General features: G+C 41.2%; 50 protein-coding genes and 1 tRNA gene (2 of these 51 cut by a window edge). 28 read left to right on the forward strand and 23 right to left on the reverse strand.

The features are described 5' to 3' along the window. Positions 1-167, reverse strand: the beginning of a protein-coding gene (locus BMW86_RS29015; protein ID WP_089786896.1) for a 2-hydroxyacid dehydrogenase. Its footprint begins 829 nt before the window's first position; the window shows 167 of its 996 coding nt (coding positions 1-167); the start codon lies at positions 165-167; its stop codon lies off the left edge, out of view. A 295-nt stretch (positions 168-462) separates the two neighbouring features. Here BMW86_RS29015 and BMW86_RS29020 point away from each other — a divergent pair, with 295 nt between their 5' ends. Beyond that, on the forward strand, positions 463-963 hold the full coding sequence (locus BMW86_RS29020) for a GNAT family N-acetyltransferase (protein WP_089786898.1): 501 nt from the start codon (positions 463-465) through the stop codon (positions 961-963). Positions 964-1,071: 108 nt separating this feature from the next. Here BMW86_RS29020 and BMW86_RS29025 read toward each other — a convergent pair whose 3' ends face one another. The 3 genes from BMW86_RS29025 to BMW86_RS29035 form a co-directional block, all read right to left on the reverse strand. Beyond that, positions 1,072-2,370 (reverse strand): Gfo/Idh/MocA family protein, encoded by a 1,299-nt coding sequence (locus BMW86_RS29025; protein WP_089786900.1) that lies wholly within the window; start codon positions 2,368-2,370, stop codon positions 1,072-1,074. 73 nt (positions 2,371-2,443) lie between these two features. Then, entirely contained in the window at positions 2,444-3,940 is a 1,497-nt protein-coding gene (locus tag BMW86_RS29030; RefSeq protein ID WP_089786902.1) for a sigma 54-interacting transcriptional regulator, read from the reverse strand. 20 nt (positions 3,941-3,960) lie between these two features. Continuing rightward, positions 3,961-5,055: a vWA domain-containing protein gene (locus tag BMW86_RS29035; protein ID WP_089786904.1), complete on the reverse strand. Its 1,095-nt coding sequence runs from the start codon at positions 5,053-5,055 to the stop codon at positions 3,961-3,963. Positions 5,056-5,234: 179 nt separating this feature from the next. Here BMW86_RS29035 and BMW86_RS29040 point away from each other — a divergent pair, with 179 nt between their 5' ends. Continuing rightward, entirely contained in the window at positions 5,235-6,062 is an 828-nt protein-coding gene (locus tag BMW86_RS29040) for a sugar phosphate isomerase/epimerase family protein (RefSeq protein WP_218149251.1), read from the forward strand. 379 nt (positions 6,063-6,441) lie between these two features. Here BMW86_RS29040 and BMW86_RS29045 read toward each other — a convergent pair whose 3' ends face one another. From BMW86_RS29045 to BMW86_RS29055, 3 genes are all read right to left on the reverse strand, one after another. After that, positions 6,442-9,654 carry a glycosyltransferase family 117 protein gene (locus tag BMW86_RS29045; protein WP_089786908.1) on the reverse strand — a complete coding sequence of 1,071 codons (3,213 nt, stop codon included), beginning with the start codon at positions 9,652-9,654 and terminating at the stop codon, positions 6,442-6,444. Positions 9,655-9,869: 215 nt separating this feature from the next. Then, complete coding sequence (locus BMW86_RS29050; RefSeq protein ID WP_089788225.1) at positions 9,870-10,697, reverse strand: SAM hydrolase/SAM-dependent halogenase family protein; 828 nt, start codon at positions 10,695-10,697, stop codon at positions 9,870-9,872. Between the two features lie 346 nt (positions 10,698-11,043). After that, positions 11,044-11,844 (reverse strand): SDR family oxidoreductase, encoded by an 801-nt coding sequence (locus BMW86_RS29055; protein WP_089786911.1) that lies wholly within the window; start codon positions 11,842-11,844, stop codon positions 11,044-11,046. 133 nt (positions 11,845-11,977) lie between these two features. Here BMW86_RS29055 and BMW86_RS29060 point away from each other — a divergent pair. The 5 genes from BMW86_RS29060 (at position 11,978) to BMW86_RS29080 (ending at position 16,549) form a co-directional block, all read left to right on the forward strand. Next, positions 11,978-12,050 (forward strand) — tRNA-Lys (locus tag BMW86_RS29060). A gap of 586 nt (positions 12,051-12,636) precedes the next feature. Further along, positions 12,637-13,839: a zinc ribbon domain-containing protein gene (locus BMW86_RS29065; RefSeq protein WP_143056727.1), complete on the forward strand. Its 1,203-nt coding sequence runs from the start codon at positions 12,637-12,639 to the stop codon at positions 13,837-13,839. Further along, positions 13,832-14,605, forward strand: a complete 774-nt coding sequence (locus tag BMW86_RS33085) for a DUF4145 domain-containing protein (RefSeq protein WP_218149252.1) — start codon at positions 13,832-13,834, stop codon at positions 14,603-14,605. The genes BMW86_RS29065 and BMW86_RS33085 overlap by 8 nt, the downstream gene beginning before the upstream one ends. Positions 14,606-14,629: 24 nt before the next feature. Next, positions 14,630-14,950, forward strand: a complete 321-nt coding sequence (locus BMW86_RS29075) for a hypothetical protein (RefSeq protein WP_089786916.1) — start codon at positions 14,630-14,632, stop codon at positions 14,948-14,950. Between the two features lie 774 nt (positions 14,951-15,724). After that, the gene (locus BMW86_RS29080; RefSeq protein ID WP_143056728.1) at positions 15,725-16,549 is read left to right on the forward strand and encodes a hypothetical protein; all 825 of its coding nucleotides are present in this window, start codon (positions 15,725-15,727) and stop codon (positions 16,547-16,549) included. 402 nt (positions 16,550-16,951) lie between these two features. On the opposite strand, the gene BMW86_RS33250 is transcribed toward BMW86_RS29080, so the two are convergent. The 4 genes from BMW86_RS33250 to BMW86_RS29095 all read right to left on the reverse strand — a co-directional run bounded on the left by BMW86_RS33250 (position 16,952) and on the right by BMW86_RS29095 (position 22,856). Then, positions 16,952-17,077 (reverse strand): hypothetical protein, encoded by a 126-nt coding sequence (locus tag BMW86_RS33250; RefSeq protein WP_255373037.1) that lies wholly within the window; start codon positions 17,075-17,077, stop codon positions 16,952-16,954. Positions 17,078-17,285: 208 nt separating this feature from the next. After that, a complete protein-coding gene (locus BMW86_RS29085) occupies positions 17,286-18,809 on the reverse strand; it encodes a RagB/SusD family nutrient uptake outer membrane protein (protein WP_089786921.1) in 1,524 nt (507 codons plus the stop codon). 19 nt (positions 18,810-18,828) lie between these two features. Further along, on the reverse strand, positions 18,829-21,930 hold the full coding sequence (locus BMW86_RS29090; protein WP_089786923.1) for a SusC/RagA family TonB-linked outer membrane protein: 3,102 nt from the start codon (positions 21,928-21,930) through the stop codon (positions 18,829-18,831). Between the two features lie 335 nt (positions 21,931-22,265). After that, positions 22,266-22,856 carry a Pycsar system effector family protein gene (locus BMW86_RS29095; protein WP_089786926.1) on the reverse strand — a complete coding sequence of 197 codons (591 nt, stop codon included), beginning with the start codon at positions 22,854-22,856 and terminating at the stop codon, positions 22,266-22,268. A 592-nt stretch (positions 22,857-23,448) separates the two neighbouring features. Here BMW86_RS29095 and BMW86_RS29100 point away from each other — a divergent pair. The 3 genes from BMW86_RS29100 (at position 23,449) to BMW86_RS29110 (ending at position 25,218) form a co-directional block, all read left to right on the forward strand. Further along, entirely contained in the window at positions 23,449-24,141 is a 693-nt protein-coding gene (locus BMW86_RS29100; RefSeq protein ID WP_089786928.1) for a helix-turn-helix transcriptional regulator, read from the forward strand. A 74-nt stretch (positions 24,142-24,215) separates the two neighbouring features. Beyond that, positions 24,216-24,629 (forward strand): DUF1761 domain-containing protein, encoded by a 414-nt coding sequence (locus BMW86_RS29105; protein WP_089788230.1) that lies wholly within the window; start codon positions 24,216-24,218, stop codon positions 24,627-24,629. A 10-nt stretch (positions 24,630-24,639) separates the two neighbouring features. Next, the gene (locus BMW86_RS29110) at positions 24,640-25,218 is read left to right on the forward strand and encodes a YdeI/OmpD-associated family protein (protein ID WP_089786931.1); all 579 of its coding nucleotides are present in this window, start codon (positions 24,640-24,642) and stop codon (positions 25,216-25,218) included. 103 nt (positions 25,219-25,321) lie between these two features. Here the strand turns inward: BMW86_RS29110 and BMW86_RS29115 are convergent, their stop codons facing one another. Then, positions 25,322-26,500 (reverse strand): T9SS type A sorting domain-containing protein, encoded by a 1,179-nt coding sequence (locus tag BMW86_RS29115; RefSeq protein WP_089786933.1) that lies wholly within the window; start codon positions 26,498-26,500, stop codon positions 25,322-25,324. A 167-nt stretch (positions 26,501-26,667) separates the two neighbouring features. Here BMW86_RS29115 and BMW86_RS29120 point away from each other — a divergent pair, with 167 nt between their 5' ends. Continuing rightward, positions 26,668-27,528, forward strand: a complete 861-nt coding sequence (locus BMW86_RS29120) for a hypothetical protein (protein ID WP_089786935.1) — start codon at positions 26,668-26,670, stop codon at positions 27,526-27,528. Between the two features lie 44 nt (positions 27,529-27,572). On the opposite strand, the gene BMW86_RS29125 is transcribed toward BMW86_RS29120, so the two are convergent. Then, on the reverse strand, positions 27,573-29,846 hold the full coding sequence (locus tag BMW86_RS29125) for a TonB-dependent receptor (RefSeq protein WP_089786937.1): 2,274 nt from the start codon (positions 29,844-29,846) through the stop codon (positions 27,573-27,575). 76 nt (positions 29,847-29,922) lie between these two features. Then, positions 29,923-30,372 (reverse strand): hypothetical protein, encoded by a 450-nt coding sequence (locus BMW86_RS29130; protein ID WP_143056729.1) that lies wholly within the window; start codon positions 30,370-30,372, stop codon positions 29,923-29,925. An 84-nt stretch (positions 30,373-30,456) separates the two neighbouring features. Here BMW86_RS29130 and BMW86_RS29135 point away from each other — a divergent pair, with 84 nt between their 5' ends. Beyond that, on the forward strand, positions 30,457-31,092 hold the full coding sequence (locus tag BMW86_RS29135) for a HupE/UreJ family protein (RefSeq protein ID WP_089786942.1): 636 nt from the start codon (positions 30,457-30,459) through the stop codon (positions 31,090-31,092). On the opposite strand, the gene BMW86_RS29140 is transcribed toward BMW86_RS29135, so the two are convergent. The 4 genes from BMW86_RS29140 to BMW86_RS29155 form a co-directional block, all read right to left on the reverse strand. Further along, positions 31,087-31,857, reverse strand: a complete 771-nt coding sequence (locus BMW86_RS29140; protein ID WP_089786944.1) for a LytR/AlgR family response regulator transcription factor — start codon at positions 31,855-31,857, stop codon at positions 31,087-31,089. The genes BMW86_RS29135 and BMW86_RS29140 overlap by 6 nt on opposite strands. Beyond that, positions 31,854-32,957, reverse strand: a complete 1,104-nt coding sequence (locus tag BMW86_RS29145; protein ID WP_089786946.1) for a sensor histidine kinase — start codon at positions 32,955-32,957, stop codon at positions 31,854-31,856. The genes BMW86_RS29140 and BMW86_RS29145 overlap by 4 nt, the downstream gene beginning before the upstream one ends. 102 nt (positions 32,958-33,059) lie before the next feature. Continuing rightward, positions 33,060-33,674 carry a porin family protein gene (locus BMW86_RS29150; RefSeq protein ID WP_089786948.1) on the reverse strand — a complete coding sequence of 205 codons (615 nt, stop codon included), beginning with the start codon at positions 33,672-33,674 and terminating at the stop codon, positions 33,060-33,062. A gap of 264 nt (positions 33,675-33,938) precedes the next feature. Beyond that, positions 33,939-34,421 (reverse strand): hypothetical protein, encoded by a 483-nt coding sequence (locus BMW86_RS29155; RefSeq protein ID WP_089786951.1) that lies wholly within the window; start codon positions 34,419-34,421, stop codon positions 33,939-33,941. Positions 34,422-34,500: 79 nt separating this feature from the next. On the opposite strand from BMW86_RS29155, the gene BMW86_RS29160 reads away from it, so the two are divergent. Genes BMW86_RS29160 through BMW86_RS29175 form a run of 4 tightly spaced genes read left to right on the forward strand, consistent with a single transcriptional unit; the run spans position 34,501 to position 37,610 of the window. Then, entirely contained in the window at positions 34,501-34,830 is a 330-nt protein-coding gene (locus BMW86_RS29160; protein ID WP_089786953.1) for an ArsR/SmtB family transcription factor, read from the forward strand. Between the two features lie 49 nt (positions 34,831-34,879). Further along, complete coding sequence (locus tag BMW86_RS29165) at positions 34,880-35,725, forward strand: arsenite methyltransferase (protein WP_089786955.1); 846 nt, start codon at positions 34,880-34,882, stop codon at positions 35,723-35,725. Positions 35,726-35,761: 36 nt separating this feature from the next. After that, entirely contained in the window at positions 35,762-36,832 is a 1,071-nt protein-coding gene (arsB, locus tag BMW86_RS29170) for an ACR3 family arsenite efflux transporter (protein ID WP_089786957.1), read from the forward strand. Positions 36,833-36,845: 13 nt separating this feature from the next. Then, complete coding sequence (locus BMW86_RS29175) at positions 36,846-37,610, forward strand: metallophosphoesterase family protein (protein ID WP_089786959.1); 765 nt, start codon at positions 36,846-36,848, stop codon at positions 37,608-37,610. A 42-nt stretch (positions 37,611-37,652) separates the two neighbouring features. Here BMW86_RS29175 and BMW86_RS29180 read toward each other — a convergent pair whose 3' ends face one another. Continuing rightward, positions 37,653-38,222, reverse strand: a complete 570-nt coding sequence (locus BMW86_RS29180) for a cysteine hydrolase family protein (protein ID WP_089786962.1) — start codon at positions 38,220-38,222, stop codon at positions 37,653-37,655. Between the two features lie 15 nt (positions 38,223-38,237). Beyond that, entirely contained in the window at positions 38,238-38,861 is a 624-nt protein-coding gene (locus BMW86_RS29185) for a DNRLRE domain-containing protein (protein WP_089786964.1), read from the reverse strand. 304 nt (positions 38,862-39,165) lie between these two features. On the opposite strand from BMW86_RS29185, the gene BMW86_RS29190 reads away from it, so the two are divergent. From BMW86_RS29190 to BMW86_RS29240, 11 genes are all read left to right on the forward strand, one after another. Next, the gene (locus tag BMW86_RS29190; RefSeq protein WP_218149253.1) at positions 39,166-39,921 is read left to right on the forward strand and encodes a DUF1223 domain-containing protein; all 756 of its coding nucleotides are present in this window, start codon (positions 39,166-39,168) and stop codon (positions 39,919-39,921) included. Between the two features lie 15 nt (positions 39,922-39,936). Then, a complete protein-coding gene (locus BMW86_RS29195) occupies positions 39,937-40,392 on the forward strand; it encodes a DUF6130 family protein (RefSeq protein ID WP_177189432.1) in 456 nt (151 codons plus the stop codon). A 10-nt stretch (positions 40,393-40,402) separates the two neighbouring features. Beyond that, positions 40,403-41,422, forward strand: coding sequence for a sensor histidine kinase (locus BMW86_RS29200; protein ID WP_089786968.1), 1,020 nt, complete (start codon positions 40,403-40,405; stop codon positions 41,420-41,422). After that, positions 41,403-42,164 (forward strand): LytR/AlgR family response regulator transcription factor, encoded by a 762-nt coding sequence (locus BMW86_RS29205; protein WP_089786970.1) that lies wholly within the window; start codon positions 41,403-41,405, stop codon positions 42,162-42,164. Before BMW86_RS29200 ends, BMW86_RS29205 begins: the two co-directional genes overlap by 20 nt. A 124-nt stretch (positions 42,165-42,288) precedes the next feature. Beyond that, positions 42,289-42,717, forward strand: coding sequence for an organic hydroperoxide resistance protein (locus BMW86_RS29210; protein WP_089786972.1), 429 nt, complete (start codon positions 42,289-42,291; stop codon positions 42,715-42,717). Positions 42,718-42,885: 168 nt separating this feature from the next. Further along, entirely contained in the window at positions 42,886-43,449 is a 564-nt protein-coding gene (locus BMW86_RS29215; RefSeq protein ID WP_089786975.1) for an RNA polymerase sigma-70 factor, read from the forward strand. A 73-nt stretch (positions 43,450-43,522) separates the two neighbouring features. Continuing rightward, on the forward strand, positions 43,523-44,665 hold the full coding sequence (locus BMW86_RS29220; RefSeq protein WP_089786977.1) for a FecR family protein: 1,143 nt from the start codon (positions 43,523-43,525) through the stop codon (positions 44,663-44,665). Between the two features lie 321 nt (positions 44,666-44,986). Beyond that, positions 44,987-48,253, forward strand: coding sequence for a SusC/RagA family TonB-linked outer membrane protein (locus BMW86_RS29225; RefSeq protein ID WP_089788234.1), 3,267 nt, complete (start codon positions 44,987-44,989; stop codon positions 48,251-48,253). Positions 48,254-48,275: 22 nt separating this feature from the next. After that, positions 48,276-49,892: a RagB/SusD family nutrient uptake outer membrane protein gene (locus tag BMW86_RS29230; protein ID WP_089786979.1), complete on the forward strand. Its 1,617-nt coding sequence runs from the start codon at positions 48,276-48,278 to the stop codon at positions 49,890-49,892. Positions 49,893-49,969: 77 nt separating this feature from the next. Continuing rightward, complete coding sequence (locus BMW86_RS29235; protein ID WP_089788236.1) at positions 49,970-52,162, forward strand: alpha-N-acetylglucosaminidase; 2,193 nt, start codon at positions 49,970-49,972, stop codon at positions 52,160-52,162. Next, positions 52,159-53,298 (forward strand): acyltransferase family protein, encoded by a 1,140-nt coding sequence (locus tag BMW86_RS29240; RefSeq protein ID WP_089786981.1) that lies wholly within the window; start codon positions 52,159-52,161, stop codon positions 53,296-53,298. The genes BMW86_RS29235 and BMW86_RS29240 overlap by 4 nt, the downstream gene beginning before the upstream one ends. Before the next feature lie 222 nt (positions 53,299-53,520). On the opposite strand, the gene BMW86_RS29245 is transcribed toward BMW86_RS29240, so the two are convergent. From BMW86_RS29245 to BMW86_RS29255, 3 genes are read right to left on the reverse strand one after another with little or no spacing between them, the layout of a single operon-like run. Then, entirely contained in the window at positions 53,521-54,255 is a 735-nt protein-coding gene (locus tag BMW86_RS29245) for a hypothetical protein (protein ID WP_089786983.1), read from the reverse strand. Positions 54,256-54,282: 27 nt separating this feature from the next. After that, positions 54,283-54,852, reverse strand: a complete 570-nt coding sequence (locus tag BMW86_RS29250; protein ID WP_089786985.1) for a hypothetical protein — start codon at positions 54,850-54,852, stop codon at positions 54,283-54,285. Positions 54,853-54,871: 19 nt separating this feature from the next. Then, a complete protein-coding gene (locus BMW86_RS29255; protein WP_089786987.1) occupies positions 54,872-57,160 on the reverse strand; it encodes a TonB-dependent receptor in 2,289 nt (762 codons plus the stop codon). Between the two features lie 228 nt (positions 57,161-57,388). On the opposite strand from BMW86_RS29255, the gene BMW86_RS29260 reads away from it, so the two are divergent. After that, on the forward strand, positions 57,389-57,671 hold the 5' portion of the coding sequence (locus tag BMW86_RS29260) for a class I SAM-dependent methyltransferase (protein ID WP_089786989.1). The gene runs 272 nt beyond the window's last position; the window shows 283 of its 555 coding nt (coding positions 1-283); the start codon lies at positions 57,389-57,391; its stop codon lies beyond the right edge, outside the window.

The following is a 57,671-nucleotide window of genomic DNA, read 5'->3' on the forward strand; positions in this document are numbered from 1 at the left end:
ATGTTGTTGGCACCGGAGCTTAGCAGCGCATCATGTTGTTGGCAGGCGTTGATTAACTCTTCAGGCGTAAGGTCTCGTTTTTCTGTCCATTGGGTGATGGTGATACCGGCATCCTGCAATAATTGCAGTCCGGCATCAGGAATAACTCTTGTAATAAATGCTTTCATGATCCGTTCGGTGGCACAATAATTATGCTGTTATTATCGTGCAGTTAAATTTTAGAAACAATATAAAGATCTTCTTTCTTTTTTGAACATATTTCATTATATTTGTTACCCTTCCTATTTATTAGGAAGGTGAGCAGTAAGGCGTATGTGTGTATGTAGGAGAAGCTGACAATGAGTTAATTGCGTAAATTATACCGTTTACAGTAAGTGATTTTTGGCAATAACGTTTTAATAGAATTAAGCCTTCTGATGCTCTCAGGAGGCTTTTGTATTTTTCAGACTTAAATAAAAGTGTATGTTGGAAATTGTAGAAGTTACAAAGGATGATGTAGCTGCATTGGATCAGGTAAAAGCACTTTTCCGTGAGTATGCCAACTGGCTGAGTGTAGACCTCAGCTTTCAGGGTTTTGAAGAAGAGTTAAGTAGTCTTCCTGAGCCAGCCTATGTTGCACCGGCAGGTGCTTTATTTCTTGCCAGAGTGGACGGATTACCCGCAGGTTGTGTAGGGGTACGTCATTTTGAAAACTCTACCTGTGAAATGAAAAGGTTATTTGTAAAGGATGCCTTTAAAGGACATGGAGTAGGAAAGGCGCTGGCTTCCAGAGCTGTGAAAGCAGGCCGTGAAATGGGTTACAAACGTATGTTGCTGGATACACTGGCTCATATGACACCTGCGATCGATCTGTATACCAGACTGGGATTTCAGCCGATTGCAGCGTATTACAATAACCCCATCAGCGATGCGGTGTATTTGTCAATGATGTTGCAGGAAGAAAGAGCAGTACCGGTGATTTAGTATTTCTTAATATACCCTCTTATTAATATTGATATCTTGTAATAACAGGATTGCCTTAACATCTTTGTGCTATCTGTATAAGAAGAAAAAAGCTCCCGTAGGAGCTTTTTATTTAGGTAATCTGTATCCGTTATGATATTGCGCTGCGAGCAGCTTATTCGCATCCGAATCATCGAACCTGTTTTTATCCGCATTCCAGTTCAGCTTTTTACCTGTTTTATAGGCAATGTTTCCCAACTGTGCTATGGTGGCTACATGTGCACCTGCCTGTATCGGTGTGTGCAGGTCTTCCAGCCTGCGTGATTTGATCACATCCAGGAAGTTGACAGCATGCAGGTCCAGTCCATTATCCACGGATAATTGTCTGGGTACAGCTTCCATTTTACCTTTCTCCGGAATTACTTCCCATCCGCCACGATCCAATACCAGTGTACCGTTGTTGCCGATAAAGGCAATGCCATGATCACGTCCATAAGGGCCGCCGTCTATGCCTATGGCATGTTCCCACTGGATGTTGAACCCGTCGAACTGGTAAACGGTGGTGAGTGTATCCGGTGTTTCTGCGGCATCATCCGGGTAGGCGAATTTGCCACCTGCTGCCATTACGGAAACAGGGTCTTCTGCTTTCATACCTAACAGTGCATAATCGAGGAGATGCACGCCCCAGTCGGTCATTAAGCCGCCTGCATAATCCCAGTACCAGCGGAAGTTGAAGTGAAAGCGGTTAGGGTTGAAGGGCCTTGTCTCGGCAGGTCCCAGCCAGCTTTTATAGTCAACGCCCGGCGGAGGAGTACCATCCGGTTGTTTAGGGATGGAATGCATCCAGCCCATATAGGCCCAGGCTTTCACCAGGCGTACCTGTCCCAGTTTACCGGAATGCACGAAGGCAACGGCATCCTGGAAGTGTTTCTGGCTGCGTTGCCACTGACCCACCTGTACTACACGTTTAGTGCGTTCCTGTGCGGCTACCATGGCCTTAATTTCAGCGATAGAGTTGCCGAGGGGTTTCTCTACATACACGTCTTTTCCGGCCGATACGGCGTCTGTCATTTGCAGACAATGCCAATGATCGGGAGTGCCGATGACTACCGCATCAATGTCTTTGTCTTCCAGTAATTTGCGGTAATCGCTGTACGCTTTTACAGCATAACCCCGCTGGGTAAGCTCTGCCACTCTTTTATCCAGCACGTTCTTATCAACATCACAGAGGGCTACGCATCTGGCAGCAGGATTTTTAAGGATGGCATTCAGGTCGCTCCAGCCCATCCCGTTGATACCGATAGCGGCAATGTTTAGACGGTCGCTGGGGGCCATTGCGCGAAGGGAAGAGGGAAGCGCGGATACCAGTCCTGCCCCGGCAACGATAGCGGAAGCAGAACGAATGAAGGTTCGTCTGGAGTTGTTCATACGTGTTATTTAATCGTGGAAGTAAAAAAGGGAACAGAAAGCCGTTGGGAGCTTTCTGTTCTTTTATCTGGATTTAAAACTCTTCGTTTTCTTCTTCTGTGCCTGTACCAAAATTCATCATGGTACCCAGCAGATCGCTGAAACGTGTTTCATTTTCTACAACTTTCTTGCTGATGAGGGAGTAGGAAGCAAGACCGTGTAATACGAATTCCATCAGCAATAACTGCTCTTTGTTGGCAGCGCCGGGGAATTTCGCTTTCACGAGTTCTTTCAGTCCTTCTACTTTTTTCAGAGAAGTTTCATATTGCTTATCGCTCACGTCCTGTAACAGCTGTACGGCATTGCCCTTATCGAACCATTGAATAACGGAGCGGTAAGGGTTTTCTGCGTTCGGGTTCTGTTTGCGTTTCTTGAAGGAGTCCGGGTTAGGGAAGTACTGGGCAAAGACACTGCGTATGGCTTTATCCAGCAGGTTCACGGCCACCTGTAATGGCCCTTCCTGTTCGCCTTCATATACGAGTTCTATTTTACCGGTGATAGCGGGGATGATACCCTGCAAGTCGGCAATACGAACATGTGTATCTTTTTCTTTGTTGATGATAGCCCTGCGTTCGCCGGCGCTCACTGCATTCTCGTAAGCAGCGATAGTCAGACGGGCAGAGACACCGCTCTTTTTGTCTACGTATTCGCTGTTACGGGCTTCAAAGGCCACCTGTTCTATCAGGCGTTTGATCATGTCGCTGATCTGTACATGCCGTTGTTCCTCATGTACGTTGGCTTCCTGTTCGGTGATGAGCAGGGAGTTTTCCACGTTCTTCGGATAGTGCGTGATGATCTGGCTTTCTATACGGTCTTTCAGTGGTGTTACGATGGAACCACGGTTGGTGTAATCTTCCGGGTTAGCGGTGAACACGAACAGGATATCCAGCGGCATCCTTACTTTAAAACCACGGATCTGTATATCACCTTCCTGGAGGATGTTGAACAGGGATACCTGTATACGGGCCTGCAGGTCGGGGAGTTCATTGATAACGAAGATCCCGCGGTTAGAGCGGGGGATGATACCGAAGTGGATCACCCTTTCATCTGCGTAATTAAGCTTGAGATTGGCAGCTTTGATAGGATCGATATCACCTACCAGGTCGGCCACGGAAACGTCCGGAGTGGCCAGCTTTTCGCCGTAACGGGCTTCTCTTGGTATCCAGGCGATGGGTGTTTTATCACCCAGTTGTGCTACCAGGTCGCGTGCGTAGCGGGACAGCGGATCAAACGGGCTGTCATTTACTTCGGAGCCTTCCACGATGGGAATGAATTCATCGAGTAAGCTAACCATTTGTCTGGCCATACGGGTCTTTGCCTGGCCGCGAAGCCCCAGGAAAAGAATATTATGACGGGAGAGGAGTGCTCTTTCCGTATCCGGGATAACAGTATCTTCATAACCGATGATCCCCGGGAAAGCATTCTCTTTATTTTGCAGTTTACTTACCAGGTTTTGCCTGATCTCTTCTTTTACGGATTTGGGTTTGTATCCACTCTTCTTTAACTCACCTAACGTTCTGATGTTATTCATATACAATTTTAAATAAATTATTACACTGTTTTCCTTTTCCCGTTTTCAAAGTCGAAGAAGAGAAATTGTCCCAGTTTGTCAAGGCCGGAAAAGAAGGCTTTTCCGTTGTTCGTTTCTGTAAATTCTGTTACAAACTTCTGTAACCACGGATCTGTGGCTACCATGAAGGTGGTGATAGGAATTTTCAGTTTTTTGCATTGGGCCGCGAGGTTGAGGGTGCGGTTAAGGATTTTGCGATCCAGTCCAAAGCTGTTTTTGTAATAGTCTTTACCGATTTTCAGGCAGGTAGGTTTCCCGTCTGTGATCATAAAGATCTGTTTGTTGGGATTACGGCGGCGTCTTAAAATATCCATGGCCAGTTCCAGTCCTGCTACAGTGTTGGTATGGTAAGGGCCTACCTGCAGATAGGGGAGATCTTTAATCTCTATCTGCCAGGCGTCGTTACCGAACACGATGATATCCAGCGTATCCTTGGGATAGCGGGTGGTGATCAGTTCACTCAGTGCCATGGCCACTTTTTTGGCGGGCGTGATGCGATCTTCCCCGTAGAGGATCATGGAGTGGGAGATGTCTATCATCAGGGCGGTGGACGTTTGTGTTTTAAAGTCCGTTTCCTGGATTTCGAGGTCGTCCTGACTGATATTAAAACTCTCTACTCCGTGATTGATCTGAGCATTCCTGATAGATGCGGTAATATCGATCTGTTCCAGGGCATCGCCGAACTGATATGGACGTGTATCTGCGTTCAGCTCATCTCCCTGTCCTGATTTACGGATATTGTGGTTACCGACGTTGGTCTTTTTTAATTTGCCGAAGATTTCTTCCAGGGCTTTTTTGCGGATATCCTGTTCTGTTTTGCCGGTGATCTGTATTTCACCTGTGCCTTCATTTTCTTTCAGGTATCCTTTTTCTTTTAATTCCTGTATGAAATCCCCGATCCCGTAGTCTTTGTCTGTAAGTTGGTACTCTTTGTCGAGTTCGGTGAGCCACTGCAGCGCTTCGCTAACGTCGCCGCTGGTGTAGGTAAGCAATTGAGTAAACACGTCCAGTAGCTTCTCAAATGGCGATTTTCCCTGCTCCTCGGGTTCAAATTTGGAAAAATGTATGCCTCTCATAATAGTTCTAAATTAATGAATTTAGTTGGGATGAGTGATAGTCCATGATCAATGGTAATAAGGAGGGATATAAAGTATTGATAATTATATAAATAAGTAACTTATTTGCTTTCTTCACTGAAAGCAGCTATTTTTCGCAAACGGTCTTTTCCTGATTATCAATTAAAAAAATATAGCAGATGATGAAACGAATTTTGTTAGCTGGCGCGATGATGGTGTCCACGTTAGGTTTTTCACAAGGTAAAGCAGACAAGCTTGGCTGGAAACTGGGCTCACAGGCATATACATTTAACAGGTTTACACTGGCTGAAGCACTGGATAAGATGGATAGCGTAGGCGTTCATTATGTGGAGTGTTATAACGGTCAGAAGATAGGTGGTGGTATTGAAGGTGTTTTCGAATGGAAGATGGATGCTGCAAAGCAGGCCAGGGTAAAGGCGCTTTTCAAGCAAAAGAATAAAGTGCTGGTAGCATATGGTGTGTTATCTCCTAATGATGAAAAGGAATGGGCAGATGTATTCAAATTTGCGAAAGCAATGGGTATAAAGGTAATAACTGCGGAGCCTAAACGCGAACATTGGGACCTGGTATCTAAATTATGTGATCAGTACCAGATTAAAGTGGCTATCCACGATCATCCGAAACCAAGTCATTACTGGCATCCTGACAGTGTGCTTGTAGCTATCAAAGGACGTAGTAAACTGATGGGTTCCTGCGCAGATATCGGGCATTGGGTACGTTCAGGACTGGACCCTGTTGAATGTCTGAAAATGCTGAAAGGCCATGTGTTACATTCTCATTTCAAAGACCTCAATGAAAAGTCTCCTGATGCACATGATGTTATCTGGGGAACAGGTGTTTCCAATATTTCCGGTGTACTGGCTGAGTTAAAAGCGCAGCATTTCCAGGGAATGTTCTCCGTAGAATATGAATATCATTGGGATAACAGTGTTCCTGAGGTGAAAGAATGTGTGAAGTACTGGTGGGCACAGGTGAATATGTTATAATACGCTGAAGATACCCGGAAAGGCTTCGGAAGATACATCTATTCCGTTCATCCTCCGTCTTTAACGGAAGATGAACGGAATAGATGTATCTTCCGAAGCCTTCTTGTTACTGTTCTGTTAGTCTTTATGTAAATCAAATTCAGTTTGAATGTTATTGGCAGATGTTATTGCTTATAAATACACTGCATCTGACTGTTTAGTTCTCTGATTTAGCTTTGGAATAAGGGTTGAGGATTTGTATTTCAATTTAACTTCACCTAATATTCACGTCAGATAAGGTGTATTTATAAGCAATAACATCTGGTGCGAAGATTATGTAATCCATCAATAAAAAAGCCCCGGTCGATATCCGACCGGGGCTTTTTTATCATTAGTTACTTTATTTGTTGGTAGTATCTTCTACTGTGCTGATAACCGGAGTTTGCTCCTGTACACCTTTACGTGTAGAATCACTGAAATCCTGTTTCATACGTCCCAGCAGGGAGATGAACTGTTCAGCCATCTGACCGTCATGTTGAAGGTCGTTGGTCATTTTGGATGCAGACAGCTGGCGGTAATAATTCAGCTGCTGGTTACAATCCTTGATGATCTTCTGTGCAATTTCATCTGCCTTTTTCTTATCACCAGCCAGGTAGTATGCGTATACAGTCTGCATAGAGCTGTAGTTATACATTTGTCCTGGTGTGGTCATAGCATAAGGGAAGGTATTTTCCAGCAGGTTTTTATCCGCTTTATTAAGAACGGTTAATGCTGAATCCTTCTTGTTGTCTATTGCCAGCGCAGTACCGAGACGGGTATAAGCGTTCCTTACGTATTGCAGCAGCTTACGGTTAGGTTCATCGAAGTAAGTGCCGTTAATATTAGCACCGCCAAATGAGAACTTATTCATAAGGTTGTTATACATCATTGGAACGTTCACATTCTTCTCAGCACCCATCGGATCGTTGCTTTCTTCTTTCTTCAGCGGCACCAGGCGGTAGGTAAGACCATCCATACGCAGATAGTCGTTGATACCCAGGTCTGTAGGGCTGGTAAAGTAGATAGGACGTTTCCAGTTGTTAGCGGTGATGATATCATATACTGCCAGGTCGTTCTTCAGCAGGTATTGTTTGCTGATCTGGAAAGGCAGTTGCGGTAAGATCCTTGCACTGTCGTGGATATCCACTACACCGCTATTGATAGCCTGAGCCACATCAACGGGGATGAACAGTTTCTGCGCAGGCAGGTAGTTCTGTTGTTCACCATCCTGGGTGGTCAGCTTGGCGCGTGGATCATCTGTACCCATGAAATCCATTACTTCTTTCAGGTTGTAGAACTTATCCTGCGGGAAGGTACCGGCGTCATAGAAACGGATGTAATTGCGTGTTTCACCACGGTATTTATCAGGTGTCCAGCTCATTGGTACTCCAGGGCTCTGGTTTACCATCTGGCGCTGCTGATCAATGTACCAGTCAACACCCAGTAAGCTGAGGTTGATAACACGAACGTCAGGGCGGACATTTTCCACTTCCTGGGCGTACCACAGCGGGTAAGTATCGTTATCACCTACGGTGAAGAGGATAGCGTTAGGAGCACAGGAGTTGAGGTAATCACTGGCCACGTCGCGGGCTACTGTTTTGGTAGAGCGGTCGTGGTCATCCCATTCCTGGAAGCCCATCAGTACCGGTACTGCCAGCAGGCATACCAATGTAGCGATAGGAGCAGCAACAGACAGTTTCGTTTTCTTCTTCAGGAACTCGTATACTGCCAGTACCCCGATGCCTATCCAGATGGCGTAAGCATAGAAGGAGCCAACGTATGCATAGTCACGTTCACGCGGCTGGTTACCTGCCTGGTTAAGGTACAGAACGATAGCGAAGCCGGTGAAGAAGAACAGCAGACCAGCGATCAGGGTATCCCTGCGATGGAATTTGTAGTGATATAACAAACCTATGATACCTAAGATGAAAGGTAACATGAAGAGTCTGTTATGTGCTTTATTATCTTTCAGACTATCAGGCATTGCTGACTGATCGCCATAGAAAATGTTATCGATGAAGTTGATACCGGTGATCCAGTTACCGTCACGTACGTTACCGTAACCCTGGGTATCGTTTTGTTTACCGGAGAAGTTCCACATAAAGTAGCGGAAGTACATGAAACCTACCTGGTATTGAACAAAGAATTTCACGTTATCTCCAAAAGAAGGACGTTCGCCCTGTTGTAAACCCAGGAAGTTGCGGTAGTAATCAGCATGCCCCTGATCGTTACTTCCATCCCAAACGCGGGGGAACAACATTTTATCTTCAGCAGCATATACCGGTTCCTGTTTCTTACCGGCTATTTCGTATTTGTCCTTACCACGGGCATATACGTTACCGGTTTCCTTGTATTCGGTAGGGTGTGCAGTGAACACCTGACCATAAATCAGCGGGAAATCACCGTATTGTTCACGGCCGAGGTAACCTACCAGGGAGATCGGGTTATCTACATTGTACATATCCACAGAAGGATTGGCAGTAGACCTCACCATGGTGGTAATGTAAGTAGAGTAACCGAGTAAGAGGAAGAGTACGGAGTAGATAGTGAGTTTGGTCATGTGCCATGCACCGGCTGTATCCAGTTTCACACCAAAGAGGCGCAGGAAATAAGGAACGAACAGTACGATAGCAGCTAATACCAGTTTCACGAATACTGTACCACCACCGTCGCCGTCATTGAAAGCCGGGATGATGATTACAGAGGCAACCAGGATCAGCGGAGCATAGATACCGAATTTGCGGTTCTTTAATCCGTAGAGCAGTATACCTATCAGTACGATAAAGTAGAAGGCAAAACCGGAGAAGAAAGGCATGCCCAGGGAGTTCTTGAAGAACACGTCCATGTAACCGGAAGACTTGATAGTATCCTGGATGATGAACTTCTGTACCATGCCGGTAACAGCACAACCTACCAGGAAGGCCCAGAAGGTACCCATTGGGGTAACTTTGTAACGTCTGAAATAATAGACCATTACAATAGACGGTATGGTGAGGAGGTTCAGTAAGTGTACTCCAATGGAGAGACCCATCAGGAAAGCGATGAGAATGATCCAGCGGTCCGCATAAGGCTCATCAGCCTCATGTTCCCATTTAAGGATGGCCCAGAATACAATAGCTGTGAAGAAGGAAGACATTGCGTATACTTCACCTTCAACAGCGGAGAACCAGAATGAATCGGAGAAAGTGTAAGCCAAGGCACCAACAGCACCGGCACCCATGATAGCGATCATTTTCTCGCCGGAGATGGGTTCACCGTTCTTTACCATCAGACGACGGGCAAAGTGAGTGATGGTCCAGAAAAGGAACAGAATAGTGAAGCCACTTGCGAGGGCAGACATTGCATTAACACCTAATGCAGCCTGTGATGGCTTCAGGAACATAGTAAATAATCTACCTAACAGCACAAACAGCGGCGCACCTGGCGGGTGAGGGACCTGTACTTTGTAGGCACTGGAAATGAACTCGCCGCAGTCCCACAAGCTGCCGGTAGCCTCCATAGTCATTAAATAGACAGTGCAGGCAATGATACAAATAACCCAACCCACAATGTTGTTGGTCCTTTTAAAATTCATAGAGATGTTTTAGGTCCGACAAAAATAGAAAAAGTGGCAAATTATGATAATTAAGGATAACAGTTTTAACTTTTTCTTTAATAAGTTATTTTTTAACTTTTTGCGGGATTTTCGTAAGTGATTGGTTTGGTCGATTATATATGTGCGTATAGAGTATGTTTTGGGGCGTCTGTAGGTTTTGTGGGGGTAAAAGAGGAGATACTCAAATGGGGGATTTATCCGAAGATAATCCTTACAGTCTGGTAAAAAGAGAGTTGCTGGTAGCCTGAATTGCTGGTAAGCTGATCGCGATGGAAGCCTTGCAGGCCAAAAAGGCCGGCAGCATTTCCTTTGTTGATGGCTACTTCGAGGTAACCGGCAGCATTAAACAGGGCCAGTTTATGTCCTTCGGGGACATCTGCATACGTTTCAGCTATCTGCGTAATTACTTCATCTCTGCGGAAAAAGATAGAGAACGGCCTGTTTTGGCGTTGTGCCTCAAATTGTTTGCGGGTGATGTTCACGACTACGTTCTCAAAGTTATCTATATGGATAATTTGTCCGTCTATATAATCCTGGCCGGTCATGGGTTGCAGGTTATTTTTAACGATGTAGTCTGTGGCTGGCTGGCCCAGTTCAGAGAGATCTTTTCCTTTTTGCAGTTCCTGGTAAGCTTCGGAGAAGCGTTTGATGATGCTGAAGGTATCTTTAGGCAGTTGTTTGTCTAGTGGTAGTTTTACGACTCTCACAGGCATTCCGTCTGCAATCATTGTAGTAAGACCGTTATCTGCACAGGCGATATACTGCCCGTTATGTTCTGCAAGCAGGACATAGTCTGCTTTACGGTCGAACAGGTTAATGAGAACGATATGAAATGTTTTGGGAGGGAAGTAGGCGAAAGCTCCTTTACAGATGTATGTAGCCTGTGGCAGGTTAAAAGGAGAGATCTGATGAGTAATGTCCATTACCTGCGCTCCGGGACAGTTTTGCCACAGCTGCCCTTTGATAGCGCCTACCAGGTAATCCTGTAATCCTATGTCAGATGTTAGTGTAATAATGGACATGCAAAGAAAAATTCCTAATACCCAAAAAGAATGCCATTGGGGGCTTGGTGTAAATATTACTGCAAAGAAAGATAAAATCTGCATGCAGCCGTGTTTCAGGCCGTAAATAATTGTTCAGATGTGAATAACTATAAAGTAGCTGAGGGTTAATGGGTTACGTATAAAAGCAGGACGCAGAACGCTTTATGAAGCGTTCTGCGTCCTGTAAAAGATTTATTTGGATAGGGAAGGAGGGGCTTATTGGGCGGGGATTGATGGGTATTTGTCCATATCCCGGTGCTTTGAATTCCCTATTTCAGTGGTGCTTTGATTAAACAGAAACCCATCCTGATTCTTTGGTAAACCCTTATTTCAGTGGGGAGCCCGGTTCTTTCTTGAAATGATTGAACACTAATCCGTCGGAAACACCTGGCAGCAGTTTGCTTAATAATACAGTCAGTTTACCCATGAAAGTCAGTACCAATGTGCGTTTACGTTTGGTAATTGCTTTGATGATCGCCTGTGCCACAGCTTCCGCGCTCATTAATTTGCCTTCATCCAGTGGAGTTTCGCCCTGCATCTTACCCTGTTCATTGAGAGCAGTGTTGCGTATATTGGAAGCCGTAAAGCCGGGGCATACCCACATTACGTTAATGCCTGTATGCAGATTTTCGGTGCGTAATGCTTCCATGAAACCCTGCATGGCAAACTTGGAGGCAGAATATCCTGTACGTCCTGGCAGACCTCTGTAACCAGCAATAGAAGACACACCTACGATGGTTCCTCCGGTAGCTAAAACTGCCGGTAAGGCATATTTGGTGCAATAAACGGTTCCCCAGAAATTGATGTCCATCAGTTGTTTAAGCACGGAAACATCGGCATCGTGGAATAATGCCCGCATGGAGATCCCGGCGTTATTGATGAGGATATCTATCTTACCGAACCGGTCTATGGCCTGTTCTATAAAGGATTTACAATCGGCTTCCACACTTACATCGGCTATATGTGTGTATAATGCGGAAGAGGATAGTTCCTGCTGTAAAGCCTGCAATGCGTCCTGTTTCCGGCCGCATACAGCTACTTTCGCACCTGCCTGGAGAAAAGCTATTGCTAACGCTTTACCAATACCGGATGTTCCACCGGTGATAACTACGACTTTGTTTTGCATTATGATTTTTTTGCATCACAAAAATAGGGGAGCAATTTGACTATTTGTAAAGTTGTTTGAAAAAAAGTTTCTAAAAACTTGGAGTAAATAAAATAATTCCTATTTTTGCACCCGCTTTGATAGAGAAGCGAATGATTCCGTAGCTCAGTTGGTAGAGCAATACACTTTTAATGTATGGGTCCTGGGTCCGAGTCCCAGCGGGATCACAGAAGGCTACTTAAGGTAGCCTTTTTTTATTCTCCACTACTAGAGTAGCTTTCACAAAAATCTGTAAAAACAACCGAAACTAGAGCATAAACCAAACTGAAAAATCGGTCTGGTCACAGCTAAGCCCAGTTCCCTACAGAACTTCACATCGGAAATGGTTCCATTCTTAACATTCTCAAACGTTGAAAATGAGTAGCACAAGACTCCTTTCATTAGCTTACGACGTTAACAGTTTATGGTACGTTAACTCGTTGTCAAGAAGGGTATCAAATAAATTGAAATCAATCTGTTAATTCGGTGTTAAGGAATTGAGTGAGCGGCTTATTTTCTAACTATTACATATAGTGTTTGTTTTGGTTTTGTGGACGTCCTATTTGCGAAAAAGTACCTTTAGCACTTCAAATAGGATTTTAATTATCTTTACACAGTTTCGCCTATACGGTGTTTTGTGAAAAGTGTTTGATTCTGAAGATTACATCAATCATGTGTTAGTATCATATTTTTATATGAAATCTTTGTTATTATAAGTTTATACTTGATTTAGTATTTTTAAAGTTAAATTGCATACTTTAAAATTCCCCGCGAATGGAAAGTTCCTCAATTACCTGCATTAATTGCAGCAAATCCTTACCGTTAAAAGCAAAGTTCTGTAGCCACTGTCTTGCGCAACTCCGGTGTAAGAAATGTAATGAACCCCTTGAAAAGGAGGCAATAGGTTGTATGGAATGTGGTACTCCTATTTTAAATAAAAGCACTACTGGACAGCCCCAGCAGTCCAACACGATCACTTTTACTGAGACACAGACAGAAAGAACCTTTCAGGCAAGTTTCTCTGATGCAGTTGGAAAAGATTTAACGGGTATTGCGCGTGATATCATGAATGCAAAGCACATGGGAATTCCATCTATACTGCAGCCTTTACTACCTGCAAATGGAGCTGAAGAGGCAGAATATCAGGAAATAAACCCAGCACCAAATGTTAGTGATCTTCCCCCGAACTATAGTCCAAATGCTGTTGAAACAGTTGCCACTAGTGCTATTGCTCCAAGGAAGGAAGACGAGTATCCTTCTTTGATGACAGTTGCTATGCGCCGTTTACCATCTACGGAAACAGAATGGGTAGTTTTGTATGGTTTTTTCGCGTCTGGGTTTGGAAAAAAGATGTTTACACGTCACGACTTGATCACCTTGTATGAAGAAACAAAAAGGAAGTCTACAGATAAAACAAATGCCTTAACCAGTAATATCAAGGCAGCTGTTCAGAGCGGGAAATTTAATGCTTTTACCGACGGAGAATATTGCATAATGGATCCGGGTATTGAGCTTGCTAAAGAAATAATGACAAGAACCAAAGCCAGTCCACTACCTGGAAAAAGCAAGCAGAGTAAGGAGGAGAAAGGTGAAGGAGAGGATGCTAGCGCAGCTTCTGGTAAAGGAAAAAGGGGAGCTAAATCTACGGATAAAAGTAAGCGCTTGGCTGAAATAGATTTTTATCCTACTGGCAAAGACAGCCTGAAAGCATATTTTGACAAGTTTGATACCAAGAGCGATTTTGAAAAAGTGTTAGTCTTTGTTTCATATTTCACTGAGATTTTGAAAACGGGAGGCATTACTTATGATCATATTTATTCCTGTTTTGATGAACGGGGCTTAAAAATCCCGATTAACGTCGCACAAACAACCCGAAATACAGCAAGCGCAAAAAAGTGGATTAATACAACAGATTCTAAAAATATTACGGTAACAACTGCCGGCAAAAACAAACTAAGACATTGGAATAATGACTGACGAGACTCTCGAAAATTTTATTTCTAAGATCCCTAATTTTACCAGCTTATCTTCCGCTGCAAAGATGGATTTTTTTGTTTACTACCTGACTGTCGTTAAACACTCGTTAGGTACGACAGCAGCCGCAATTAATGAGTGCTTCTCTGAGCTCAGGTATGATCGGTATTCAAACATTCCTGCGTATCTGAAAAAGCATGCGACAAAGGCACGTAATGTAAAACGGAAATTTATACAAGAAGAATCGCAGTATCATTTAGAACGTGGATACCAAGCGGAACTTGAAAAACAGATCGGTATGGTTCCTTCTCCACCTGCTACAAATGATTATTTTCCATTGGCTATTTTTGACAATACGCGCAGCCATCTAGTTAAAATTGCAACACAAGGATGCAAATGTTATGACAACGGGCTGTATGATGCATGTGCTGTCATGACCAGAAAGTTGTTGGAAGTATTGATAATTGAGACTTTTGAGCGACATAAGCTCGAATCGAAAATAAAAGATGGTAGGGGTAATTTCTTTTACCTCAGTGATCTGATAGATACTTTACTTGCGGAAACCACTTGGACAATCGGACGAAATGCTCGGGCTGCAATACCATCACTTAAAAAAATGGGAGATCAGAGCGCACATAATCGCCGTTACTTTACACAGAAAGCTGATATAGAAAAGATAAAGGATGACTTGCGTGTCGTGCTGGATGAATTGGTGCACCTAATAGATTACCCGACTTGGAATAAGGAACTTTCAGCTGCCAAACCATGATTGGCTTATAAAATATGATCGTTTATGAACAGACAATATTTATATACTGCCATTTGGGAGAAGGTCTTATCTGATATGCTTGATATACTTGAAGTACTGCCATTCTACGGATCAATAGCATTGCCAGCTAGTGACTTCGAAAAAGTAGGTGAGCGTAATGATTATAGCTTTAATCTGCAAATTGATCATGGGCAGGTAACAAACGATATTACTCGTTCTGCAGTTGCCAGGGATTTAGCAGATGTGTTTTTGAATAATATAAGAGCCAGCATTTTTGCCTATAATAAAAATATAAACATAAAGTTGGACAAGAATTTTACTCTGCATTTATCAGCAATGAAGTAACAAATGAGCTCTATTAACCAGATTGCCTTTGTTAACTGTCTGCGATGTATTTAATTATCCTAAAGCTGTAAAATAGCAGTAATATTCCAGGCTTACAATAATTATTCGGGTACTTAAATAATTAACTTCCGTCTACATTACTTTTCACACTTATCATTAAAACATTTATGCCAATGAATTTTTACTTTTCTCATAATTAAAAATTGTTAATATGTATATTATAGTGAGATATACTAATAATTTAAACATAACGAAAACTGAAATAGATGAAATAGTCAAGCTTTCAAAAACGTATGGACGCTTAGATATAAAAAACGTGGAGGTATTAGATCTAGTGCATTAGACATCGTAATTTTATTAGAATTTAGTATTGTATCTAGAATTGGAAAAATAATTAGAGATGCATACTTAAAGAGGCTAGTGGATAGAAACTATATTAAGAGTTTGGGAGAGAACACAAGAAAGCGTGCTTCATCCTCCTTATCAGCCATCACCAATTACATTAGTGCGTTTTAAAAAGTTTTTATAAGTGAAAAGTAAGAACTGAACAAGCTGTTGCTCTTATTGAGCAGTCTAAAATTATTCGATGTATGTCATTTTAAACGAATATAGATCACCCCAAAAGCTTGTAGATAGTTTGGTGGAAGCTTTGGCCAAGCTTTGTTCTATGATAGCGCTAAAGCAAATTGAAACCGATATACCACATGTTCTTCAAATATATCTTGATTATTATACTTAATGGCAATATGTAAATACATATTTATTTGTTCCGTTATGCTTATTCACGTTGTTGAAAATAATATATTGAATTCGACGATTATTTTAGCTAAACTATTTTTAATTACGTTACTTTCCATGTACAATACACAATTACAAGTGGATACTAAGGATGATAAATATCTTGGTAAATTTAGCTATATGATGGTTGGTTTTCCAGAAAATGGCGCTGAAGGCGATGTGCTTCCTTTAGGAACTTGTTTTTTTGTCAAAAGAGAAAAAAAAATATACATGGTAACTGCTGCCCATAATATTACCGGCAAAAACACTTTTGATGGAAAACCAACATCACGGCAATTTAATTTTATAGGTTTCAGATATCTTAACACCCAAACAAATGAAATTTCTTTTAGCAAATTAGATATAACGTCTTTAAAAACACAGCTGCCTACAGATTATTTTTATAAATATCCTGACGCTGTTGGCCTTCCAATGACAGATCCTATAGTGGAACCGTTTATTTTCGCTTTAGAGGACGATATGTTTAATTCCGTGGCAGAAAAAGAAAATTCTGATGAGATCATCTCGCCTGGATATCCCTACGTATCCTCTTCACAATACACGAAAGAAATGGAACCTTTTTTCTATTATGGTGTGATTGTGTCAAAAGTTGCTCTTACGCACCCGTACCCAAGCAATGAGAACATTTACTTCATTTCGAAACCTAAATCAACAATGGGCATATCTGGGGCTCCAGTATTTACTAAATATTCCCAGGATGGAGCAAGGCCGATATATATTTTCCGAGGGTTGATGTTTGGGAAGAATGACTTGCTTGATTACGCCTATGTTGTCAAAGCCAATTCTATAATTTATTATTAATTTCCCTTACAGTCAATTATTACCACCCTGATTAAAATACTAAAAAAAGCTGTTATCAAACAGAAGATGACCTCTTTTAAAAAAAATCACTTAAGACAAATATAACCAGTTGCAGGCATACATCTTCGAATCCCGTAGCTTTTATATTTGTATCACATAATGATGTTCTTTAAAAGAAAGCAAAACGAGTCAAAAATTATGGTGACCCATTTTTAAGAATCGATGTTTACAGCGCTATAAACACGCTTCTTTTATAATACAAAACGGAACCCTAGTGGGATCACAAGGCTACACAAAGAGTAGCAATAGCTGACGATATGGATGGTTAAAATCCACATTGGCTGTTAAGTTTATCCCAGATTTAGTTATTTTTTTTGTAACCTTCTTTTTCCTCTCAGCGGCTTATCCTTTTTTGTATTCAAAAATGTCATACGTTTTATCCATTTCGTCTTCTTTCATATTGTAAATCCTTCTGCAACGGTCTTTAAGATTAGACAGACTATATCCTTCAGATACTACTTTTTGCATAATTTTCGCTTTTTATTATGTAACAAGATTTCACTAGGTGAATAATATCTTCACTAAACTCCGGCAATGGATAAGAATAAAGGAAATCAGAAACCATTGCCATCGGCATAGAAAAAATATAGCAGCAGGTACTATTCGCCCGAAAAAACAATGTTGTGTATTGGAAATGAATCAGAGCCCCACAAAGGAGGCTCTGATAAAATAGCATTTATTGCCAGCCAGGCGTTTGTCTGAATATGCTGTTGCTATAAGCAGCAGCTATATCCATTTCCGACTGAGGCACCGGCCACAAAGTATCGCGCAATGGGAAGGTTCTCGAAGCGCCGCTGGGATCTTTTATGGCAGGAATAATAATCCTGTCAGTTGCCCAGCGTTTCATATCAAAATACCGTTGCCCTTCCATTGCAAGCTCGATCCTTCTTTCATGACGGATAGCAGTACGCATGTCATCACGGGAAAGCCCTGCCGGTAGAACGGGCATACCTACACCAGGCCGGGTGCGTATAGCATTCACCGCATCGGATACGCTTGCATCCGGTCCTGCAATTTCATTCTGAGCTTCTGCGTACATGAGCAATACATCTGCATAACGCAGGTATACCCAATCCTGATCGCTTTGTGTACCAATAACGGTTGCGCGGGTAGAATCAACGCCTTTCTTATTCAGGAAGCCAGATGAAGCGCCAATAGCAGCAGGATCAAAAACGATACCTCCTTTGTATAATACGCCAGGCACCAATATGGTAGCCAGTAATCGTGGATCTCTGTTAGTATACGGTTTAGTGGGGTCGTATAACGGAGAAGTGGTAATTGGCTGCCCATCTGTGCATTCATAGTCATTTACCAGGTAACTCAGCGGCTGAAGACTGGAGCTGTAAGTATACAGGTAATCGGCAGGACTGTAAGCGCCTGGCACCTGGTAACGCCCTGAGAACAGGATCTCCGGATTGTTATCTTGTCCGGGTTTCAGGAATAATTTGCGATAACCGCCTGTATATAGGCTGAACCGGCCTTCTGTCATGATCGTTTTAGCTGTAGCCGCTGCTTCCTGAAAGTTGTGGACAGCGAGGAATACCTTCGTGATATATCCCAGGGCAGTGCCTCTTACCACATGTCCTTTGTAGGCAGTATTGGGAAGATTTGCAGCGGCATAGCGGAAGTCGCTCATTACAGAGTCTAATACCACTGCTTTAGGCGCTCTCCCAAACTGGTAAGAAGCAGGTTCTTTCCCTAATGGCTGAAAGGACAGCACAACATCTCCATAAAGCTGGGTCAGCAGAAAATAATAATATCCACGTATGAATCTGACCTCTGCTATGTCGGTATTCCTTTCTGTATCGTCCATTGAAACATTGGCAATATTGGCCAGGAATATATTACAGGCTTCTATCGCCTTGTATGACGTGTTGTAGGCGTCCGACTGGATAGTGCCGGTAGTAGCTTCTATAGCTCCTGTAGCAACATTGGAAAAGGCTCCGCTATAGGCATTGTCCGTCAGCGTTTCCCAGTACGGTGTACCTGCGCCCCAACCCTGACCGGTATTGGTAGAGTTTGTATAATTATATCCCTGTATCAGGAAGCTGTAAATAGCGGTCAATGCCTGGTCTGCATCTGCTTTTGTTTTCCAGAAAGTACCGGAAGATTGTTGGTCAAGCGGGTTCCTGTTCAGAAAATCCTTTCCACAGCTATATAGCATGATCAGGATGATTAAATGTTTTATGTTGTACTTCATTTTTGAAAGATTAAAATGTTTAAAAAGCCGCTTTAACACCGAAAGCAAACACCTGATTCTGCGGGTGCGCCACAAACCTTGTATTATTAGATACCCTTTCCGGATCAAGTCCTTTAAACCCGGTGAAGGTGAGCAGGTTATCTCCCGCAAAGAAGACACGTAGGCTGCTCAATGCCGCCCGTTTCGCCAGGGAAGCAGGAAGCGTGTAGCCTATCTGCAGATTTTTGAGCCTTAAAAAAGAGGCTCCTTTCAAATAATAGGTGGATGCGGTGCTTATATTGCTGCTGGCGTTACCCTGGCCGGTAATGTATATCAGGGGCATGGTAGTACTGGGATGTTCCGGTGTCCAGGCATTCAGCCAGTCTGTACCAGGAGGGGATCCCTGATTGAAAGGTTGAACACCCCAGCCGTTCACAAAGAGTTTCTGTCCGTAGGAGCCGTAGAAGAATACAGAGATATCGAAATTCTTCCAGGAGACACTTGCATTAAAGGAATAATCGAACTTAGGAAAAACACCCGGTACAATCACCCGGTCATTGGCATTAACAGTATCGTTACCCGATACGTCTTTGAACTTCAGATATCCCGGTTGAGGATTGTATTGTTGTACAGGAGATCTGGTAATTTCACCGGCAGACTGGAAGATACCGGCATACTCATACAGATAAAAGCTTCCATAGGGCAGCCCTTCCTTAATAATCGTATTATTGCCTGTGTTGATAGATGGTGCTCCAAACTTAATGACGGTGTTTTTATTGGTTTGAAAAGTACCGCCGGCAGAAAATCTTACACTGCCTATGTTATCGGTATACTGAAAAGAAGCTTCCACTCCTGTATTCTTCATTTTACCCTGGTTGAGGGTGGGTGCATTCAAGCCTATATACGCCGGAATCAGAGGCGTATACAGGATATCATACGTCAGTTTATTATACCAGTCAACGGTGATATCCAGTTTATTGAAGAGGGAGACATCTGCACCTACGTCAAAAATGCGGGTGGTTTCCCATTTTATGTTGGCGTCTACCAGTCCGTTCTGCGCAACGCCTGAGTTCAGCGTACTGCCAGAAAACGGATAGGCGTAGCCGGTATTGGTATTGTATGAGTTCTGGCTGGTGTACACATCCTGGTAAGGATAGTTACCTATATTCTGATTGCCCAGTTTACCCCATGAACCACGCACCTTTAAATTGTTCAGCCATGAAATACCGCTGAGGAACTGCTCACGTGTCAGCATCCAGCCGGCCGAAACAGATGGGAAAAGCCCCCACCGGTTATTTAACGGAAAACGGGAAGAAGCATCATAACGGGCATTGACCTCAAGCAGGTATTTTTCATTGTAATCATAGTTGAATCTACCATAATAAGAGCGTAAGGCCCATACTGAAGAGGTGCCTGTGGCTATCTGGGAGCCTGCGGGACCAGCATTCAACTCATGCAGGTTATTGCTGGGAAAAGGCGTATTACGGGTACCTACGAGTCGCTGTGCTTTGTTATACTCTACCTGGGTACCGGCTAATAGTTTAAGATTGTGCTGGTTAAATGATTTCGTATAGGTGAGCTGGGTATATCCAACCGGGTAGACCATATTAGTGTCTGTTACTACCAGTCCCTGTCCGTTCACGTCCAGCGTACGCTCGGGCGCATCATTTGGTTTTGCGAACCAGTTATATTGGTTGATCACAGGTTTAAAGTCATACACCTTGTTGAAGTCGAAGTTAAGTCCTCCGCTTGTTCTCCATTCCAGCCCTTTCAGGAGGCGGATATTCAGGAAAAAGCTGCTTTGCAGATAGTAGTCGTTACTATTAACAAGTGCATTCTCTGCAATAGCCACGGGGTTCTTGTTAGGCGTTTGCACACTGGGATACACAGAGTTTACATAACGTCCGCTACCATCAGGCAATTTAGGCCCATACATAGGAGATTGAGAGAGCGTGGACAGGAACATATCCTGGCTGCCCCTGGAAGGATATATTCGTTTACCGTAATTGAGTGTAACGCTGGAACCGAAAGTAGCCCAGTCATTGATTTTGGAATTGAGGTTAAACTGGAGGTTGTATTTTTTATAGGAAAAGCCGATCATAATATCCGGCTGGTCTACGTAGCCAAGACCGATATTATAAACAGTTCCGTTATTGCCGCCTGTCATGCCGATATGATGTGTTTGTACCTGTACGGTCCTCATAACAGCATTCAGCCAGTTGAAATTGGGATACCTGGCGGGATCAGAAGGGTTGGTATAGGCCGCGATCATTTCCGGAGTAAACCGGTTAGGGTAGCCGGAGTTGACAGCTGCCTGATTATACAACTGCATATACTGTACAGAGTTATAGATCAGGTTATCAGGCAGGGCGGAAGGCTTTGTGATGCCTATGCTGTAATCGTATGACAGCTGGAACCGTCCGTTTTTCCCCTGTTTGGTAGTCACCAGTATCACGCCATTGGCGGCCCTTGTACCATAAATAGCGGCAGATGCGGCATCTTTCAGCAGCGTAACAGATTCAATATTTTGCGGGTCCAGCACGGTGAGACTTCCAGGCAGACCGTCCACAATAACCAGGGGACTGCTGCCTGCGGAGCTGTAGGTACCCAGCCCTCTTACCCGTAGTACGGAACCTTCGTTACCGGCTTCACCGGAGCCTTGTGTAAGGGATAGTCCGGGCATTTTTCCCTGTAACAGCTGCACAGGGTCCGTGGCGATCCTTTTATTCAGTTCGGCCCCGTTTACTGTAGCAACTGCTCCGGTCAGGTCCCCCTTTTTCTGTGTACCATAACCTACTATCAGTACTTCGTTCAGACCTTTACTGCTTTCTGTAAGCGTGATCTCTATTTTCTGCCGGTCGTTGATGGGAATTTCCTGTGTCTGAAAACCGAGGACGGTAATAACCAGTATTGCGTTAGCGGGTACATTGGTGAGGGCGTAATGGCCTTTATCGTCTGTAGACGTTCCTATGCCGGATCCTTTTACTCTTACAGTGGCTCCGGGAACTGGCTGTCTGTCGCTGTCCCGGAAGACTGTTCCGGTTATTGTCCTGACTTGTGCATTTGTGGTAGTCAGCCAGACGAAAAAAAATGTAACGCACAGAAATAATAGTCTGATGCGGGGTTTATAAGCATTAATCATAACGTATGGATTTAAGTGATGAAAAACATATTTATCAGATAAGGGGGGAATAGCTAACAGTAATGCAAACGTTTGCACATAAGTACGTGATTTTAACGTGGAGAATAAGATAATATGCCGTAAAATCTGTGATTTGGGTTACTGACGAGCTGTGACCATGTTACCGGACATTAAAGGAATCATATATTAGGGTAAATAGCTCTCATGATTTTCTCCAATACCTATACTTTTTTCGCTTTTTTAAGGAATGGATGCCAGATACTGCAGTATAAAATAAAAAAGCAGCCGGAGCCCGGCTGCTGAAGTGTAATCACATCTGGATTAGAAAGAGGATACTATCCAACAAACAGATTTGTATTGTGGAATACCGATTGAACAAACGCTATAATAACGATGATCAATCCGAACATGAAAACGTTGTACGCCGCTCTTAATAACCTGTATTTCCTTCCTAATACAACCCCTTGAGCATATTCATCCTTGATCAGGCTTTGATATAAATACTCCTCATCACCCAGGGTTTGAGTCATGCCAGCGGAATATTCTTTTATTTTCATTTTATAGAAATTTCCAAAGAAAAGCAGGTTTACTTTTTTGTCGGTTATATCTGATGGAGTGAATCTGCCTTTTGGAAGAGAGGGCCTGGTAGCTAAAATGGCCAGGATCAAAGTAAGCAGACTGGTTGCCAGTAAGATGAATGTTGGCAGGACCAGATATTGAACATCTTTTAAGCGCCCCAGAACCAGACTGATAACAGCAGAGAGGATAATAGAATTCACTGTGATCAATATCTGCGCCTTATTATCCGCCATATCACTTAAGCGGTGGTCTGTGCCGGCAGTAACTCTCAGCAATCTCTCGATTAAAATACTGGTATCAATTTTTGTCGAGGGCGGAATTTCCGCTGGCTTTTGATCTTTATTCATTTGTACATTATATTTATAACCAGCATATAAGCTTTGGTTTATTAAAATTAAGGTAATCCATCATCAATTCATTCGACAGCTTTTCTTTCCTTAAAGCGGGATTGCTATTGCATGATAAGATTATGGCAGCTGTTATAAAAAAAACATAAAATTATACTTATATTCATACAAACAAAATACATGGAACTCAAATTAGCCATTTATTTGTTTGTTAATGTCCTTATTTTTCTGGTCATAAATGCGGTTTATGAAGAAGTATAAAAAAATAACAATGTTTTTTATTGAATTCGCATTAACACTGGTAGTGTTTATTGTATTTTTCGAAATTATCGACCCTCCACTCTCCTTAGATAGAATAGTGACAGGTATATTCGTATCTCTGTTATTAACGTTTACTTTTTCTTTCTTCCTTAAAAGAAAACAGAAAACGGAAAATAATATGTAATACCTGCCATAATGGACATCCTGCTTATAATAAAAAGAAGCTGTCACTGGCAGCTTCTTTTTATTATAAGTATAGTTATAGTTGTAGGAAAAACAAAGCTGCACCACACATCATAAACAAAAACCAAATTTCTGAAAAATCTCAATAATGAATGATAATGATACAAAACGACTTTCACGACTGACTGCCATTTTAACCCAATTGCAAACGAAACGACTTTTGACAGCAACAGAACTGGCAAATAAATTCTCGGTTAGTATCAGGACAATTTACAGAGACATAAAGGCTTTAGAGCAGGGAGGAGTTCCAATTTTGACTGAAGAAGGTAAGGGTTATACTTTAATGGAAGGATACAGAGTTCCGCCCGTTATGTTTACCGAAAATCAAGCCAACGCTTTAATCCTTGCAGAACAATTAGTATTAAAAACCAAAGACGCTTCTTTTGTTAAAGACTATTCAGATGCTATCGAGAAAATCAAAGCTGTATTAGGGCATAATGTAAAAGACAAAGCGAACCTGCTTGCCGAACGAACCCGGTTTAGCCAAAACATTAACAGCGAAAAAAACAGTAATAACTTATCGGATTTACAGTTTGCCCTAACAAATTTTTGCCTGACAAAAATTGAATACACCAATGAAGCAAACGAAATTACAAGCAGATTGATTGAACCCTTTGCATTATTAAGTACGCACGAGAACTGGTTATTAGTTGCATGGTGCCGTTTACGTAATGAGTTTCGGTTTTTCCGGCTTGACAGGATTAAAAAACTGGATATTCTTACTGAGAAGTTTACTCCTCACAAAATGACCTTACAAGAATATTTTGACCGTTACTATTAATTTATTTTTGACCCCTGACATAGGGCTGTCATTAGGCCGATTTAGCTTTGCTGCATAAATTCAAAAATCAGATTATGATTAGTCAATTAGCAAACTTAAATTGGATTAGCGTTTTAATTGCATTTGTTGTGTATTTTTTGCTTGGAGCTTTATGGTTCACCTTGTTTTTCAGTAAGCAGTACAAAATTTCTTTGGGTCGTGATAACGAAACTTTGCAAAACAAACCTATCTTCATAGTCGGACCAGCACTGTGCTCTCTGGTGATTACAATTGCGACTGCGGTTTTGATGTATGCCCTGAATATTCAGTCTTTTAGCGCTGCGCTGGAATTTTCTTTACTTGTGGGTATTGGGTATCTGGTTGCCAATACCATCAATATTGCCATCAACCCCAATATTCCCAGACCGATCCTTTACGGAATTATAAGTGGAACATATCATTTATTAGGCATTTTAATAGTGAGTATCATCTTAGTTATAATGAAATAACAAAGAAGTTATGCAGAAAAAAGAAATAGCAACTTTTTGCCCGGCAAGCAAACAAGACTGGAGACAATGGTTAAAAGAAAACCATCATGTAAAACAATCTGTTTGGCTTGTTTATTATAAGAAGAAGTGTAATGTTCCTACAATAACTCATAGTGATGCTGTTGACGAATCTCTTTGCTTTGGCTGGATAGACAGCATAAGAAAATCCCTCGACAATGAAACGTTTATACAATTCTTCGGCAAAAGAAAACCTAATAGTGTTTGGTCAAAGATAAATAAGGGAAAGGTACAGCGATTAATTGAAGAAGGTCTTATGACACAAGCAGGTTACGAAAGCATTGAAACTGCAAAACAAAATGGTTCGTGGACAATTTTAGACGATGTCGAAGAGTTGAAAATTCCCAAAGACCTGGAAAAAGAATTCAAAACAAAACGAGGTTCAAAAGACTATTTTTTGAGTTTAAGCAAGTCTGTCAGAAAAAGCATTTTGCAATGGCTTGTTCTTGCTAAACGAACAGAGACCAGACAAAAACGAATATCTGAAATAGCAGAACTTGCTGCCCAAAAACAGAAACCGAAACAGTTTTAGATGTTATTCATCAAACATTTTTGAAGTTCTGATACCTGTAAACATATTTATAGTAAAGGGTTTCAGCAAATCTGCTGAAACCCTTTACTATTTTAAAGTGTCTCTATTGTTTCGTAATTATTTTCGTATAAGTCTTTCCATTATGAGAAATCTTCACAACATATGAACCTGTTGGTAAATTTTTTGTATCCAGTGAAGTGCGATGACTGCCTGGGGACAAACTGGAATTAAGTACCATCGCAACTCTTTTCTGCTGCATATCAAATACTTCTATTGTACTGGTACCTGCTTCTTTTAGCTGCAAATCGATAGTGGTGAGCTGCTGGAATGGATTAGGATAAATGTTAACGGCTACTGGAGCGCTGGCATCCACCTTATTATCAGCAGCTGCAATAGTTGGTGTAGTCAGTACAGTAGTGCTACCGCAGGTTGCACTGCCTTCAGCAATGCAGAAGTCGGCAAAGCGTACCTGTTCATCGCGCATACCATCCACCAGTTTACGATAAATACCCCACTTAGGTCTGCAGAAAGTGGTACCACTTCTCCACATATCTATGTTGTTATTGGTATATGACAACAGGGTAGTGCCATCACTTACTTTTTTGATAGTTATCTGGTAAGTTCCAGTGGATGTGTACTTGATCTTTTCTACTACTTCTACCCAGGTACCCTTGAACAATGATAAATTGGCATTGGCTTTTTCACCAGCACCAGACAAACCAGAGCCAGGTGTATAGATGAGTTGCAGTTTTTGTGGGCTGCCGGCACGTGGCGTCAGGGTAATCAGTGGAGCGCCATCATCGCCATCTCCGGCTTTAATCTGATGCAGGTGGCAAAAGCCGGAGGTAGGTATAAAACCAGCATCTATTTTAAATTTCCATCGATAGGTAACTGTTTCGCCATTGGCTGCTTTCACATTGTCCGGAGATGATCCAAATGTTTTGATCTCATTCCGCTGACGGTCTGTATTAGTGCCACAGCGGTCATCATCCGGGGTGGTGTGGATATGAAAAATGAAGACATTTTTATTCAGATCTGTATCAAACACTTCTGTGATATGCCGACCAAAAGAAGGGTGTGAACAGTCCGGAACTTCACCTGTTGTACCACTACCCAGTACACTTTCAATAAGTTCGTAGGTATTACCCGGACCATTAGCAGAAAGGGTTACCTGAGCATGGCTATACAAAAACAGCAGGAGAGAAGTCAGTAACAGTGAGACTGACCTGCAAAAGAAGGCCCTGTGACTCAGCAGGTGAGACACGGTGATATACAATTTCATAAGTGTAAATTTAGTTTTGAGGGTTTTTGTTCAGTTTTTTGAGTCTTATGCAATCGATTGCCAAACATTATTAAGTTAATACTTTTATAGGGGATAAACAACAAATTTATAGGTACTTGTTTGAAATAGCTTAGTTTGTTATATTACAGAAACTATTATTATAAGTTATGAATGAGATTTTAAATCTACTGGGAAAATCTGAAAACGATAAAGAAGTAAAAATTCTTTTGAACGAAAATAACTTTTCACTCCCCAAAGCAAAATACCATGTAGAATCTCTTTTTGGTACTTCTTTGAATGTAGATTTTAGAGTTAAGTTTTCATATGATGAAATTTATAACGGTACTATAACGAATGAAGACGTTAAAGTTCCTTTTGAAGAATATAAACCTGCATATGAATTGATTTTAGAAGGGATTTCTTTTAAGGACTATTTCCCATTTGATTTAACGCAGGAAAGCACTAAAGAGGAGGTTAAAAAGGTAGGTAACGTATATAACAAGCCAACAAAAGATTTATGGTATCTTATAAAAGACGACTATCATTTATCAATAAATTTTAAAGACGAAAAAGTATATCACATCACTGTAACAAAGCAAACACTTTCCTTTAAAGAAAATTTAGAAATTACAAAACAGCTAAAAGAACAAAGTAAAAATATAAACCCGGCTAATATAGAAAGATTGACAGATTACGATTTGTTAAGGCCTACTGTTAACTGGAAGAAAAATATGCAGGAATTAGCCGGATTAGATGCTGATTTTTATTCTATTGAGAACCTGAATAAAATGGATGATATACTGGATGAATTTTATAAGATGTTGAAAAAGTATACACTGGAGAAAAAGGCGAGTAATATTTATAATTCTGTAAAAAAGACAGTTGATAGTTTCAATAAATTAGAAGATAAATATGGATATTTTACTACAGATGAAAGAGGAAGTTTAGCCACTTATATAAATGAAATGGTGATGATCACTGGTCTGAAACTGGAATTTGATGTGACTGAACAATGGAGGAATTGGTAATTAGATAGGGCCGTCTTGTTTTTAATAAGACGGCCCTATTTATATTATTTAAAAAAATAACTCACATGCAATACTGCAGCAAACTTAGTCCCCGCTGTAAATGCAATACCATTAACAGCTTCCTCGTTCTTTAACCGTGTTAAAGTTTCAAATTGAGTCTCTTTCCATTTCACATTGAACAGGTTATTAATAGTTAACCCAATCTCATATTTAGGCTTGGTATAATTCAATACGAGATCATTTACAAAATAACCTTTCGCTGTGAGGGAGTAATCTTCATTAGCCGCCCTGTCACCCAGATAACGGTAACGTAAGCTGCCATTAAAGCCACTTTTAAATAAATAAGTAATACCACCAGTACTACTCCATACAGGGGCAAGTGGTATATAGTTCTCGCCCTTAGGATCATCCATTGAACGACCATGTGCATAGTTAACATCTGCATCCAGATACAGAGCCGCAAAAGGTTGATAACGTCCTGAAAAGTCGAAGCCTATGCGCCTTGTACGGCCACTGAAATCAACTGTTCCGCCATCACCTGCATATACGTATTCTTTCTGCAGATAACTATACCATACAGCAGCATTGAACAGCAGACTTTTGGATAGTTTAAACACAGTCCCCAGGTCTGCACCATAAGCAGCCGGTAATGTCTGTGATCCTTTCTCTACTACAACAACACGGGTATCATTGGAATGAAAACCTTTACCTAAGAATAAGTAAAACTGGGTTTTATCCGTTGCCTGGTAATAGAAATTCAGCTTCGGACTGACAACATTATTATTCGCTTTGTAAACACCAATTCCGCTAAGGGTACTATCACTGGCCAGCTTATTATTGTATTTATAATAAAACTGATCAAATCGCAGACCTGCATTCATAGTGAATTTAGAGCTGAATTGAAATGTTTCATTCAGATAAGCGCCGGCACTAAATTCAGTGATATCTCCCAGTTTAATTGGACTTATCAGGGTATACCGGTTTACTGTATGGGAAAGCTCAGAATTTGTAGTCGCATCCAAACGCGCATTGATACCCGCATCGGTAGTTAACTTAGTATCCCCTATATATCCCTCATGTACATAACTTCCATTATACCCGTATAAATTACGCGCTTCTTTTTGTCTGATCTCATCACCATTAATCGTATCTACTAAAAAGAAGGTGAAGTTAGTATGCAAATCAAATTTATACCTGGAATAGTATAACTGATTCTTGATGATATCATGATTAGGTAATGTAGTCAGTAACTGAGCATTGAAATTCGTGCGGGAAGTAACGCCCCCTTCATTTGGATCAAGTGCCCCGTAAAAGTCTACTTTGCCTTCGTCTACGGCACTCTCCGGTATCTGCCCTGAAGCATTCCATTTACTGTACAATGTAGATGCTGTAAGCGTAAGCCAGTTATTATCATTCAGCTTACCATGATATTTAGTGAAAAAATTAAACCGTTTGAAATGCTGAGGATTCTCAAAATAACTATCGCTGTAACGATATTCAGAAGCAGCATACCAGGATTGATCATTTGCTTTGGCCTTTTCACCCAGCAGGTTGATCATCCCTAATACACGATAAGTATTATACTGACCGCCTTCAACTTTTACCGTATTCGAACTAATCGCATCCGCAGTATTAAAGTTGACAAACCCGGTTACTGCCAGGTCACCTTTTTCTGCATCATACATTCCTTTTTTATAAGTAGTGCTTTCAATCGTCTCCGGTATAATAAAATGACTATCAGCATATCCCTGTCCATGTGCATGTGATACCATGTTGATAGGCACACCATCTACACTCATATTAATATCTGTACCATGATCATTATCAAATCCACGCAGAAATATCTGCTCGGCTTTACCACCACCCTGATGCTGACCAATAAACAAACCCGGAACAATCCTTAACACTTCCTGTGAATTAGATACACCCCTTAACTTAATATCCATTTCGCTTAATGCTTTATATGGATTTCTTGCATTGGCCGTGATCACTACATCCGTCAATTGTGTTTGTTGAGAAGCAATACTGATTGTTTGTCCGTTCTTAAAATCCGTAAGCAGGTAAGATTTCTTCTGATACCCAACAGCTGATACTGTAATAGTGGTAGCTGCTCCTGCTACATTTTTATAAAAGAAACGCCCGTTTTCATCTGTAATGTCTGTCTGGTTACCAGGAGATAAACGTACTGTAACTCCGTTTGCCGGTACATGTGTTGCACTGTCTATAACTTTGCCTGAAAGGCTTTTTTGCTGTGCAGAAACAGCATTAAATATCACGAGATTGCCCGCGATAGAGAATAATAGTTTATAAATGTTCATTCTTTAAGTTGTAGGGAATACAAAAGACTGATAAGGCGCGACGAGGCCTTATCAAATACTAAAACAAAGTATATTCCTACACTCTTGGGGGAGGATAATCAATATCAGGATAAGAGACCGGATAAGAACAATTAAATAAAGAATAAGACTGATTTAATGTGCGATCAACAGGGGAGTGGAGAACAACATGAACAGTAGGGATATGAGAATAGTCTTCTATCCCTAACTTAACACTATTGGTAGATTTATCTTTTTCTGATTTTGAAATTTCAAGACCAACGTGGTTTTTTCCATGTACCTGGTGTTCTTTCAAGAGGTGTTCTTTCTCCCAGAAAGTATGTGCTACTATATCTGAGATCAAAGGAATCAAGGGGCTGAAAATAAAAAAGACGTAGGAAAATAATACGACATAAGATAAATCCTTAATCAGTTCCTTTTTCAATGGCTTGTCTGTACCATTGGTCGGTTTAACCAATGATTCATTCAGATCATACACGAAAAGAAACCAATATAGTTTTTTTATCAAGTTCGCAGTATATGTTAAATATTAATAAAATAGTAATACTTTAGACAATCATCGACTTACAAGGTTTAATATCGCCTAAATATAATGATAATTGGTTATGAATTTTCAATATGCCACACTGTTCTGGCACATGTGCAACCGGGAGAACTGGCCAGGTTACTATCATCCAATACCAATATTCAATACCTTATAGAAGGATATCAGCATATTTTGCCATATGGATTAGATCATATTTTATTTATACTGAGCCTGTTTTTATTAAGCCCACGATTAAAGCCGGTTTTATGGCAGGCTACCGCATTCACGATTGCTCATTCGATTACGCTGGGGCTGGCCATGTATCAGATCATTACCCCTCCCTTGCACGTTATAGAACCATTAATAGCATTATCAATTATGTACGTGGCTGTAGAGAATATCTTCTCTTCTAAGCTCAGACCTGCAAGAATAGGCATTGTATTTCTGTTTGGATTAGTCCACGGATTAGGTTTTGCTGGAGCATTGGCTCATATGGGTTTGCCCAGGGACCATTATTTTGCCTGCCTTGTTATGTTTAATCTGGGAGTTGAATTAGGACAGATCACCGTTATCTTAGCTGCTTATTTCTTACTGGCAAGATGGTTTGCAGACAAACCTTATTACCGTAAACGAATAGTAATACCCTTATCAGTATGTATCTCTGTGATAGCCTTCTGCTGGGTTATCCAAAGGATATTATAACCCGCCGATCCCGGAAAGCCATTTAAGAAATGCAGAAGCCTTTTCCTTGCTTATAAGAATATCGTCTTTTGCTGTAACGGAAACACTTACAGACAATTTTCGGGATAATAAACTGGATACATTTATTATTGCATCTCTGTTGACCAGATAGCGGCGATTGACACGAAAAAAATTATCTCCTACCATACGCTCTAATTCTTCCAGACTTTTGCCCGGATAATAAGTGTTCCCATCAAATGTCAACAGGTGGACCATATAATCGTCCAGACAGAATAATGCCACCGCTTCAATTTTTACTGGCAGGATCTTGTCCTTATATCTTATCAATAGCGCTGTTTCCTTTGATACTTTAACATTCTCCATAAACAGCCGTTTTATGGATTCATATTGCCTTGCTATTTCTTCCTGTCCAATCTGCGCGAGGTTTTTATATTTCTGCAGGGCAGTGGTAACTGAGGACAGCGTAAAGGGCTTCAGGATATAATCTATACCATTTGCTTTGAATGCATTTAATGCGTACTCATCGTAAGCGGTACAAAATATTACCGGTATGTTTAAATCACTCAGGATCTCAAAGCTGAGTCCATCGCCCAACCGGATATCACTAAAAATGAGGTCGGGGACAGGTTGGGATTGGAAATACGCAATCCCATCAGCAACGGACTTTAATACGGCTGCAATCTCTATGGAAGAATCCGACTGCTCAATGGTCTGCATCAGATCTTCAGCAGTAATTTTTTCATCTTCTATAATAACAACTCTCATTCATCCAATATTTTTAACCGGACTGTAAAAAATGAATTATCCGAATTGATAATAATATCCTCTGCTCCAAGTAAACGGTAACGTTCTGCCAGATTAGACAGCCCCTGACCGGTAGAAGGTTCTTTGTATTTAGGAACATGGATACTGTTCCTCACCACTACATAGCCATTTTCTTCCCTGATTGTAATCTGAAGTGGCGACTCCTCACTTAAATCGTTATGTTTTAGTGCGTTTTCAACCAAAGACTGTAAAGAAAAATAAGGCAAATATTTGGTGTTTTTTGTTTGCTCAGAAAACTCCAATGAATAGTTAAATGCGGCGCCGAAACGTATTTTCTGCATTTTAATGTAATCTATACAGAAATCCAGCTCGTTTTTTATCAGTGTGGTTTTTGTTTGATGGTATGAAATGGATACCCTTAGAAAATTGACAAGATGTATCAGATATTCTTCTCCCTGAGGGGGATTTTTTTTATACAGTGATTTAATGGTACTTAAGGCATTGAAAAGAAAATGAGGATGTATCTGTTGTCGTAACAGAAGATTGGTCATTTCAGTTACATTACCTTTTAACTGTAAGTTTTCAATTACACCCTGGGACTTCCAATACTGAAGGATAACGAGATTCTGGAGAACAATGAGAAATGTATTGATAACCGATGTAGTCAAAATTGCAAACCCATAGGAAACGTATATATTATCGACATCTCCTTCCCATTTCAAGCCGGTAAGCTTAGAATATAAGATCTTTACGAATAGAAAATCAAGAATTGTCACCAGATAACTGAACAGGTAAAAACCTTTTCCTATCCTGCTTTCTTTATTATGGTCTTCTTTGACGAACCTCGACAAAATAGCGAGATTGGCGAAACTTAAGATGATCATGAATACCATACTCTGCAGAAAACGAAGCAAAGCAGCATAAATATCACCATGGAACACGCCCAATGATAAGATAAAGAATAGTAAAGCGAACGTGAAGGATACGATCCAATTCAGGTTCCTGAGGTTTTTGATTGGTAAACGACCTGGCATGAATACAAATGTAAGCGTTTTTATGGTTCGTCTGAGGGACTGGAAAAGACCTGTATGCTGTATCATAACGGTAATTGTAAGCTGTAGGGATTAATAACCGTTGAACGGGGTAAATCCCGATGGTGTTAGTACTCCACGGGATTTACCCCAATATCAACTTTGTGCTCTCTAAAAGTTATAGAACAGACTTACCTGCGCAGTAGAGCTTTTGAAATCCTTGGTAATAGTTGGATCATTAAAGTTGTTCACTTTGGTTAACCCGTAAACATACCTTGCACTAACACCAAGACCTGATTTCGATAGATATCCGATACCACCGACAGCCCCCATATTCATGTTTTTCGCAAAGCTACCGCCTGTTATCCCGGATTCTTTTAACCCGGCGACCTCTTCATGCACTTTGAAGCTGGTCTGGGTACCTGCTTCGATAAAAAGCCCCATATTGGTTTTGTATCTTACTACTACAGGTACAGCGACGTAATAGAGTTTGATATCCTGTCCACCGAAAAGGGTACTTTTGCTTTTTGCCCCTTCCATGCTAAATAAAAAGTCTTCCACAAAACTAAAGTGATCGCTGATCCGAAAAGATACGCTTGGACCTGCATGGAAGCCGAACGATGGGTCTGTAGCAAAACCAGCATTGGTAAAATTGCTATAGTTGCTACCCGCTTTAACTCCAAAGGATAACCTGTCAACTATCCCCCCTAAAAAACTTTTATTGGCCTCCTGGGAAAAACATTTGCCTGAAAGCAGTACTAAACTGAATAAGAATATTTTTTTCATTTTGACTTGGTTTTTAATTCTTTGGCAAAGTTTAGGATTCGCAGCTAACAGGTAAAGTGGAAGGTGATGGAAACAGGCGATATGGCAAACGATCCGGAAAAAAGGCAATTAAAGCGGCATATCCTGATTTGGGCTTTTAAGCCTGGTATTTTGGGGAAGAGAAATGTAGATATCTGGCAGGAGTAGGTATAATATAAATGTTTATATATGATAATTAATATCAATTTAGTTGGCCTGATGTAGCTAAACCATATGATTTATGCTTTATAAACCTAATCGTTTAAAATAATCATCCTCGCTCTCTTCATATTCTGTATAGTCCCTGTTAAAATCCAACAGACTATCTCTGATCTCATATTTATCAACAACATATCGACAATCTCCCTCATCATTTTCTTCGGAGTATAAAAGAAAAAATATTGCATTCTCCAGATACCTTGCAAATGCGGATATACAGATGTAATAGGTATAATATGGATTATATACGGTATCAGTGTAAAGTTCTATACCATCTTCTCTCACCTTTATAAATTGCTGAACACGACCCTGATGACGAGGATCGTTGTACGATGCAACAATATTCTTTATTGTTTCATAATGCTCAGGCTTAAACCTGATATGAACTGTATATTCATTAAAAACCGGAAATTGCTGACGACTATATATAGACTCATGCAGCATGACTGATGTATCTGTCTTCTGGAGTGAAAGATCAAAAGCTTCTTTATTCATAATTATTGGTTTCATGCCGGTGAGCACAAATTAAAAAATAATTTGCATTATCAGTATTCTATCGTAATATTGCGATGTGTTAATGATGTAACGTATGGGAGCTTCAAAAACGGATTTATTTACGAAACAACAGAATGATATAGCCTTGATGGCTAAAGCGCTGGCACATCCGGCCCGTATTGCTATTCTGCAGTATCTGGTGAGGAAAAATGCCTGTGTATGTGGTGATCTGGTGGAGGAATTAGGGCTTGCTCAGGCTACTACTTCTCAGCATTTGAAAGAGCTGAAATCAGCTGGTATCATACAGGGGAATATTGAGGGTGCCAGCGTTTGTTACTGCATAGATCCAAAGGTTTGGAAACAGTATCAGTCAATATTTACCGCGTTCTTTAAAGACGTTAACACAGACAATTCCTGCTGTTAGTTTTTTTGATTATATCTATCGTAATATTACAATAATAAAACATTATTTTATGTCTACAGATGCACAGATAAAGGATATGGTAAAGCAAAAGTATAGTGAAATTGCTTTACAGGATAAGGGAGTGAATGCAACTTCCTGTTGTGGTGCCGGTGGTTGCTCCACAGAAGCATATAACATCATGAGTGATGATTATACCCAGCTGGAGGGATATAATCCCGATGCCGACCTGAACCTTGGATGTGGCCTGCCTACACAATTCGCTAAAATAAAGAAAGGGGATACGGTTATCGACCTGGGATCGGGTGCAGGTAATGACTGTTTTATAGCCCGTCAGGAGACCGGGGAAGGAGGAAAAGTGATTGGGATAGACTTTACCCCGGCAATGATAGAAAAAGCCCGTATTAATGCTGAAAAGATCAATTTTGATAATGTTGAGTTTCGGCAGGGTGATATTGAGAAGATGCCGGTTACTGCAAATACTGCGGATGTAATTGTAAGTAATTGCGTATTGAATCTCGTACCTAACAAGGATGGCGTATTTAAGGAGATCATTCGTGTGTTAAAACCAGGAGGGCATTTCAGTATATCAGATATCGTACTGGTAGGAAATCTGCCATCAAAAATACAGGAAGCTGCTGAGATGTATGCAGGTTGTGTATCCGGTGCTATCCAGAAACAGGCATATATGGACCTGATAACAAATAACGGATTTACGAATGTTACTATTCAGAAAGAAAAAGTCATTGTAGTACCAGATGATATCCTGTCAGGGTATTTGAACAAAGAGGAAATCGAACAATTCAGAGCAGGGAATACGGGTATTTATAGCGTAACTGTATATGCTGAAAAACCTGTTGAAACTAAGAGCTGTTGTGGCCCTGATTGTTGCTCATAATGCAAGATATCTGTTTATACCAACCAATTATATACCATGAGCAACTGTAATCCTGCACAACGAAAGCAATTGAGTTTTCTGGACAGATTTCTTACATTATGGATCTTCCTGGCAATGGCCATAGGAATAGGCATAGGTTATTTTATTCCATCATCTGCCGGATTTATTAATTCATTCTCTTCAGGAACAACGAATATTCCATTAGCCGCCGGATTGATACTAATGATGTATCCCCCACTGGCAAAAGTGAAATACGAAAATCTGGGAGAGGTCTTTAAGAACGTAAAGATATTATCAGCCTCCCTTTTATTGAACTGGATAATAGGTCCGGTCCTGATGTTTGGCCTGGCTGTATTATTCCTCCACGGTTATCCTGAGTATATGACAGGATTGATATTAATAGGATTAGCACGTTGTATAGCAATGGTAGTCGTATGGAATGAGCTGGCTGATGGTAACCGGGAATATGCTGCGGGGCTGGTTGCATTAAACAGCATCTTCCAGGTATTGCTTTACAGCGTATATGCTTACATATTTATCACCTGGCTGCCCACTGTGTTTGGTATGAAAGGTATCACGGTATCAGTTACTATCGCTGAAATTGCAAAAAGCGTGGCTATCTATCTTGGTATCCCGTTCCTGGCAGGTATTGTAAGCAGGTATGCACTGATAGCATGGAAAGGAGAAACATGGTTCCGCGAAAAATACGTACCATTCATATCTCCAGTTACCCTGATAGCTTTATTGTTTACGATCGTTGTCATGTTTAGTCTGAAAGGAGAATTGATCGTACAGATCCCTATGGATGTGATAAGAATAGCAATACCACTGGCTGTTTATTTCGCCATCATGTTCCTGGTTAGCTTTTTTCTTGGGAAAGCAATGGGTGCAGACTATTCCAAAAATGCAGCTATTGCTTTTACCGCAGCAGGCAATAATTTCGAACTGGCTATTGCTGTAGCAATAGGTGTATTCGGAATCAATAGCGGTCAGGCATTTGTGGGGGTTATAGGGCCACTGGTTGAAGTACCGGCATTGATTAGTCTCGTAAATGTTGCCTTCTGGTTAAGGAAAAAATATTATACCAATAAATTACAAAGCGCTTAATAAAATCTGAAATATGAAAATTGCATTATTCAGTGATATCCATGCAAATCTACCTGCTTTACAGGCTTTTTTTAAGGATGTGGAAGAAAGAAAACCGGATGCTGTTTATTGCCTGGGGGATCTGGTAGGATATAATATCTGGCCTAATGAAGTGATTAACGAAATCCGTAAACGTGGTATTCCCACAATAGCTGGTAATTACGATTTTGGTATCGGGCGTATGAGTAATGATTGCGGCTGTGCTTATAAAACTGATCTTGAGAAAGCTAATGGGAGTGTTTCCATCTCATTTACGAATGAGATAGTGAAAGAGGATGAACGCAGATACCTGCGCACTTTACCAGCCCATATCAAAGTAGAGTTTCAACTGAATAATGATAAATTAAATCTGCTGCTGGTACATGGTAGTCCCCGCAAGATTAACGAGTATCTGTTTGAAGACCGGGAAGAGAAAAGTATGTTAAGGATTATGCATGACGCTGATGCTGATATCATGTGCTTCGGTCATACCCATAAGCCTTATCATCGTGTATTGACAGAAGAAAATCTGCATTACCGTCATGCTATCAATATAGGCTCTGTTGGCAAACCTAAAGATGGGGATCCACGTGGGGGATATGTGATGCTGCATATTAATGAGAATAGCAGTATCAGTGATAAACGTACTGTTCAAACTGAATTTATACGTTTTGAATATGATGTGGAGAAGGCAGCAAAAGCAGTGGAAGATAGTCCTCTGCCAAACGATTATGCGGAAAGTTTACGCAAGGGCGTTTAATTAAATAGAGAGTCGTCCCTATCCGGGGACGGCTCTCTGTTTTTATTTGCTGTTCCATTCTTCTAAAGTAAATACAGTAGCCTGGAATGGGAAAATTTTATTGATCAGAATATTGTGTACTTCTGTATCTCTGTCGGTACAGCAGTCTGATAATACAGAAACACGATAATCTTTATCAGCAGCTTCCCGTAAAGTTGATAATACAACTCCGCTGGTAGAAACGCCTGTAAGAATGATATGCTGAATACCCTGCGAGCGAAGAACCACTTCAAGATCACTTCCTGTAAATGCACTGAGACGACGTTTGGTAACAACGATTTCTCCTGTTAGCGGAGCAACAGCATCATCAATCTTCATCATTGCATCCATGTTGCCCGTATTCCCTGCTGCCCTTTCTTTGCTTGCGGCAAAAACTTTATTATTCATGCTTACTTCAGGCATTCCTGGCCGGAAACCAACTACTGCATAAATAACTGGTATATTCCTGGAACGGGCAGATGTAACAGCTTCCGCGACCTTAGCCGTGATTTCACTGTAATCAGGAAGATGACGGATAACAGCTGGTTGCATATCCATTACAAGCAGCGCCGTGTTTTGATTATTTACGTCCATTTAATTAGTTATTTCTTACTTGTAATATACTTTTAAAGTAGGATGTAATTGCTGATTTTTATGATTACTGCTGGCAAACATAAGTGCACGATAGAAATTTTCATTCTGTAACCTGATCATAAAACCATAATTGTTGGCCGGCTCTTTCACCATATTACCTACCATGGCAGTAACGTCGATCACATAATCCTGGGTTGCTGATGTACTGGCTGGTATTGCCACCTGGTTTTCAGTTATAACGGAAGGTTGGTTGTTCCATGTTACAGAATCTGCTTTCCAGGGAGAGGATACGGGTATCAGGTAACCATCATTGGCTCCTGAAAGCTGCGAATGCTGCGGATTATTTCCCTGATCGGTAATATGGTACAAATAGAGTTCTGCCTTGGTCACCTTTGCCTTTACCGGTATGGAAGACAGATCGAAACGGATTAGTCCCCTGCAATCAGCCGGGGTACCATCGAATGTCCAGGCCATAATCGCAATTTTATTGTCATAGTTTAGGTTCCTGTCGGGATGGAATTGATGTACATAGGTATCTTCGCCTTTTTCCGGGCGTTGTACCAGTACTTTGCTGTATTTACAGCTGGTAATTGAAAAAGCCAATAAAACGAATGGGATAAAGGATTTTACGAATTTCATATAGGTATATTTGATATAATCCTGCTAAAATAAAAATTAATACCGGGATCAGCAAGCCAGGCCATAAACAAGGTTGCTGAAACGACATTCATAGATAATGAATTGTATGCTTAACGGGAATTGTGTTCTAAACAACTGGATTATAGGCTAAAGTGCACTTAGGTGCGCTTTTTTCGTTTAAATTAGTATTGTCCAATTCACCCCTTCATTTACCTGATTCCCGTCTTAATCTGCCTAAGTGGAATACCTTCTGCTGGTCATCAGGCTACTTTTGAAATAGTTTTGTGGAAACAATCAGAGAAACATGAAAACGATCAGATTTTTTGTACTCACTTCTTTTCTCATTATTAGCGCATTTTCTCTTTCTGCCTGTATGGGGCAGGATACACTTAAAAGCGCGGGTGGGAATGGTTTTGCCGTGCTGGAGCTTTTTACATCGGAAGGATGTTCCAGTTGTCCGCCGGCAGATGAGTTGATGGCTAAAATACAACAGGAGACGGCAGGTAAGGAAGTTTATTTACTGGCTTATCACGTTGATTACTGGGATAGGATGGGGTGGAAAGATGCTTTCAGTAATGCGGATTATTCCAGGAGACAGTCGCAGTATGCAAGCTGGCTGAACACAGCACAAATTTATACACCGCAGATTGTTATAAATGGCAGATCTGAGTTTGTAGGTTCTGATGGATCTGCTATCCGCCATACGATTGCTGAACAACTGGCAATTAACAAGGAAGTGGCGCTGGCGCTAAAGGTACATCAGGATGGTGTTGTAGAATATCAGGTAACAGGAGCGCAGAAAGGCAGTGATTTAGTGATCGCTGTTGTGCGGAAAGAGGCACAAAGCAAAGTAGCACGTGGGGAAAATGCAGGACGCTCTCTTTCACATGTACAGATTGTATCTGCATTACAGGTTGAACCCATAAAAACAAAAGGAAGTACAAAGGTTAAACTGCCAAAGGGGTTTGATACTGCAAACTGGGAAGTACTGGGGTTAATACAAAACCACAACAATGGTAGCATTTCAGCAGCTGCTAAGGCTGATCTGAATAATAAATAATTAAAAGATACAAAAATGAGAATCACACATTTTATTATCACAGCGTGTTTATCAGCAGGTCTTACTTTTACTGCTAATGCGCAATCCGCAAAGGACATCCGGGGCGCGGCTCCGGTCGTACAGCTAACTTCAGAACCAGATCCTGTATTAGTGGTAGATCAGCCCCTTGCTGAGCCGCTTACCCAGGGTAGGGTAGTGGTGCAGTACCGCACAGAAAACCTGCGTATTCTGCCTGTTTATGGCGCTGCTGCAAAGAATGTTTCTCCGCGTATAGGCCACCTGCATATTACCGTGGATGACACTCCCTGGCATTGGGCTGATGCAAGCAATGAGCCGCTTATTATAAATGGGTTCACTGCCGGTACGCACAAGATTCTGGTGGAACTGGCAGATCCGACACATAAGATTATCACCCGCAAAACTATTACCTTCATAGTTCCGGAATCGAAGGGTATGGAAATGCATCACTGATACGTTGTCTATGAACAAAGGAAAATTTAAGATCCCGAATAAAGTAATATGGGCCAGCTCGGCATTTGTAGGCATACTTGCTTCTGTTCCTAAAATTGCCGAGCATCATTTTAATACTTATGAAGCTATTATCAATTCTTTAGTAACCTTTCTGTTTGCTGTTTTTATCTGGTATTATAATATTCTTACACTGCCGGCTTATTCTTCACGGGATGTTGCGAATGGGTTTTCAGTTGTACGCCTGGTTAAAAGTTTATTATTTGGAATAGCCATCATGTTTCTACTGGCTTGTGTACAGCAGTTCCTGTTATCGCACCTGGATTTTGGCCCGGTTATGCTGATGATAGAAGTCAGGGGGATCCTGGTGAATCTTACCTTCTATTTATTTCTTCATCTGTTGTATCAGAGCTATCAGAATCAGAAGGTAGGTATTGAGCTGGAACAAACAAAAACAGATAATCTGGGTGCGCAGTATGAGTTGCTTAAACAACAGGTAAATCCGCATTTCCTTTTTAATAGTCTGAATACTTTAAAGTACATGGTGGAAAGTAATGATACACATAGCGTAGACTTCATTTTAAAGCTTTCAGACTTTTACCGTTTTACATTGGAAAGCCGGAAACTGAATCTGATCAGGCTTACAGAAGAACTGGAAATTATTGACGCATACATGTTTCTGCTGAAGGCCCGTTTTGAGGAAGGGATTGATCTTTCTATTACTATTGATCAGGAATATTATGAATCACTCATCCCTCCTTTTACATTACAACTGCTGATAGAAAACTGTATCAAGCATAATGTGGTTTCATTGGAATATCCTTTACAGATAAGGATATATTCAGAGAATGATTGTATCGTTGTAGAAAACGGTATCCGGCTGAAAAGAATCCCGGAAGCTTCTACAGGAGTGGGGCTGGAGAATATCAATCAGCGTTATATTCATCTTTTGAATAAGAAAATTGAAATCCGGTCGGATGAAAAAGTATTTAGCATAAAACTGCCCGTTATACATGAAAATCATCATCATTGAAGACGAATTGAAGGCTGCAAAATCATTGGCAAACCTGATATCCAAAATTAAGCCTGATGCTAAAATAGTGGCTCAATTACAGAGTGTTGAGAGTGCTGTGAATTATCTGTCAGAGAATGAAGAGCCGGAGTTGATCTTTATGGATATACAGCTTTCGGATGGGGTATGTTTCGATATTTTTAAAGCAGTGAAGGTACATTGCCCTATTATATTCTGTACTGCTTACGGAGAGTATGCCATGGAAGCTATTAAAGCCAATGGTATTGATTATTTGTTAAAACCTTTTTCAAAAGATGATCTGCAGGCGGCACTGGAAAAGGTGGATAATTTTAAGAACTTTTTTCAGCAGCATTCCCAGCCTGATCTGGATGGATTATTAAAAAGGGTGGGACTGGATGAGGGTAAAAAGAGCTTCCTGGTTTTTAAGAATAATAAATATACCACGATACAAACGGAAACAATAGCATTCTTCTTTATCAAGTATGAATCAGCTACTATCATGACTTTGCAGGGACAGGAATATCCTATTGCACAGTCATTGGACCAGATACAGGCGCTGTTATCTCCTAAACAATTTTACAGACTCAACAGGCAATACCTCATTAATTTTAGTGCGATAAAAGAAGTAGAACATTACTTCGCGAGAAAGTTATTGGTGAAACTGGTGGTTGCCAGTCCAGAGAAACTACTGATAGGAAAAGAGAAAACAACTGCCTTTTTAAGCTGGTTGGAGAACCGGTAAATTTCAGGTATCAAAATGGCTAATTCAGGATAAACTATGCCTACCTGGTCCATTTGTTGGTTTGAGTTGGTTTGATACAGGGATACCTTTGGTGCATCATTTTAATAATTAAAAAAACAAAGCAATGCAAAGTAACATTCCTCAGATCGAAAAAGTATTATATACTGCTAAGACACATACAACAGGTGGCCGTGAAGGAGCCTCTGTTAGTTCAGATGGTCATCTGGACATTAAGCTTTCAAGTCCTGGTACAAAAGGTACCGGTACAAATCCGGAACAGTTGTTCGCCGCGGGCTGGTCAGCTTGTTTTATAGGTGCGATGGGTATTGCCGCAGGTAAGATGAAAGTGACAATTCCTGCTGATCGTTCTGTTGATGCAGAAGTGGATTTAGGAACGATTGGTGACGGGTATTTTCTGCAGGCGCGTCTTAATGTAAGTTTGCCGGGATTGGATAGGGAAGTAGCGCAGGCAATCATTGCCGAAGCGCATCAGACATGTCCTTATTCCAAACTTACACGGGGTAATATTAATGTGACATTTAACCTGGTTTAATGATAAAAGGGGTTCAGTACGGCTTCAAAACAGGATCATCCTGTTTTGAAGCCGTTTTGTTTCTAATATGACCAACCCAGGGAAATAGTCAAAATAATAATAAATATGTTTTAGTATATTTATAGGGGGATAATCTACCTATGTAATTCAGCTAAGGGACTTATAGATATGTATAAATATCAGGACAGTGATGAGGAACTGCTGCAACGATTGCAGCTAAACCGGGATGCTACGGCATTTACATCTCTGTATGAGCGTTATTGGGAGAAACTGGTAACCCTTGCCTATATTCGTCTTCAATCTACAATGGATGCACAGGAAGTAGTACAGGAGGTTTTCCTGGATATCTGGAAAAGATCAGATAATATACATATACGCCATTCTTTCCATACATACATCTCTGCTGCACTTAAATATAAGATCATCACTTTTCTGGCCAGGCGTAAACATGAAACCGATCGTCAGGCTATGCTTAATCAGTCTGAAACTGATACCAGTACTGAACAGTGGCTCAGTTACCAGCAACTCCGGGATGAACTGGAAAATACGGTAAGAGCCTTACCAGAGAAATGCCAGCTGGTATTCCGTTTGAGCCGCGAAAACGGGCTCAGCGAAAAACAAATAGCGGCCACCCTTAATATCTCCGTAAAAACGGTAGAAGCCCATATGAGCAGGGCGCTCAGATCCCTGCGTACTTCCCTGAGACATCTCTATTTCTTCTTCTTCCTCTGAGTTAATATTTTTTTTTGACTGGACTAAGGGTAACCGGTCACTTGTAAAGACTATATATAAAAGCGTCTTTACAATGAGTGATCTGACTCCTGAACAAGTAGCCTTACTGGCGGACAAATTGCTGAAAGGCACTATTAGTCCGGAAGAAAGAGCATTGTTTGAAAAATGGTATAATACTCTTCCTGAAGAAGCTATTGAGTGGAATGACGAAACCGTGCATTCCAGGGAGGAACTGCGGAGCCAGATGTTATCTCCCATGCTCCAATATATAAAAGGAGAAAAAACAGTTGTCGGAAAATGGTATTGGGCAGCAGCTTCTTTACTGGTATTAATTATTGCAGGTAGTATTTACTATGCCAAAGAGAAAAAGGAGCGCCTGCAGGCGGTGAATCAGCCCGCGGTTCATAATAATATCTTACCAGGTAGTAACAAGGCCACACTTACATTGGCCAATGGTAGTGTGATTGTACTTGAGGATGAACATAGTGGTACACTGGCTAAACAAGGGAGTGTACAGGTTATAAAACTGAATAACGGACAACTGGCTTATAAGGATGGACAGGGTAAGGATGGGGGACAGCCGGTATCCTTTAATACGCTTTCTACTCCACGTGGGGGACAATACCAGGTTACGCTGCCAGACGGTACTATGGTATGGATGAATGCCGCCAGTTCGCTTGTTTTCCCGACTGCCTTTACCGGAAAGGACCGTACAGTAAAGTTAAAGGGGGAAGCTTATTTTGAAGTAGCTGCCAATGAGCATCAGCCATTTATTGTCAGCGTTAATAATATGGAAGTACGGGTACTGGGTACTCATTTTAACGTAATGGCATATGAAGAGGAGCAGGTTGTTAAAACAACCTTGTTGCAAGGGATGGTAAAAGTGGCTTCCAGCAATAAAGAGGTATTGCTCAAACCCGGGCAGCAGGCAAAAATGAAACATTCGGGTGAAATGAATGTGTTACCTGTAAATGTAGAAGAGGTAATAGCATGGAAGAATGGAATATTCAGCTTTAATGATGCCACAATAGAAGAAGTTATGCAGCAGATTGCCCGCTGGTATGATGCAGAGGTAGTTTATCCTGATGGCGTTCCCAAAGGCCTTTTCCGGGGAGAAATTGACAGAACAGCAGATATTTCAACTGTCTTAAAAATACTGGAAGTAAGTGGCGTTAAGTTTACTGTAGAGGGACATAAGATATTAGTACGCGCGTAGCCAATATATAGAGTAGTATTCAACCAAAATTTTAAATGACGCTTTATGAACAATGTACCACCTTGATGTTGCGTACCTGCATTCCCTGTAATGAAACAGGGGCGATTGAGGCCGCCCCTGTAATGTCCGGGTTCTGCGGGTGACAAAAAATCCACTGAAGATCAATTATCATTCACACCCAAACACTGCAAATCTATGCAATTGCATGATGATGTAAAAGCCATGCCTGTAAATTGGCTTGATTCGACCAAAATTAAATATGGCATCGTTGCCCACCGGATTAGAACAGGATATTTCCGGCAACGAAAAATGTTCCTTGTTATGAGAATGATTGTCATTTTGCTTACAATTGCCTGTTTGCAGGTAAATGCAGCGGGATATGCACAAAAACTGAGTCTGTCTCTGAAAGACCGCCCGTTGGAGGAGGTTTTGAAGGAGATAAGGGCAAAGACCGGTTATAAATTCTTCTACAGACTGGACTTACTTAGTAATGCTAAAAATGTAAGTATCCGGATTGATAACGCAGATCTGCCATATGTGCTGGATATGATCTTTAAAGATCAGCCTTTCAGTTACCAGATCGTTAATAAGACGATCATTGTTAAATCCAGGTTGCATGCGGATCTGATAGAGGAGGCTGCCATGCCTAACATAACAGTATCCGGAAAGGTCACCGATGCTAAAGGTACCCCCCTGCCCGGGGTCTCTGTTCAGATAAAAGGGACTTCCAAAGGGGCACAAACAAATGCCAACGGAGAATATCAGCTGGCGGGCATAGATGCCAACGCCATACTGATATTCAGTTACCTCGGTTATCAGTCGCAGGAGCTGCCGGTAAATGGGCGGAGCAGCATTTCAGTTGCTCTTGTCTCATCATCAATAGGGCTGGGGGATGTAGTCGTAGTCGGATATGGTAAACAATCCCGTAAAAACCTGATCAGCTCTGTTAATACGGTAAAAGCAGATGAATTGAATAAAGGGGCCATTACAGACGTTGGACAGCTATTACAGGGTAAAGTTCCCGGCTTGAACGTATCTGCCAGTGGTGACCCTAATGCGGTTGCTACAGTGGTATTGCGTGGTGCATCTACCTTAAACAGTTCCCAGGGACCTTTTTATGTGATCGATGGGGTACCTGGTGTGGATATTTCTGCCATTGCGCCGGACGATATTGCTTCGATTGACGTGTTGAAAGATGCTGCGGCTACTGCTATTTACGGTAACCGTGCGGCTAATGGGGTTATCATGGTAACCACTAAAAAAGGTAAAAAAGGACAAACAGAGGTTTCTTACAGCGGGTATGTTGGTCTCGAAAAGGTGTCAAATAAGCTGGATATGATGGATGCCTCTGAATTAAGGGCTTTTCTTACCAGGAACGGAGAGTCTTTTTCTCCTGCTGATGATAAGAGTGCAAATACTAACTGGCAGACTTCCATTCAGCGGAATCAGGCAGTATCTCATAATCACAATATCTCTTTTAGCGGCGGTGGCGAACATGGTACTTATGCTGCGAGCCTTAACTATACCAAGAAAGAAGGGATTCTTTTAAACAGTGATCTGGAACGTGTGATTGCCCATCTGAGTGTTGAACAGTATGCATTGAATGACAAGGTAAGGTTTGGACTGAATGTCACCAATTCAAACAGTACTGCGAATGATATCCCTTACCGTAATGTTGTATTGCTGCAATCAGCACTTCACCTACCGGTTTCTCCTGTTAAAAATGCGGATGGCAGCTATTTTGAGAACTTCTCTACGCAAGGTTATTATAATCCTTTATCGATGATCAATAACAGCCAGATGAATGATAAGTATAATAATCTGGTTGGAAGTTTTAATACACAGGTAAAGCTGCCTTTCGGACTTACCTATGACCTGAATCTTTCTTATATCGGCTTTACTTCATTGCATGGTGAATTTTACAATAAATACTTTACCTCCAATTACAACAGCATGTACGATAACCCAAATCCAGGTCTGGGATATCATAACCCGCAAACCTTTGGTGCGAACGGACAGGCAACAAGAAATTCTTATCAGAATACAAGCAAGATCCTGGAAACCTTTCTTACCTGGAACAGGAATTTCAAACTGCATGCTGTAAATCTTGTATTAGGATATTCATGGCAGAATAATAAAGTGGGCGAAGGTTTCCAGGTAACGACCAGTAATTTCCCTGTTGATAATGTTGGGTATTCCAACCTGGCATTAAGTAATCCATATGCGATTTCCGGCTTCCAGATTGGATTTGGTCCAGATGGCGTTTACCAGGAAAATCGCCTGATTTCCAATTTCGCCAGGTTAAATTATGGTTATAATGATAAGTACCTGTTACAGGCTTCTTTGAGAAGAGACGGGAGTTCTGTATTCGGGGCAAATCACCAATGGGGATATTTCCCGTCAGTGGGTGTGGCATGGAGAATTATACAGGAGGAGTTCATGAAGGAACAGTCGGTATTTACCGATCTGAAGCTGAGAGCCAGTTATGGTGTTACTGGTAATGCTACCGGTTTTAATGCTTACACGTCAAAGTTTATTTCAGGTACACAGGGTATATACTATTATAACGGATCAGCTTTAGCTGCCAGTGGTCCTATTCAGGCTGCCAATCCGAATCTGCAATGGGAAAAAACCAGTACAGCTAATATTGGGGTAGACTTTACTGTCCTGAAGGGCAGACTGAGTGGTTCGGTGGATGTATACAACAAGAAGACTACCGGCATGATCTATTCCTATAAGGTAGATCCTATTCTTGTTCCCGCAGGTACTATCGTAGCGAATGGAGGAAGTATGAGCAATAAAGGAATTGAATTGAGCCTGAATGCTACGGTTATAGATCATAAGGATTTCAGCTGGACCAGCAGTATTAATTTCGCACATAATAAGAATGAGATCACAAGTTTATCCAATCCTTTATTCTCCGGAGGAGACTCTATACTGCTGGCATTCCCTGAAGGCCTGGGTCAGTCAAGTCATTCCCTTGAGATCTTAAAAGAAGGTAAGCCTTTAGGACAATTTTTCTCGCTTATTTATGCAGGAAAAGATGCTAACGGAGTATCACAATATGTAGGAGGAGATGGCAAACTGACTATTACCCCGGCTATCGGTTCAGACTATCATTATATTGGTAATTCCCAACCTAAATTACTAATGGGATGGTCTAACAGTTTTCACTATAAAAATCTGGATCTTAGTATCTTCTTAAGAGGAGTATTCGGTAATAAGATATTTAATGCTACACGGGCAGACCTTTTCAGACCAAATACAGCGCAGTATACTAATATATTAAAGGATGCCGCTGGTGAAAGTGTGGCAGATTATAATGCCTATCTGTATTCCTCCCGTTTTGTTGAAAACGGTAGTTACGTGAGATTTGACAATGCAACGCTTTCATATAATTTTAAACACCTGGGGCCGTACATAAAAAATGTAAGGGTATATGTAACGGGGAACAATCTTTTTGTAATTACCAGCTTTAAGGGTACAGATCCTGAGGTAAACCAGGGCGGAATTGCACCGGGAGTTGATTACAATAACTTTTATCCTAAAACGCGTACGTTCCTGTTTGGTGTTAATGTGTCATTTTAATCGAATCTCTTAAAAAAGCATTATGAAAAAGATAACTCAATATATATACGTTCCGGTGCTGTTGTGTATTTTAAGTGCCTGTTATAAGCTGGAAGTACCGATAAAATCGGAGTTAACACCAGATGTTTTTCCCAGTGACAGTGCACAATTTCTTTCAGCATCCGGTCCTGCGTATGTTGCACTAAGAGGTAATATTTCCGTGGAATACTTCTTTATGCAGACGCTGACCACAGATGAAGCTATTTTCCCTGCAAGAGGAGGAAACTGGTATAATGGTGCTGAATTCCAGCAATTACATTATCATAACTGGACAAGGGACCATTCTAATGTAAGTGGAAACTGGACCTGGATGTCCACTATCATAGGTACAGCAAATCAAACACTTTCTATCCTGCAGAAAAATATGCCGGAAGGCAATTTTAAACAGCAGAGCCTTGCAGAAATGAGAATGATTCGTGCATTGGCTTATTTTATGATGATGGATAATTTTGGGAATGTTCCTATTGATACCGTGAATGGAGATTTTACAGCCAAACCTAATACTCCCCGGGCAGAAGTATTTACATTTATAGAACGTGAAGTGAAAGCATGCATTCCTTCATTGAGTGGTGAATCCGGGATGTCAACATACGGAAGGGCAAATAAGTGGATGGCTTATACATTACTGGCAAAAATGTATCTGAATGCGGAGATCTACACGGGTACAGAACGTAATAATGATTGTATAAGTGCCTGCGATAATGTTATAAAATCAGGCTTGTATGCACTGGAACCTGCAGCTTCCTATCTGCAAATGTTCTACCCAAACAACGGGCCGCAGATGAAAGAATTTATTTTTGCAATACCATTTGATCCTTCCTGGACGAATACCTTCCCTTTCAGAGGTCACAACCTGCATGCCCGTTATGATATACCGAGGGGGCTTGTTGCTAAATACGGATTGCCTTTTACACCAGATGCTGCGGTCTGTACATTACCTGAATACTACGTTAACTTTAATGATGCAAATGATGTTCGCAATGGTCAATGGCTGACAGGACTACAATTCATGAATGATGGTGTAACTCCGGCTACAGTAACAACGACCAAACAGGGATATGACAAGTTTTATTCCGGTAGTGATGGGGCTGCGCCTTACACTTACCAGATCGATCTGAAACCAGAGGTTACCCTTCGTCAGGATGTAGCGTCATTTGATGTTGGAAATGATGAAATCGGATGGAATATGGGCTATCGTAATATCAAGATCTTTCCGGATGCAACTTCCTTAAACAGGAATCAGAAAAATGATATTCCTTACTTCCGCTATTCAGATATTATTCTGATGAAAGCAGAAGCAATTCTGAGGGGTGGTACACCTACTTCCGGAGAAACCCCACTTTCACTGGTCAATGGACTGAGGGCACAAAGAACAACTTCTGCTGCATTAACCGGCGTTACGCTGGACGATATATATGCTGAAAGATGCCGCGAATTTTCCTGGGAAGGATGGCATAGAAATGATATGATCCGTTTTGGCAAATATGAAGGTAAATGGGGCTTTAAAACGGATGCTGATATCAATCATCGCATATTCCCTATACCAACAACAGCGATACAACTTAATCCGGCTCTTAAACAGAATCCCGGTTATCAATAAGTTATAGCATGTTTCCTGTACCTGGCTGTAAATCAGGTACAGGAAATTATGTGCCTGCGCCACTAAAGACTATCTTGATGAAGAAATTACTTTGTATACTTTTTATATTCTCCGGTGTTCATACTTATGCCCAGTTTAAAACAAGCGCAGCATATGATCTCATAGGCCGGATAATACCTGCCCAAAAAGCATTGTTTGTTGTGGAAGCCCTGCCTTTGCTGGAACAGGAGGGGAAAGATGTTTTTGAAATAGAGAGCAGGAATGGTAAGATCATTCTGCGCGGAAATAATGGTACTGCCATTGCTTCGGCATTGTATTATTACCTGGAGGAATACTGCCATTGTCAGATTACCTGGAATGGCACGAATCTACATCTGCCTGAAAAGTTGCCCGTAGTGGAAGGAAAGATACACCGTAAAACTCCCTATCAATACCGTTATTACCTGAACTACTGCACCTTCAATTATAGTATGAGCTGGTGGGACTGGCAGCGTTGGGAGAAAGAGATCGACTGGATGGCGTTGCATGGTATCAATATGCCACTGGCCATTACAGGGGAGGAGTATACATGGTATCTTGTGTATAAGGAAATGGGTTTTAGTGATGAGGATCTGGCTGGCTTTTTCAGCGGCCCTGCTTACACTGCCTGGTTCTGGATGGGCAACCTGGATGGCTGGGGAGGTCCTTTACCCCTCAGTTGGATAAAAAGTCATGAAGAATTGCAGGTAAAGATCCTGCAACGTGAAAGGAAACTGGGAATGAAGCCGGTATTACCTGCGTTTACAGGACATGTACCTTCCGCGTTTAAAAGAAAGTTCCCCAATGCAAAACTGAAAGAGACCAATTGGAAGAATGGTTTTGCTGATACTTATATTCTTGATTCGGAGGATCCTCAGTTTGCTTTAATAGGTAAGAAGTTCCTGGAAGTACAGACAAAATTATATGGTACAGATCATCTGTATTCTGCTGATACCTTTAATGAAAATGAGCCTCCTTCCAATGATTCGCTTTTTTTATCAAAGTTAAGTGCAAGAATTTATGCCGGTATGCAACAGGCAGATACTGCTGCTGTGTGGGTGATGCAGGGATGGTTGTTTTATAGCGACCGTAAATTCTGGGGAACTACGCAGATAGAAGCATTGCTGAACGCTGTGCCTGATGATAAGATGATCCTGCTTGACCTGGCCGCAGAGATTGAGCCTGTATGGAAGAGAACCGCTGCCTTTTATGGTAAGTCCTGGATCTGGAACATGCTTAACAACTTTGGAGGAAATGTGAACCTGTTTGGACGTATGGATGGAGTTGCTGCAGGCCCTGCATTGGCGCTGAATGATACCGCTTCAAAGCGCTTAAGTGGGATTGGTTTAACGATGGAGGCCATTGAACAGAATCCGGTGATGTACGAACTGATGATGCAGCATACGTGGCAGTCGGAACCAATAGCATTGGATGAATGGCTGGCGAAATATGTGCTGAACCGTTATGGAAGTAACGACAAAGAGCTTGTTAAGGCATGGCAGATACTAAGACAAACGGTTTATAATGGACAACTGATCAGAGATGGGGCGGAATCTATTATCACCGGAAGGCCAACATTAGATTCTGTTGCTGAATGGACAAGGACAAAGTTGAATTATAACAGGAATGATTTATTACCAGCATGGGACTTGTTTATAAAAGCAGCAGCCAAAGGAGAGGGGACAGATGGATTCCGGTATGACCTGGTAGATATAACAAGGCAGGTACTGGCCAATTATGCACAGCCATTACAACAGCGATGGGTAACAGCCTATAATGATAAAGACAGCACTGCATTTTTAAAATACAGTCAGCAGTTTATCTCCCTGATCAATGATATGGACCGGTTACTGGCAACAAGAAAGGATTTTATGCTTGGGCCCTGGTTATCATCTGCCAGAAAATGGGGGCATGATAACAGTGAAAAAGCTTTGTATGAAAGAAATGCCCGTGATCTGATTACATTATGGGGAGATGCTGCCAGCCCATTACATGAATATTCCAACCGGCAATGGAGTGGATTGCTAAATGACTTTTACAGCCAGCGTTGGTTACAGTTTTTCCATATGTTACAATTATCCCTGAGATCGGGGAAACCTGCGGACTTCAGTGGATTTGATAAAAAGATCAGTCACTGGGAATGGCAATGGGTAAATGAACAGAAAGTTTTTCCTGACAATCCCCACGGAAACAGTATTATTATTGCACAGGAATTATATCGGAAATACCGGCCTAAATATATGTTGAAATGAGTAAACCTGCTTCAGGAAGATTAGTATCTCTGGATGCCTTACGGGGCTTTGATATGTTCTGGATCATGAGTGGTGAACATATTATTCATGCATTGGCTAAAGCCACCGGATGGCAGATATTTATATGGATGTCTGAACAGTTGCATCATACTGTCTGGAATGGCATTACATTCTATGATATGATATTTCCGTTATTCCTGTTTATTTCAGGGATATCGATGCCTTATTCTGTACAGAAAAGAATGCAACTGGCAGGAGTAACTGCTGCCTTTGAATTGCCCCGGGAGGAAAAGAACAGGTTATATCTTTCTATGTTAAGGAGAACACTGATCCTTTTAATACTGGGAATGATCGTGAATGGATTACTTGCTTTTAAAGGATATCATAATACCCGTTTTGCCAGTGTGCTCGGAAGGATTGGATTGGCGTGGTTTTTTGCAGGAATGATTTATCTGAATAATGATGTAGGTAAACAGGTGTTGTGGTTATTGCTCTTATTGTTAGGTTATTGGGCAATGATGGTATTCATACCGGTACCGGGTTATGGTGCCGGTGTGCTGACAATGGACGGTTCACTGGAGTCATATATTGACAGGTTATTATTACCAGGTAAACTACATGATGGAGTGCATGATCCGGAAGGGATTCTATCTACTATTCCTGCTATCGGCACTGCCCTCATGGGAATGCTGACTGGTACTTTTTTACGCTGGGAAGGCTTCTCTATGTCTAAAAAAGCATTGAGCCTGTTTCTATCAGGCATTATCTTAATAGCGCTTGGACTTTTATGGGATCACTTTTTTCCAATCAATAAAAGATTGTGGACAAGCTCCTTTGTTGTATATGTTGGCGGATGGAGTTTATTACTGCTATCATTCTTTTACTGGATCATTGATGTAGCCGGATTCAGACGATGGGCTTTCCCTTTTATCATTATTGGTACGAACTCTATCTTAATCTATATGTGTGCAGAAGGGCTGGTGAATTTTGGATATACAGCAGATTATATTTTTGGAGGAATGATCAGGCAGGTAGCGCTGGTATGGCAGCCTGTCCTTATTGCAGTATCAGTTACGAGTGTACAGTTGATCTTTTTATATCTGTTGTATCGTAACAAGTTATTCCTGAAAATATAGCTTATAAAGCCCGATATTTAATGAAACCATGTTGCATTTAACAGGTAAATGTTATATCTTACATCTTATATTTTGGTTGGCTTAGAATGAGTATTTTAAGACCGTCAAATAGTGCATTAAAAAGACAGCCGGATATTTATCCGGCTGTCTTTTTAATGCACTAAAGAGTAACGGGAAAACAACAGCCCCAAACTGCGTTTCCCCGTATGTTACTCATCACCCCTATTTACCAAAACTATATACTACACCAACATTCGCTTGTAATCCACTGATGGCTTCTTTATAGGAAGCAATTTTCCTTCCTGCATTTACAGGGCGGTTTTCATTTTCTATTGTGAAGTTAGGTTTAGAGTAGTAGTAATCTACTCCCAGTAAGATGCCGATATGCGATGTTACGGCATAACGTAATGCTGCACCACTTTGCCACCCAAAAGTAGTAGCCGTCGATTTCTTTTGTGTGAGATGATTATCTATACCATCTTCCAGGTATACTTCATTACCGGGTAATGTAGCATTTACAACGCCACCTAATAAACGAAGATCAAGATTGAATTTACCGAAGCCAATATTGTAGTAAGGGCCTACTAATATATTTACTGATTGATTGGAACCTTTTATATACACAGTAGTACTGTCCAGATCAAAAGCTTCTTTATAACCATTTGCCAGTGCCTGTGCATTTTTGAATCCGTAATGAGTGTAGGAGAGAACGCCACCCACTCCCCAATGGGATTTCTTAAAATACCAGGCACCGGTGATGCCTACGTTAAAGCCCGACTTGGCAAATCCTGATTTATCATTGTAATAATCATCTTTCGTGTAATTGCCTCCGGGTAAGGATAAGCCACCTGTAATACCAATGAAACTTTTAGCACCGGTTTTTTCAGTAGTCTTGTTTTGCGCGCTGGCATTGAATGTAAATAAAGTAACCGCTATAATGAATAATATTTTTTTCATTTTGATTGAATGATATGTTTAAGGATTTTAGTTAGTTACATGTACGGTGTAAGTCACGTCTGCATCAGTGGAACCAGGTTCACAGCTACCATTTTTAACATTAGGCTGATGTCTGAGTTGTACATTCAGTTCGCCGGTACCGGCAGCACCGGTTGTAAATGTATCTGTTAAACCTACTTCCAGTGCAGGCACATTCGTATCTTTGTCTGTTCTTACTACTGTAAGATTTAATGAAGGAGATGCAGTAAAACATATCAGGTGATAATTTTCTCTCTCCTTTATTTCTGCTGTTACATCACCAAATGGAGTGGTAGTGCGGTCCTGGAATAATACTTCCACATTGTATTTTGCGCTGGCTTTCAAATTTAACACAGGTGTATTAATGCTGTCTGCAGGATGAGCAATCAATGTGGTGTCTGTCCAGTAGGCATACTGAACATCTGCAGCGTTGGAGGCATTGGTAACTTTCAGTCCCACGGTTGTCAGAAATTCATTTCCCGGAACAGGGGGAGCAATGGCTGTTTCATCTTTCTTGCACGAATGAAGCATCGCGCTCAGTGCCATCAGCACTGCAACGGAGTAAAGTAGTCTTTTCATGTTTTATTTTATTATGTAGTCAAAAAGTGAGTTTTGTACGTAATACGAAACTGATGCCCAGGTCATCTGCATAATATCTGAACCTGTTCAGATAATCCCTGTAAGCAACATTGGTAAGATTATCCACAGAAAAATCTATGTTTAGTATATGTTTTCCTGCCAGCAGGTCCATTCCAAAAGAACTGTTTAAGAGGCCATAGCCAGGAGGTGGTGCCACGTAATCACTGTTAGGTGGCACCCTTGTCTGCCTGGATACTTTTACATACTGTAAGCTCACATACTTCGACAGCCAGGTATATTTCAGAGCATTATCAAACCTGTCGGCCGGCATGAATACGAGGTAATCGTGTATGCTTTTATTGAAAGCCCTTACCAGAGATGTTTTGGAGATTAGTGTGAAGTTTTTCAGGAAAGTATAATCTGCTTCTGCATCTAATCCCCGCAGGCGTACATTTGCCTGAGTATAGGTAAACATAGGATAGGTGCCGCTTACGAGCGTAATCGGCTGTAAAGAAGGTTTGGCATAAATAAAATTGTTGATCTCATTATCGTATATATTGAGTTGTGCAAATAATTTTTCTGTGTTGTATTTAAAGCTGATGCTGGTATTAAAAGAACGTTCTGAACGAAGCGTAGAATCTCCTAGTTCATAAGAAGCTGCGCTTAAGTGAATGCCTTTAATGTAAAGCTCATTTACGCTGGGGGCTCTCCATGCGGTACCTGTATTGGCGCTTATAGAAAAATGTTCCGCAGCCTTCCAGGTAGCGCCTATAGAAGCGGTTACATTCTGGTAGATACTGGTGTTATTATAAACAAACAGAGAGTTGTCATTCCGCCGGTAAACTTTCAGCCAGCGGTAATCGTATCGTAGTCCGGCTTCCAGTGTCCATTTATCTTTTGTGTATTTTTCTATGCCATATATTCCTGCACCGTAATTCCGGAAGTTTGGTACCAGGTAACGTATTCCTCTGAATACATTTCCCTGGGTGATACCGCTCATGCCCCAGGTACCGCTGAAATTATTTTTATCGGGTTGATGATATAAGAGGTCCAGGGTATGTGTTTTGATCTTGAAACTGATCTGTGGTGCTGCCAGTACAGCAGGATCATCACTGTAGGGAAGATCGATATCGTATTCGTTACGGAGATCGGTTTGCCTTGCATAGATGATTTCCATCTTACCCTGATTATTAAACTGGTAATAGCTGTTTAATTTCAGCAGATCATGTGTTACCTGCTGATAACTTCTATCAATTTTATAAGAGAAATAAGAAGCGGTAATAGGTTTAGGACGATTAAATGCAGCGTACAGGTCCTGTATATTACCTACATGCGAGCCATCAAAAATCCCCATCTTACTATGATACCGGCTATAGAAAGCATTAAAGCCATAATTGGTTTTATGATAGGCCAGCGTTCCTGAATAATCATCTTCGGCTATGCCCGTGTTCTTCAGGTAATAATCGGCGGTTTTAAAGTTGCCAGCCCTTTTAAGCGTGCCTTGTGCCCGCCACTGAAAACCATCCACCGCACCATCCAGCATGCCGGATACAGCCCCCATACGGCCATTACTGGCGCCTACCAGGTTTATGTCACCACCTATCTTTTTATCTGTTGGAAGTGGCGCAGGTTCCAGTATGACTACCCCTGCCAGTGCATCGGAGCCATATCTGATACTGGCTGCACCTTCTATAACAGATACATGAGCAGCTGTGAAAGGATCAATTTCAGGCGCATGTTCGCTGCCCCATTGCTGTCCTTCCTGTCTTATCCCATTATTGAGGATGAGTACACGATTACTATGTAAGCCATGAATAACAGGCTTTGATATGGAAGGGCCGGTTTGAATACTATTGAGGCCAGGAATGCTTTTCAGGCTTTCCCCCAGCGTTTTACCGGTAGATTGAAAGAGTTGTTTATTATTCAATCCCACCGTATTTAATGTGCTGAGTTCCTTCTCTTTGGTACTACTGATCACTACTTCTTTTAAATCAGTACTTAACTCCTGTAATACAAAGTCTAATTGGATACTGCCTGCTACTTTTACTGCCTTACTAACCGGCAAACCGGTATCTGTTACACAGGAAATGATATAATCGCCCGCGCAGATATTATTAATCGTATATCCACCGTTCCTGTCGGTTATTACCTGCTTGTTACCGGTTATGCTGATCCTTGCTCCGGGCAGGCCCAGACCGGATTTTCCTGTAATCTTTCCGGTAATGGAGTAATTACAGGACTGGCCATACACATACTGAGAGAACAGTATTAAGAGTAAAATTTGTACAGCTGTTCTCAAACTTATCATGAATCAGTAGTGGTTTAGATTTCTATCAAATGCAACGGTATTGCAAATTTTATGCAATATAGTTGCAAATAATTAAATTCAAAATTAAAATTGGCTTAATAATCTTTTGGAGGAATTGGGGTGAAGTGATTAATATTTACACATCCTTCTATGAGTGAAGCCTTTAATTATTTTAGTTGAAGAATAAAGTCAGAATGGCTTTTAGACAATTGGTTATCTTTGTCCGTCATGGATGTAAGAGAACTTTGGGACGGCAGATTTACACAGGGATTACCTTCACTGGAAACCCCTGATCCTTTTTTTATAGAGATGTATGAACAGCATATCAGCAAATCATATCCATCAGGAGGGAAGGTGCTTGACCTCGCTGCCGGATTGGGAAGACATTCCCTTTTCCTGGCGGAACATCAGTGGAAAGCTACAGCTGTGGACATTTCAGCGGTAGCCATTGAGAAACTGAAAGAGACAGCTCTTAGTCTTAATGTGCATATAGATGCGCTGATAATGGACA

This window comes from Chitinophaga sp. YR573 (genome assembly GCF_900110995.1).
Taxonomy (GTDB): domain Bacteria; phylum Bacteroidota; class Bacteroidia; order Chitinophagales; family Chitinophagaceae; genus Chitinophaga.

Bases quoted from the DNA above. Each gene is read 5' to 3' on its own strand.
- BMW86_RS29065 (WP_143056727.1), top strand. From the start codon at position 12,637: ATGGAAAGTTCCTCAATTACCTGCATTAATTGCAGCAAATCCTTACCG.
- BMW86_RS29105 (WP_089788230.1), top strand. From the start codon at position 24,216: ATGATTAGTCAATTAGCAAACTTAAATTGGATTAGCGTTTTAATTGCA.
- BMW86_RS29075 (WP_089786916.1), top strand. From the start codon at position 14,630: ATGAACAGACAATATTTATATACTGCCATTTGGGAGAAGGTCTTATCT.
- BMW86_RS29050 (WP_089788225.1), bottom strand. From the start codon at position 10,697: ATGTCCATTATTACACTAACATCTGACATAGGATTACAGGATTACCTG.
- BMW86_RS29230 (WP_089786979.1), top strand. From the start codon at position 48,276: ATGAAAAAGATAACTCAATATATATACGTTCCGGTGCTGTTGTGTATT.
- BMW86_RS29030 (WP_089786902.1), bottom strand. From the start codon at position 3,940: ATGAATAACATCAGAACGTTAGGTGAGTTAAAGAAGAGTGGATACAAA.
- BMW86_RS29125 (WP_089786937.1), bottom strand. From the start codon at position 29,846: ATGAACATTTATAAACTATTATTCTCTATCGCGGGCAATCTCGTGATA.
- BMW86_RS29185 (WP_089786964.1), bottom strand. From the start codon at position 38,861: ATGAAATTCGTAAAATCCTTTATCCCATTCGTTTTATTGGCTTTTTCA.
- BMW86_RS29220 (WP_089786977.1), top strand. From the start codon at position 43,523: ATGAGTGATCTGACTCCTGAACAAGTAGCCTTACTGGCGGACAAATTG.
- BMW86_RS29025 (WP_089786900.1), bottom strand. From the start codon at position 2,370: ATGAACAACTCCAGACGAACCTTCATTCGTTCTGCTTCCGCTATCGTT.
- BMW86_RS33250 (WP_255373037.1), bottom strand. From the start codon at position 17,077: ATGCAAAAAGTAGTATCTGAAGGATATAGTCTGTCTAATCTTAAAGAC.
- BMW86_RS29205 (WP_089786970.1), top strand. From the start codon at position 41,403: ATGAAAATCATCATCATTGAAGACGAATTGAAGGCTGCAAAATCATTG.
- BMW86_RS29225 (WP_089788234.1), top strand. From the start codon at position 44,987: ATGAGAATGATTGTCATTTTGCTTACAATTGCCTGTTTGCAGGTAAAT.
- BMW86_RS29160 (WP_089786953.1), top strand. From the start codon at position 34,501: ATGGGAGCTTCAAAAACGGATTTATTTACGAAACAACAGAATGATATA.
- BMW86_RS29155 (WP_089786951.1), bottom strand. From the start codon at position 34,421: ATGAAACCAATAATTATGAATAAAGAAGCTTTTGATCTTTCACTCCAG.
- BMW86_RS29145 (WP_089786946.1), bottom strand. From the start codon at position 32,957: ATGATACAGCATACAGGTCTTTTCCAGTCCCTCAGACGAACCATAAAA.
- BMW86_RS29045 (WP_089786908.1), bottom strand. From the start codon at position 9,654: ATGAATTTTAAAAGGACCAACAACATTGTGGGTTGGGTTATTTGTATC.
- BMW86_RS29255 (WP_089786987.1), bottom strand. From the start codon at position 57,160: ATGATAAGTTTGAGAACAGCTGTACAAATTTTACTCTTAATACTGTTC.
- BMW86_RS29245 (WP_089786983.1), bottom strand. From the start codon at position 54,255: ATGAAAAAAATATTATTCATTATAGCGGTTACTTTATTTACATTCAAT.
- BMW86_RS29215 (WP_089786975.1), top strand. From the start codon at position 42,886: ATGTATAAATATCAGGACAGTGATGAGGAACTGCTGCAACGATTGCAG.
- BMW86_RS29200 (WP_089786968.1), top strand. From the start codon at position 40,403: ATGAACAAAGGAAAATTTAAGATCCCGAATAAAGTAATATGGGCCAGC.
- BMW86_RS29190 (WP_218149253.1), top strand. From the start codon at position 39,166: ATGAAAACGATCAGATTTTTTGTACTCACTTCTTTTCTCATTATTAGC.
- BMW86_RS29240 (WP_089786981.1), top strand. From the start codon at position 52,159: ATGAGTAAACCTGCTTCAGGAAGATTAGTATCTCTGGATGCCTTACGG.
- BMW86_RS29140 (WP_089786944.1), bottom strand. From the start codon at position 31,857: ATGAGAGTTGTTATTATAGAAGATGAAAAAATTACTGCTGAAGATCTG.
- BMW86_RS29115 (WP_089786933.1), bottom strand. From the start codon at position 26,500: ATGAAATTGTATATCACCGTGTCTCACCTGCTGAGTCACAGGGCCTTC.
- BMW86_RS29120 (WP_089786935.1), top strand. From the start codon at position 26,668: ATGAATGAGATTTTAAATCTACTGGGAAAATCTGAAAACGATAAAGAA.
- BMW86_RS29110 (WP_089786931.1), top strand. From the start codon at position 24,640: ATGCAGAAAAAAGAAATAGCAACTTTTTGCCCGGCAAGCAAACAAGAC.
- BMW86_RS29165 (WP_089786955.1), top strand. From the start codon at position 34,880: ATGTCTACAGATGCACAGATAAAGGATATGGTAAAGCAAAAGTATAGT.
- BMW86_RS29195 (WP_177189432.1), top strand. From the start codon at position 39,937: ATGAGAATCACACATTTTATTATCACAGCGTGTTTATCAGCAGGTCTT.
- BMW86_RS29250 (WP_089786985.1), bottom strand. From the start codon at position 54,852: ATGAAAAGACTACTTTACTCCGTTGCAGTGCTGATGGCACTGAGCGCG.
- BMW86_RS29085 (WP_089786921.1), bottom strand. From the start codon at position 18,809: ATGAAGTACAACATAAAACATTTAATCATCCTGATCATGCTATATAGC.
- BMW86_RS29035 (WP_089786904.1), bottom strand. From the start codon at position 5,055: ATGAGAGGCATACATTTTTCCAAATTTGAACCCGAGGAGCAGGGAAAA.
- BMW86_RS29080 (WP_143056728.1), top strand. From the start codon at position 15,725: ATGCTTATTCACGTTGTTGAAAATAATATATTGAATTCGACGATTATT.
- BMW86_RS33085 (WP_218149252.1), top strand. From the start codon at position 13,832: ATGACTGACGAGACTCTCGAAAATTTTATTTCTAAGATCCCTAATTTT.
- BMW86_RS29210 (WP_089786972.1), top strand. From the start codon at position 42,289: ATGCAAAGTAACATTCCTCAGATCGAAAAAGTATTATATACTGCTAAG.
- BMW86_RS29135 (WP_089786942.1), top strand. From the start codon at position 30,457: ATGATAATTGGTTATGAATTTTCAATATGCCACACTGTTCTGGCACAT.
- BMW86_RS29100 (WP_089786928.1), top strand. From the start codon at position 23,449: ATGAATGATAATGATACAAAACGACTTTCACGACTGACTGCCATTTTA.
- BMW86_RS29090 (WP_089786923.1), bottom strand. From the start codon at position 21,930: ATGATTAATGCTTATAAACCCCGCATCAGACTATTATTTCTGTGCGTT.
- BMW86_RS29235 (WP_089788236.1), top strand. From the start codon at position 49,970: ATGAAGAAATTACTTTGTATACTTTTTATATTCTCCGGTGTTCATACT.
- BMW86_RS29040 (WP_218149251.1), top strand. From the start codon at position 5,235: ATGATGAAACGAATTTTGTTAGCTGGCGCGATGATGGTGTCCACGTTA.
- arsB (WP_089786957.1), top strand. From the start codon at position 35,762: ATGAGCAACTGTAATCCTGCACAACGAAAGCAATTGAGTTTTCTGGAC.
- BMW86_RS29180 (WP_089786962.1), bottom strand. From the start codon at position 38,222: ATGGACGTAAATAATCAAAACACGGCGCTGCTTGTAATGGATATGCAA.
- BMW86_RS29020 (WP_089786898.1), top strand. From the start codon at position 463: ATGTTGGAAATTGTAGAAGTTACAAAGGATGATGTAGCTGCATTGGAT.
- BMW86_RS29175 (WP_089786959.1), top strand. From the start codon at position 36,846: ATGAAAATTGCATTATTCAGTGATATCCATGCAAATCTACCTGCTTTA.
- BMW86_RS29150 (WP_089786948.1), bottom strand. From the start codon at position 33,674: ATGAAAAAAATATTCTTATTCAGTTTAGTACTGCTTTCAGGCAAATGT.
- BMW86_RS29055 (WP_089786911.1), bottom strand. From the start codon at position 11,844: ATGCAAAACAAAGTCGTAGTTATCACCGGTGGAACATCCGGTATTGGT.
- BMW86_RS29095 (WP_089786926.1), bottom strand. From the start codon at position 22,856: ATGAATAAAGATCAAAAGCCAGCGGAAATTCCGCCCTCGACAAAAATT.